This window comes from Candidatus Krumholzibacteriia bacterium (assembly GCA_030748535.1).
Lineage (GTDB): Bacteria > Krumholzibacteriota > Krumholzibacteriia > JACNKJ01 > JACNKJ01 > JASMLU01.
In genome coordinates, this window is sequence record JASMLU010000001.1 from 729,890 (window position 1) to 785,805 (window position 55,916).

At 57.9% G+C, this 55,916-nt stretch carries 59 protein-coding genes and 2 pseudogenes (2 of these 61 running past the window's edge); 10 read left to right on the top strand and 51 right to left on the bottom strand.

Translation table 11 applies throughout. The features are described 5' to 3' along the window. The 11 genes in view from QGH30_03405 to QGH30_03455 are tightly spaced (at most 36 nt apart) and all read right to left on the bottom strand, a layout consistent with a single transcriptional unit that may run on beyond the window. On the bottom strand, window positions 1-673 hold the start of the coding sequence (locus QGH30_03405) for an NADH-quinone oxidoreductase subunit N (GenBank protein ID MDP7021381.1). It extends 761 nt beyond the left edge of the window; only the first 673 of its 1,434 coding nucleotides appear in the window; it begins with the start codon at window positions 671-673; its stop codon lies beyond the left edge, outside the window. Between the two features lie 10 nt (window positions 674-683). After that, a complete protein-coding gene (locus tag QGH30_03410; GenBank protein MDP7021382.1) occupies window positions 684-2,189 on the bottom strand; it encodes an NADH-quinone oxidoreductase subunit M in 1,506 nt (501 codons plus the stop codon). Window positions 2,190-2,225: 36 nt separating this feature from the next. After that, on the bottom strand, window positions 2,226-4,406 hold the full coding sequence (nuoL, locus tag QGH30_03415; GenBank protein ID MDP7021383.1) for an NADH-quinone oxidoreductase subunit L: 2,181 nt from the start codon (window positions 4,404-4,406) through the stop codon (window positions 2,226-2,228). A gap of 12 nt (window positions 4,407-4,418) precedes the next feature. Next, a complete protein-coding gene (nuoK, locus tag QGH30_03420; GenBank protein ID MDP7021384.1) occupies window positions 4,419-4,724 on the bottom strand; it encodes an NADH-quinone oxidoreductase subunit NuoK in 306 nt (101 codons plus the stop codon). After that, window positions 4,721-5,245: an NADH-quinone oxidoreductase subunit J gene (locus QGH30_03425; GenBank protein MDP7021385.1), complete on the bottom strand. Its 525-nt coding sequence runs from the start codon at window positions 5,243-5,245 to the stop codon at window positions 4,721-4,723. The genes nuoK and QGH30_03425 overlap by 4 nt, the downstream gene beginning before the upstream one ends. Then, window positions 5,242-5,736, bottom strand: coding sequence for an NADH-quinone oxidoreductase subunit I (locus QGH30_03430; GenBank protein MDP7021386.1), 495 nt, complete (start codon window positions 5,734-5,736; stop codon window positions 5,242-5,244). The genes QGH30_03425 and QGH30_03430 overlap by 4 nt, the downstream gene beginning before the upstream one ends. Before the next feature lies 1 nt (window position 5,737). Further along, on the bottom strand, window positions 5,738-6,832 hold the full coding sequence (gene nuoH, locus QGH30_03435) for an NADH-quinone oxidoreductase subunit NuoH (GenBank protein ID MDP7021387.1): 1,095 nt from the start codon (window positions 6,830-6,832) through the stop codon (window positions 5,738-5,740). Between the two features lie 8 nt (window positions 6,833-6,840). Then, window positions 6,841-7,962: an NADH-quinone oxidoreductase subunit D gene (locus QGH30_03440; protein ID MDP7021388.1), complete on the bottom strand. Its 1,122-nt coding sequence runs from the start codon at window positions 7,960-7,962 to the stop codon at window positions 6,841-6,843. Next, complete coding sequence (locus QGH30_03445; GenBank protein MDP7021389.1) at window positions 7,950-8,447, bottom strand: NADH-quinone oxidoreductase subunit C; 498 nt, start codon at window positions 8,445-8,447, stop codon at window positions 7,950-7,952. Before QGH30_03445 ends, QGH30_03440 begins: the two co-directional genes overlap by 13 nt. Then, the gene (locus QGH30_03450) at window positions 8,431-8,949 is read right to left on the bottom strand and encodes an NADH-quinone oxidoreductase subunit B family protein (protein ID MDP7021390.1); all 519 of its coding nucleotides are present in this window, start codon (window positions 8,947-8,949) and stop codon (window positions 8,431-8,433) included. The genes QGH30_03445 and QGH30_03450 overlap by 17 nt, the downstream gene beginning before the upstream one ends. Before the next feature lie 15 nt (window positions 8,950-8,964). After that, the gene (locus QGH30_03455) at window positions 8,965-9,396 is read right to left on the bottom strand and encodes an NADH-quinone oxidoreductase subunit A (GenBank protein ID MDP7021391.1); all 432 of its coding nucleotides are present in this window, start codon (window positions 9,394-9,396) and stop codon (window positions 8,965-8,967) included. A gap of 195 nt (window positions 9,397-9,591) precedes the next feature. Here QGH30_03455 and QGH30_03460 point away from each other — a divergent pair, with 195 nt between their 5' ends. Then, on the top strand, window positions 9,592-10,221 hold the full coding sequence (locus tag QGH30_03460; protein MDP7021392.1) for an alpha/beta hydrolase: 630 nt from the start codon (window positions 9,592-9,594) through the stop codon (window positions 10,219-10,221). A 31-nt stretch (window positions 10,222-10,252) separates the two neighbouring features. Here QGH30_03460 and QGH30_03465 read toward each other — a convergent pair whose 3' ends face one another. After that, entirely contained in the window at window positions 10,253-11,032 is a 780-nt protein-coding gene (locus QGH30_03465) for a formylglycine-generating enzyme family protein (GenBank protein ID MDP7021393.1), read from the bottom strand. 581 nt (window positions 11,033-11,613) lie between these two features. On the opposite strand from QGH30_03465, the gene QGH30_03470 reads away from it, so the two are divergent. Further along, the gene (locus QGH30_03470; GenBank protein MDP7021394.1) at window positions 11,614-13,401 is read left to right on the top strand and encodes a hypothetical protein; all 1,788 of its coding nucleotides are present in this window, start codon (window positions 11,614-11,616) and stop codon (window positions 13,399-13,401) included. A gap of 83 nt (window positions 13,402-13,484) precedes the next feature. Here the strand turns inward: QGH30_03470 and QGH30_03475 are convergent, their stop codons facing one another. The 12 genes and pseudogenes from QGH30_03475 to QGH30_03530 form a co-directional block, all read right to left on the bottom strand. After that, window positions 13,485-14,519, bottom strand: a complete 1,035-nt coding sequence (locus QGH30_03475; protein ID MDP7021395.1) for a hypothetical protein — start codon at window positions 14,517-14,519, stop codon at window positions 13,485-13,487. Further along, entirely contained in the window at window positions 14,516-14,785 is a 270-nt protein-coding gene (locus QGH30_03480; protein ID MDP7021396.1) for a EutN/CcmL family microcompartment protein, read from the bottom strand. Before QGH30_03480 ends, QGH30_03475 begins: the two co-directional genes overlap by 4 nt. After that, complete coding sequence (locus tag QGH30_03485) at window positions 14,782-15,063, bottom strand: EutN/CcmL family microcompartment protein (protein ID MDP7021397.1); 282 nt, start codon at window positions 15,061-15,063, stop codon at window positions 14,782-14,784. The genes QGH30_03480 and QGH30_03485 overlap by 4 nt, the downstream gene beginning before the upstream one ends. Further along, on the bottom strand, window positions 15,050-15,652 hold the full coding sequence (locus QGH30_03490) for a BMC domain-containing protein (protein MDP7021398.1): 603 nt from the start codon (window positions 15,650-15,652) through the stop codon (window positions 15,050-15,052). Before QGH30_03490 ends, QGH30_03485 begins: the two co-directional genes overlap by 14 nt. Beyond that, entirely contained in the window at window positions 15,652-17,094 is a 1,443-nt protein-coding gene (locus QGH30_03495; GenBank protein ID MDP7021399.1) for an aldehyde dehydrogenase EutE, read from the bottom strand. Before QGH30_03495 ends, QGH30_03490 begins: the two co-directional genes overlap by 1 nt. 9 nt (window positions 17,095-17,103) lie before the next feature. Continuing rightward, window positions 17,104-17,403 (bottom strand): EutN/CcmL family microcompartment protein, encoded by a 300-nt coding sequence (locus QGH30_03500; GenBank protein ID MDP7021400.1) that lies wholly within the window; start codon window positions 17,401-17,403, stop codon window positions 17,104-17,106. 1 nt (window position 17,404) lies between these two features. Beyond that, window positions 17,405-17,701 (bottom strand): BMC domain-containing protein, encoded by a 297-nt coding sequence (locus QGH30_03505; GenBank protein MDP7021401.1) that lies wholly within the window; start codon window positions 17,699-17,701, stop codon window positions 17,405-17,407. A 22-nt stretch (window positions 17,702-17,723) separates the two neighbouring features. After that, window positions 17,724-18,353, bottom strand: a complete 630-nt coding sequence (locus QGH30_03510) for a hypothetical protein (protein MDP7021402.1) — start codon at window positions 18,351-18,353, stop codon at window positions 17,724-17,726. Then, the gene (deoC, locus tag QGH30_03515) at window positions 18,346-19,041 is read right to left on the bottom strand and encodes a deoxyribose-phosphate aldolase (GenBank protein ID MDP7021403.1); all 696 of its coding nucleotides are present in this window, start codon (window positions 19,039-19,041) and stop codon (window positions 18,346-18,348) included. The genes QGH30_03510 and deoC overlap by 8 nt, the downstream gene beginning before the upstream one ends. Window positions 19,042-19,305: 264 nt before the next feature. Then, a pseudogene (gene rpiB / locus QGH30_03520) lies at window positions 19,306-19,719 on the bottom strand (ribose 5-phosphate isomerase B). Between the two features lie 8 nt (window positions 19,720-19,727). Beyond that, window positions 19,728-20,069, bottom strand: coding sequence for a transcriptional regulator (locus tag QGH30_03525; protein ID MDP7021404.1), 342 nt, complete (start codon window positions 20,067-20,069; stop codon window positions 19,728-19,730). Window positions 20,070-20,189: 120 nt separating this feature from the next. Next, window positions 20,190-21,380: a DEAD/DEAH box helicase gene (locus tag QGH30_03530; GenBank protein ID MDP7021405.1), complete on the bottom strand. Its 1,191-nt coding sequence runs from the start codon at window positions 21,378-21,380 to the stop codon at window positions 20,190-20,192. Between the two features lie 201 nt (window positions 21,381-21,581). Between QGH30_03530 and rfaD the strand changes: the two genes are divergently transcribed. Beyond that, window positions 21,582-22,547, top strand: coding sequence for an ADP-glyceromanno-heptose 6-epimerase (gene rfaD, locus QGH30_03535; GenBank protein ID MDP7021406.1), 966 nt, complete (start codon window positions 21,582-21,584; stop codon window positions 22,545-22,547). Here the strand turns inward: rfaD and fbaA are convergent. From fbaA to QGH30_03565, 6 genes and pseudogenes are all read right to left on the bottom strand, one after another. Continuing rightward, on the bottom strand, window positions 22,544-23,575 hold the full coding sequence (fbaA, locus tag QGH30_03540) for a class II fructose-bisphosphate aldolase (protein MDP7021407.1): 1,032 nt from the start codon (window positions 23,573-23,575) through the stop codon (window positions 22,544-22,546). The two genes, rfaD and fbaA, sit on opposite strands and share 4 nt — an antisense overlap. Window positions 23,576-23,622: 47 nt before the next feature. After that, window positions 23,623-24,651: pseudogene (locus tag QGH30_03545) on the bottom strand (alcohol dehydrogenase catalytic domain-containing protein). A gap of 90 nt (window positions 24,652-24,741) precedes the next feature. Continuing rightward, the gene (locus QGH30_03550; protein ID MDP7021408.1) at window positions 24,742-25,308 is read right to left on the bottom strand and encodes a hypothetical protein; all 567 of its coding nucleotides are present in this window, start codon (window positions 25,306-25,308) and stop codon (window positions 24,742-24,744) included. Window positions 25,309-25,560: 252 nt separating this feature from the next. Continuing rightward, complete coding sequence (locus tag QGH30_03555; GenBank protein ID MDP7021409.1) at window positions 25,561-28,242, bottom strand: M1 family aminopeptidase; 2,682 nt, start codon at window positions 28,240-28,242, stop codon at window positions 25,561-25,563. A 74-nt stretch (window positions 28,243-28,316) separates the two neighbouring features. Then, window positions 28,317-29,531 (bottom strand): DUF5723 family protein, encoded by a 1,215-nt coding sequence (locus QGH30_03560; GenBank protein MDP7021410.1) that lies wholly within the window; start codon window positions 29,529-29,531, stop codon window positions 28,317-28,319. After that, entirely contained in the window at window positions 29,528-31,558 is a 2,031-nt protein-coding gene (locus QGH30_03565; GenBank protein ID MDP7021411.1) for a hypothetical protein, read from the bottom strand. Before QGH30_03565 ends, QGH30_03560 begins: the two co-directional genes overlap by 4 nt. Before the next feature lie 273 nt (window positions 31,559-31,831). Here QGH30_03565 and QGH30_03570 point away from each other — a divergent pair, with 273 nt between their 5' ends. Then, window positions 31,832-32,749 (top strand): hypothetical protein, encoded by a 918-nt coding sequence (locus QGH30_03570; protein MDP7021412.1) that lies wholly within the window; start codon window positions 31,832-31,834, stop codon window positions 32,747-32,749. On the opposite strand, the gene QGH30_03575 is transcribed toward QGH30_03570, so the two are convergent. The 15 genes from QGH30_03575 to QGH30_03645 all read right to left on the bottom strand — a co-directional run bounded on the left by QGH30_03575 (window position 32,746) and on the right by QGH30_03645 (window position 46,490). After that, complete coding sequence (locus tag QGH30_03575) at window positions 32,746-33,504, bottom strand: A24 family peptidase (GenBank protein ID MDP7021413.1); 759 nt, start codon at window positions 33,502-33,504, stop codon at window positions 32,746-32,748. The genes QGH30_03570 and QGH30_03575 overlap by 4 nt on opposite strands. Before the next feature lie 17 nt (window positions 33,505-33,521). Beyond that, the gene (locus QGH30_03580) at window positions 33,522-34,217 is read right to left on the bottom strand and encodes a hypothetical protein (protein ID MDP7021414.1); all 696 of its coding nucleotides are present in this window, start codon (window positions 34,215-34,217) and stop codon (window positions 33,522-33,524) included. Between the two features lie 10 nt (window positions 34,218-34,227). Continuing rightward, a complete protein-coding gene (locus QGH30_03585) occupies window positions 34,228-35,295 on the bottom strand; it encodes a PilT/PilU family type 4a pilus ATPase (GenBank protein ID MDP7021415.1) in 1,068 nt (355 codons plus the stop codon). Continuing rightward, window positions 35,292-36,587 (bottom strand): secretin N-terminal domain-containing protein, encoded by a 1,296-nt coding sequence (locus tag QGH30_03590; protein MDP7021416.1) that lies wholly within the window; start codon window positions 36,585-36,587, stop codon window positions 35,292-35,294. Before QGH30_03590 ends, QGH30_03585 begins: the two co-directional genes overlap by 4 nt. 10 nt (window positions 36,588-36,597) lie before the next feature. Then, a complete protein-coding gene (locus QGH30_03595; protein ID MDP7021417.1) occupies window positions 36,598-37,083 on the bottom strand; it encodes a hypothetical protein in 486 nt (161 codons plus the stop codon). Window position 37,084: 1 nt separating this feature from the next. Beyond that, on the bottom strand, window positions 37,085-37,609 hold the full coding sequence (locus tag QGH30_03600) for a hypothetical protein (protein MDP7021418.1): 525 nt from the start codon (window positions 37,607-37,609) through the stop codon (window positions 37,085-37,087). Next, window positions 37,609-38,157 carry a hypothetical protein gene (locus QGH30_03605; GenBank protein MDP7021419.1) on the bottom strand — a complete coding sequence of 183 codons (549 nt, stop codon included), beginning with the start codon at window positions 38,155-38,157 and terminating at the stop codon, window positions 37,609-37,611. The genes QGH30_03600 and QGH30_03605 overlap by 1 nt, the downstream gene beginning before the upstream one ends. After that, window positions 38,150-39,043 (bottom strand): pilus assembly protein PilM, encoded by an 894-nt coding sequence (gene pilM / locus QGH30_03610; protein ID MDP7021420.1) that lies wholly within the window; start codon window positions 39,041-39,043, stop codon window positions 38,150-38,152. The genes QGH30_03605 and pilM overlap by 8 nt, the downstream gene beginning before the upstream one ends. 8 nt (window positions 39,044-39,051) lie before the next feature. Then, window positions 39,052-40,362, bottom strand: a complete 1,311-nt coding sequence (locus tag QGH30_03615; protein ID MDP7021421.1) for a pilus assembly PilX N-terminal domain-containing protein — start codon at window positions 40,360-40,362, stop codon at window positions 39,052-39,054. Between the two features lie 10 nt (window positions 40,363-40,372). Further along, window positions 40,373-40,840, bottom strand: a complete 468-nt coding sequence (locus QGH30_03620; protein ID MDP7021422.1) for a hypothetical protein — start codon at window positions 40,838-40,840, stop codon at window positions 40,373-40,375. Then, complete coding sequence (locus QGH30_03625; GenBank protein MDP7021423.1) at window positions 40,837-41,265, bottom strand: prepilin-type N-terminal cleavage/methylation domain-containing protein; 429 nt, start codon at window positions 41,263-41,265, stop codon at window positions 40,837-40,839. The genes QGH30_03620 and QGH30_03625 overlap by 4 nt, the downstream gene beginning before the upstream one ends. Before the next feature lie 55 nt (window positions 41,266-41,320). Next, complete coding sequence (locus QGH30_03630) at window positions 41,321-41,755, bottom strand: prepilin-type N-terminal cleavage/methylation domain-containing protein (GenBank protein ID MDP7021424.1); 435 nt, start codon at window positions 41,753-41,755, stop codon at window positions 41,321-41,323. 300 nt (window positions 41,756-42,055) lie between these two features. Beyond that, window positions 42,056-43,297 carry a type II secretion system F family protein gene (locus QGH30_03635; GenBank protein ID MDP7021425.1) on the bottom strand — a complete coding sequence of 414 codons (1,242 nt, stop codon included), beginning with the start codon at window positions 43,295-43,297 and terminating at the stop codon, window positions 42,056-42,058. A 2-nt stretch (window positions 43,298-43,299) separates the two neighbouring features. Beyond that, window positions 43,300-45,027 (bottom strand): GspE/PulE family protein, encoded by a 1,728-nt coding sequence (locus tag QGH30_03640; GenBank protein MDP7021426.1) that lies wholly within the window; start codon window positions 45,025-45,027, stop codon window positions 43,300-43,302. Window positions 45,028-45,179: 152 nt separating this feature from the next. Next, window positions 45,180-46,490, bottom strand: coding sequence for an inositol-3-phosphate synthase (locus QGH30_03645; GenBank protein ID MDP7021427.1), 1,311 nt, complete (start codon window positions 46,488-46,490; stop codon window positions 45,180-45,182). A gap of 93 nt (window positions 46,491-46,583) precedes the next feature. Between QGH30_03645 and QGH30_03650 the strand changes: the two genes are divergently transcribed. The 4 genes from QGH30_03650 to QGH30_03665 all read left to right on the top strand — a co-directional run bounded on the left by QGH30_03650 (window position 46,584) and on the right by QGH30_03665 (window position 49,143). Continuing rightward, window positions 46,584-47,462 (top strand): LysR family transcriptional regulator, encoded by an 879-nt coding sequence (locus QGH30_03650; GenBank protein MDP7021428.1) that lies wholly within the window; start codon window positions 46,584-46,586, stop codon window positions 47,460-47,462. Next, window positions 47,459-48,058: an acyltransferase gene (locus QGH30_03655; GenBank protein MDP7021429.1), complete on the top strand. Its 600-nt coding sequence runs from the start codon at window positions 47,459-47,461 to the stop codon at window positions 48,056-48,058. Before QGH30_03650 ends, QGH30_03655 begins: the two co-directional genes overlap by 4 nt. Before the next feature lie 89 nt (window positions 48,059-48,147). Continuing rightward, a complete protein-coding gene (locus QGH30_03660) occupies window positions 48,148-48,447 on the top strand; it encodes a metalloregulator ArsR/SmtB family transcription factor (protein MDP7021430.1) in 300 nt (99 codons plus the stop codon). Window positions 48,448-48,609: 162 nt separating this feature from the next. Continuing rightward, the gene (locus QGH30_03665) at window positions 48,610-49,143 is read left to right on the top strand and encodes a TlpA disulfide reductase family protein (GenBank protein MDP7021431.1); all 534 of its coding nucleotides are present in this window, start codon (window positions 48,610-48,612) and stop codon (window positions 49,141-49,143) included. A gap of 44 nt (window positions 49,144-49,187) precedes the next feature. On the opposite strand, the gene QGH30_03670 is transcribed toward QGH30_03665, so the two are convergent. The 6 genes from QGH30_03670 to QGH30_03695 form a co-directional block, all read right to left on the bottom strand. Further along, window positions 49,188-49,562: a hypothetical protein gene (locus QGH30_03670; protein MDP7021432.1), complete on the bottom strand. Its 375-nt coding sequence runs from the start codon at window positions 49,560-49,562 to the stop codon at window positions 49,188-49,190. 8 nt (window positions 49,563-49,570) lie between these two features. Continuing rightward, window positions 49,571-51,202, bottom strand: coding sequence for an NAD-binding protein (locus QGH30_03675; protein ID MDP7021433.1), 1,632 nt, complete (start codon window positions 51,200-51,202; stop codon window positions 49,571-49,573). Window positions 51,203-51,284: 82 nt separating this feature from the next. Then, complete coding sequence (locus QGH30_03680; GenBank protein ID MDP7021434.1) at window positions 51,285-52,685, bottom strand: NAD(P)(+) transhydrogenase (Re/Si-specific) subunit beta; 1,401 nt, start codon at window positions 52,683-52,685, stop codon at window positions 51,285-51,287. Between the two features lie 15 nt (window positions 52,686-52,700). Then, on the bottom strand, window positions 52,701-52,988 hold the full coding sequence (locus QGH30_03685; GenBank protein MDP7021435.1) for an NAD(P) transhydrogenase subunit alpha: 288 nt from the start codon (window positions 52,986-52,988) through the stop codon (window positions 52,701-52,703). Beyond that, window positions 52,988-54,166: a Re/Si-specific NAD(P)(+) transhydrogenase subunit alpha gene (locus QGH30_03690; protein MDP7021436.1), complete on the bottom strand. Its 1,179-nt coding sequence runs from the start codon at window positions 54,164-54,166 to the stop codon at window positions 52,988-52,990. The genes QGH30_03685 and QGH30_03690 overlap by 1 nt, the downstream gene beginning before the upstream one ends. A gap of 146 nt (window positions 54,167-54,312) precedes the next feature. Continuing rightward, a complete protein-coding gene (locus QGH30_03695) occupies window positions 54,313-54,750 on the bottom strand; it encodes a CBS domain-containing protein (protein MDP7021437.1) in 438 nt (145 codons plus the stop codon). Between the two features lie 139 nt (window positions 54,751-54,889). On the opposite strand from QGH30_03695, the gene nadA reads away from it, so the two are divergent. Together nadA and QGH30_03705 are read left to right on the top strand one after the other, a co-directional pair. Next, window positions 54,890-55,837 (top strand): quinolinate synthase NadA, encoded by a 948-nt coding sequence (nadA, locus tag QGH30_03700; protein ID MDP7021438.1) that lies wholly within the window; start codon window positions 54,890-54,892, stop codon window positions 55,835-55,837. A gap of 31 nt (window positions 55,838-55,868) precedes the next feature. Next, window positions 55,869-55,916, top strand: partial view of a hypothetical protein gene (locus tag QGH30_03705; protein MDP7021439.1) — the beginning only. Its footprint extends 183 nt past the window's final position; only the first 48 of its 231 coding nucleotides appear in the window; the start codon lies at window positions 55,869-55,871; its stop codon lies off the right edge, out of view.

Genomic DNA, 55,916 nt, shown 5'->3' on the forward strand with positions numbered 1-55,916 from the left:
ACCACATGTGGAAGGGAACCGCGGCGATCTTGAACCCAAGGCCCGCAAGGATAAGTACCATCGCAAAGAAGAGAGGCAAGGGGTTCGCTCCCCCACCCGCAAGGGCATGTCCGATGGCGGCGAAATCCAGACTCCCGGTCAGTCCGTAGAGAATTGATAATCCGAAGAGCATCACCCCGGAGGCCACTCCCCCGAAGATGACATACTTCAGCCCCGCCTCATGGCTGCGGCGATTCCCCTTCAGGCTTGCAGCCAGAGCGTAGGAAAGGATGGAGACCATTTCCATGGCAAGATAGGCCATCAGGAGATTCGTGGCCGAGGCCATGAGCATCATGCCCAGAACCACAGATAGCAGAAGTCCGCGGAACTCCGGGCGAGCGACTGCTGCAAGTTCCCGGCTCTTTGCGGCCAAGATGAAGGTCAGCAAGGCCACCAGAAGAAAGAAGAGGCGAAAGATCCCCGTCATTCCGTCCAGAGCCAACATTCCCTTGAAGAGATAGGTCGCTTCCGAAGAAAGCCCCGTAAAGGCGGAGTAGAGGGCCAAAGCCAGGAAGGGAATCCAGAGCCAGGTCAGACGGCGCACCATGCTCCCGACAAAAGCGGCAAGAATGGAGGCCGTGAGCCAAAGCTCGGGACCGAAATGGCGAAGACTGCTCAGGTTTTCCAGTGCCAAGGCATCCTCCCTAGAATCCGGCGATTGCTGTCGCAGGGGTCACATGAGTCACCAGGAAGTTCAGCGTGTCCTGGATCAGGTCCAGAAGCGGCATGGGCCAGACGCCCAGCACAATCACGATCACTGCCAGGGGAACCAGAGTCACCCATTCGCGAACATTCATATCCGTCAGAGTTTCATACTTCGTGTTCAGTTCACCCAGGAAGACCCGCTGGAAAGTCCAGAGCAGGTAGGCCGCTCCGAGCACCACACCCGAAACACTGATCGCGGTGTAGATGGGGAAGGTCTTGAATCCTCCCATGAAGCAGAGAATCTCTCCGATAAAGCCGCTCAGTCCCGGAAGCCCCAGGCTGGCAAAGAAGGCCAGGGCCGTGAAGCCGGTAAAGGCCGGAACCCGGTTGGCCAGCCCGCCGAAGCCCTCGATTTCACGATGGTGGGCACGGTCATAGACCACGCCAACCAGAAGGAAGAGCATCGAGGTAATCGTGCCGTGGTTGAACATCTGCAGGACGGCTCCGTTGATTCCCTGCGGAGTAAGCGAAGCCATACCCAGCATCACAAAGCCCATGTGGCTGATGGAAGAGTAGGCGACCAGCTTCTTCAGGTCCTTCTGCGCCATGGCACAGAGCGCACCATAGATGATGTTGATCGTTCCGATGAGTGCGAGGAACCAGGCGAACTTGTAGGTCGCCTCCGGCAACATCGTGAAGTTGATTCTGAGAAGACCGTAGGTTCCCATCTTCAGCAGAACACCGGCAAGGATCACGGAAATGGCCGTCGGCGCTTCCACATGCGCGTCGGGAAGCCAGGTGTGGAAGGGGAAGGCCGGAACCTTGATCGCAAATCCGATGTAGAGCGCGAACCAGAGCAGGGTCTGGACTCCGATGGCCAGCCCCTTACTCGCTTGCATGATTTCTACCATGTTGAAGGTCTTGCCCGCCTGGTAGTAGAGGAAGAGCATGGCCAGCAACATGAAGACGCTCCCAAAGAGCGTGTAGAGGAAGAACTTGATCGCCGCATAAATCTTCCTCGGTCCGCCCCAGATGCCAATGAGGAAGTACATCGGCAGAAGCATCACTTCCCAGAAGACATAGAAGAGGAAGAAGTCCAGGGAGCAAAAGACCCCGAGCATGCCCGTTTCCAGCAAAAGGAAAAGCGCGAAGTAAGCTTTGAGCTGTTTCTGGATGCCAAAGCTCGCAACCACCGCAACGGCCCCCACGAGAGTGGTCAGCAGAACCATGGAAATGCTGATTCCGTCGACTCCCATGAAGTAGCTGATGTTGAAGCTCTTGATCCAGAGATAGGGTCCCTCGGTAAACTGGAACTGCTCCAGATGTTTCCCGTCAAAGACCCGATCAAAACGCTGGAAGAGTTTCACCGCCCACCAGAGTGGAAGCAGGGTGGCCGCAGTGGCGACTCCCTTGATCCAGCGATCCTTCCCTGAGGGAATCAGCAGGAGAACTGCCGCACCGATCAGGGGGAAGAAAGTGATCCAGCTGAGTACGTGTCCTGGCATTATCTCGCATACCTCCCGGGGACGAGCCCCTCTTCACTACCTCGGAAAACCAACGATCAGGCCGAGAACTGCAAGGATCACGACCCCCGTAGCCACGGCGTAGACATAAGACTGGATGCGCCCGGTCTGCAGTTTTCTCAAATGACTGCCTGCCCAGCGCGCAGTGGAGGCCGTTCCATTGACCATGCCATCCACAAAGGTGTTATCAAACCATCCGCTGAAAATCGCCGTCCAGCGCGTCACATGCGCCGCACCGTTGACGATCCCGTCAATGACCAGGAGATCGAAGCGGGCCAGTCGGTACATCAGCCGGAAGAGGTTTTTCACGATGGCCGCATCGTAGATCTCGTCGATGAAGTACTTGCCCAGAAGAAGCTGGTAGAGCTTCGAGTATTTCTCCGCCCATTTGCCAGGCAGGTCCGGACGCTTCGTATAAATCCAGAGAGCCGCTCCCCCGCTCAGTGCCGCGAGCAGAACGGAAATTGCCATCAGCACATATTCCATCGGATCGACCGCATGGTGTTCGCCGTGAGATTCCTCACTGTGTTCCTCGTGGCCGTAAGATTCTTCATGCACTTCGGCGGGAGACTCATCCTCTTCATGGCGATGCAGCTGCACATGTTCGGTTTCAGAAGCCAGCGCAGGAGGTGTCAGGGAAGGCGCCTGCCAGCTTGCATGAGGGCTGCTCATCACGGGCTCGAGCCACTGCTGGAACTGGTTCGAGCCGCCAAGCGCATGGGGCACGCCCCAGAAACCTGCGATTGCGGCGAGGAAGGCGAGAACCACCAAAGGACCCACCACCACAGCGGGCTGTTCCTTGAGGTGTTCGCGAGTGTGCTCGTCCGCACGGTTTTCCCCGAAGAAGGTCAGGGCCACAAGACGGAACATGTAGAAGGCAGTCATCAGTGCGCCCAGCATTCCAAGGAACCAGAGAAAGTGGTGGCCGCTTTCCCAGGTCTTCCAGAGGATTTCATCCTTGCTGAAGAAACCGGAGAATGGAGGAATGCCCGCAATGGCAATCGTCGAGACCAGGAAGGTGCCATAGGTCCAGGGCATCTTCTTTGCCAGTCCACCCATCTTGCGAATGTCCTGCTCATGGTGCATGGCGAGAATCACGCTTCCCGAACCGAGAAAGAGACAGGCCTTGAAGAAGGCATGGGTCACCAGATGGAAAATCCCCGCGCTGTAGGCGGCCACTCCCATGGCCAGCATCATGTAGCCGAGTTGGCTGACAGTGGAGTAGGCGAGCACCTTCTTGATGTCGTTTTGAACCAGTCCGATGCTTGCGCTGAAGACTGCGGTCAGGGCGCCCACCGTCGCCACCGTCGCAAGGGCGATGGGAGCAAGGGAGTAAAGTCCGTTCAGGCGTCCAATCATGTAAACGCCTGCCGTTACCATCGTGGCTGCGTGAATCAGGGCACTCACCGGAGTCGGACCGGCCATGGCATCGGGCAACCAGACAAAGAGCGGAATCTGCGCACTCTTTCCTGTTGCACCGATGAAGAAGAAGATGCCGATGGCATCCAGCAGGGGAAGACCGAGAACCCGGTCACCCGCCAGAGAGCTTGCATAGAGATTGATGTCACTGAAGCGAAGGCTCGCATGACCTGCGCGATGCAGTCCCCAGAAGAGCAACATCAAGCCGATGACAAAGGCAAAGTCACCGATCCGGTTCACAATGAAGGCCTTGTTGCCGGCCGTCGTATTGGGAAGGTGCTTGAACCAGAATCCGATGAGCAGATAACTACAGAGTCCCACTCCTTCCCAACCGACGAACATCAGAAGCATGTTGTCTGCGAGAACCAGCAGAAGCATGGAGAAGCTGAAAAGATTCAGGTAGGAAAAGAAGCGTCCGTAGCCCGGGTCCCCTTTCATATAGCCGATCGAATAGACATGAATCAGGGTTCCGACACCGGTAACAACCAGCAGCATCACGGCACTGAGATGGTCGACCGTCAGGGCCACCGAGAGATCCAGAGTGGGAAGGGTGCCGCTGCCCACACGGATCCAGGTCCAGAGTTCCTGGGTGAGAGAGTCTTCGGAACCAGGCATTCGCAGAAGTCGAAAGGCCGTCAGCGAAAGCAGAAAGCTCCCGAAAACAGCTCCTACGCCCACCAGGTGGGAAAGGGTGTTCGACACCTTCTTCCCGAGGAAGATGTTGAAGACGAATCCCAGAAGAGGCAGGAATATGATCCAGCCGATCCAGCTATGTTCCATGCAGGCTCTCCCCTATCTCTGCAGGCTATCCATCTCGTCGGCGCCGATGCTCCGGAGATTCTGGTAAATTGCCAAGACAATGGCCATGGCAACAGCGGCTTCCGCAGCCGCAATCACGATGACGAATATCGAGAACATGCCGCCTTCGATTCCCCCGTCCGTAAAACGGTTGAAGGCGGCGAAGTTCAGTGCGGCGGAATTCAGGATCAGTTCCACTCCCATGAGAATCGCGATCGCATTGCGACGGCTCATCACGGTATAGATTCCCAGGGCGAAAAGCCCGGCAGAAACGACGAGAAAGTGAGTCAGTCCAATCATGAGGCTTCCTCCTCGTCCCGGATTTCCCGTCTTGCGATCATCACGGCTCCAATCAGCGCGGCCAGCAGAAGCACGGACGCGATTTCAAAAGGCAGGAGATACTTGCCGAGAAGCTCATAACCCAGAAGGGCCGAGATGCCTTCCCCTGGCGCGAGAACCTGCGGAGCGCGCAAGTTCCAGTCCGAATTAAAGATGAGGAAAAGAACCAGTGCCAGAACGCCGGTGGCCGCCAAAGCCGAAGCCGGGCGATTCATCACCGGGCTGCTCTTTTCCGGCTCCTCGATCCCGCGGGTCAGCATGACGGCAAAAAGGATGAGCACCGTAATGCCGCCGGCATAGACCAGAACCTGCATGGCCGCCAGATAGTCCATGGAAAGTTGAATGTAGAGACCGGCCACTCCGAGAAAGGCGAAGATCAGGGCAAAACCGGAATGAACGATATTGCGGCTCGTGGCCACTACCCATGCCGAGAGCAGGGTGATGAGCGCGAGGATATAAAAGACCAGAGTGAAGACACTCATGATTCCTCTCCCTTCGACTCTTCTGCCACAGGCTTGGGCTTTTTCGGATTCTTGTACACGGGGAGCGGCTCGTCGATGAAGCGTCGGTACAGGTCTCCCAGGTTGTGCCTGGCACCTTCGAACTGCGGGGTGAAGTGAATCGACCCCGTCGGGCAGGGTTCCACACAGAGACCGCAGTACATGCACCTGCCCAGATCAATATCGTAGCGGGTCAGGAAACGCTCCTTTGTTTCCTCGTTCTTCTCCAGTTCGATGTAAATGACATCAATCGGACAGGCCCGGGCACAGAGTTGACATCCCGTGCAGATCTCGACCTCATTGACGAGAAAGCCGCGGTAACGCTCGGGAAGACTGGCTTCCACATCCACCTCGGGATAGAGAACCGTCGTGGGCTTCACCGTCCAGAGGTGTCGGGTCGTGACCTTTAGTCCTTCAACTGTGGTCGAGACGGAATCCCTGATGTTGGAAAAGTAGCGAGCAAGCGCTGACATCTCAGGCACCTCCGAACAGGCCGACGATCAGGTCATAGATTCCTTTTCCACGAAAAAGAACCAGCCAGATCGCAGTCATCACGAGATTGAAGAAGGCAATGGGCACCAGGTACTTCCAGCAGATCGCCATCAACTGATCCACTCGAACTCTCGGAAGGGTCCAGCGCAACTGAAGGATCAGGAGTACCAGGGCAAAGCTCTTGAACAGAAAGACAAGGGTGCCGAAAGCAGCGCCGGCAAAGCTGGAGGGATCCACCGGCACGCCGGGGAAGTTCCATCCTCCGAGAAAGAGTGCCGTCGTGATTCCGGCAACAATCCAGACCGTGGCAAACTCAGCGACAAAGAACATCCCGAAACGAATCCCCGAGTATTCCGTGTTGTATCCGCTGACCAGTTCGCTTTCGGCCTCGGGGATGTCGAAGGGAATACGGTTGTTCTCTGCAAGGGCACTCAGAAAGAAAACAAAGAAGCTCATGAAGCTGAAAGGATTGTGGAACAGGTACCAGCGAAAGATCCCGAGGCCCCCGGCCTGGCTCCTCACGATTTCCGAGACACTGAGGCTGCCCGCCAGAAGCACGATGGTGAGAAGGCTCAATCCCGTAGGGATTTCGTAGCTCACGACCTGTGCCGCGCTTCGAATTCCTCCGAGCAGGCTCCACTTGTTGTTGCTCGCCCAGCCACTCATCAGGATGCCAACCACGACCAGTGTGGTGACGGCGGCCAGGTAGACCACCCCGATGTTCAGGTCACTGACGACAAGTCGCTGCCCGAAAGGGATGACGGCGAGAGTCAGGAAGGTTCCCGTAGCAACCAGATAGGGCGCCATTCGGAAGAGCGGGCGGTCGGCAGCACCGGGAATGGTGTCCTCTTTCAGGATGAGCTTCACTCCATCGGCCACAAACTGAAGAATGCCCTGCGGCCCCACCCGGTTCGGCCCGAAACGATTCTGGATCTTGCCGGCAACGCGCCTCTCTGCATAGGTCAGCAGCCCCGCCACGGGTGCCGCAAAACAGAGAATCAGCACAAGGGCAAAGAGCAGCATGAAGAGAAACTGCAGAAAGACCGGTTGTCCTGCGATCAAGGTACTGAGATCCACTTTCCCCCCTAGCGATCGATCTCGGGTGCGACGACATCAAGGCTCGCGATGATGGCGACCAGGTCGGCGATCATCACACCCTTTGCCAGTTTCTCAATGATACTCATGGCGGAAAAACTCCCCGTCCGGATTTTCACCCTCTTGGGGATCTTGCCGCCATCGGAGATCAGGTAGTAGCCCATCTCTCCTCGAGCGCTTTCGGTTCGCGCATAGATTTCGCCTGCGGGAAGCTTGAGTACCTTCTTCTGAATCCAGTACTCTTCGCCGGAAGCGGGCAGTCGATCGACAGCCTGTCGAATAAGGCGGACACTCTGGCGCATCTCCAGAATGCGGACCCAATAGCGATCCCAGCAGTCGCCCAGCGTTCCCATGAGACCCTCGCCCACAGGCACTTCAAAATCCATCTCCGGGTAAAGACCGTAGGGATCATCCTTGCGAGTATCCCAGCAAATGCCGCTCCCCCGAAGGTTCGGGCCGACCAGCCCGAAGGCTTTTGCATCTTCGGGAGTTACTACAGCAACATTGGCAAGTCGCTCGCGGAAGATCTTGTTGAAGCTCAGAAGGCGATCAAACTCGTCGAGAGCCGGCTCGAAGTTATCGAGGAATGCGAGAAGCTTGTCCGTCCAGCCCTTCGGAGCATCAAAGGCGACCCCCCCGATGCGGATGTAGTTGTGGGTCAGCCGGGCGCCACAGAGTTCTTCAATGAGATCATTCGTGATTTCCCGCTCCCGCAGACCGTGCAGGAAGGGAGTTACGGCACCGACATCCATGCCATTGGTTCCCACGGCCACCAGGTGACTGCCGATTCTGACCAGCTCTGCACTGATGATGCGAAGCAGTTCGCCACGCTCGGGAACTTCCAGTTCGCCCAGTCTTTCTACCGCCACGGCCCAGCCCAGATTCGAATTGATCGAAGCCACATAGTCCACCCGGTCGGTGAAGGGCATGAACTGGTAATACTCCAGACTCTCTGCGATCTTCTCGATGCTCCGGTGCAGGTAGCCCACATCGGGAACACAACGATGGATCACCTCTCCGTCTGTCTGAAGGACGAAGCGGATCACCCCGTGCGTGCTGGGATGCTGTGGCCCCATGTTCAGGGTCATCAGGTCGGTCGTCACTTCTGCCATGACAGCCACTCCCTTTCCCTCTGGGTCGGGATGCCTTTGTAGGATTCCTTTTCCTCAAAATCCTTGCGAAGGGGATGCCCCTCCCAGTCCTCCGGAAGCATGATGCGTCGCAGATCCGGATGGCCCTCGAAGCGAATTCCAAACAGGTCCCATACCTCGCGCTCCAGCCATTCGGCGCCGGGCCAGACTTCCACCAGACTGTCGATCACCGGCTCCTCCCGCGGAAGGTCGCAGTGAAGAACCAGGATTCCCGCAAGCTTGTAGGAATAGAGATGGCAGGTGGCCCGAAGCTTCTCCTCTTCAGGCCAGTCGCTGGCGGTCTGACTGACAAGGGTCTCGAAACGAAGATTCTCGTCGTCACGAAGGAAGCGGGCGATTTCCAGGAACTTCTCCTTCGGCAAAAGGAGGGTCGGCTGGATTGCCTCAAGGACCTGGAAGCCATCATCGCCAAAGCTGTCTTTCAGGCGATCAAACACGATTTGCATGGGCCTCCTTCTTCACGAGGTAAGGCTCGGACTTGATGATCTTCTGCAACTGGACAATGCCATCGTAGAGTGCCTCCGGGCGCGGCGGACAGCCGGGGATGTAGACATCGACCGGCAGAATGGCATCCACTCCCTTGACCACGGAGTAGCCCGTATTGAAGAGCCCGCCGCAGTTTGCGCAACTGCCCATGGAGATCACATAGCGTGGCTCTGCCATCTGCTCATATAAAAGAACCAGGCGCTCAGCCATTTTGTAAGTCAGGGTGCCGGCGACGATCAGAAGATCGCTCTGCCGGGGTGTGGCCCTGAATACGGAGCCCATGCGATCCATGTCCGTGCGCGGCCCGCCGGCCTGCATCATCTCGATGCCGCAGCAGGCAAGGGCGCTCAGCAGATACCAGACCGAATTACCTCGTGCCAGGTTCATGACCTTGTCCACGGAAGTAAAGATCGCCGCATCGGGCAAAGTGTCGACCAGGGTGGGGATTTCTCTCTCGGTCATGAATCAGCTCCTGGATTATTCTTCCGGTTTTGAACGCAGGAAAATCGTTTCATCCCGAGCGAGCTGGAGATCTTTCACCCAGTCCAGATCGCCCTTCCGCCATATGTAGATGAGTCCGAGGAAAAGGATGAAGACGAAGACGAGAATCTCCGCCAGTGCGAACCATCCCTGCCCCCAGGAGATGTAGCTCTTCAGCACCCGGGCCACAGGAAACATGAAAGCGACTTCCACATCAAAGATGAGAAAGGCGATGGCGATCAGGTAGAAGCGGTGGTTGAACTGGAGCCAGGACTGCCCTACCGGAGGCTCGCCACACTCATAGGTTTGGAGTTTTGCCGCGCTCTTGCCGCGGGCCGGTGCCAGCACCTTCGACAGAATCAAAATGCCGAACACGAACAGGAAGGAAAAGAGAATGAAGACCAAAACGCTGGCATACTGCGTGAGCATCGCCCTCTCCCGTGTTTCTGTCGGAATTGAGGAAGAGTTCCTCCAAACATTCAGGACAGGCTAGTCAAGGATGGGTGACTGTGCAAGTCTTTTCACAAGGCTTGGGGTAAGGAGCGTTTTCCCGGAAAGCGCTTTCCGGAGAGGCACTTGACGGGCCGGGAAAAGTCGACTTCTTGTCTGGTATCAGGGAGCAAAATGGGCGAAAAACATCTCTTTCTCGATGGTGAAGCAGGGCGTCTGGAGACCTACTGGAGCGGTGAAGAGTCAGCTTCTGCGGCCGCCCTGGTCCTCCACCCTCATCCCCTTTACGGGGGCTCACTTCACAACAAGGTAGTGGTGGCCTGTCGCAATGCACTGCGATCCCATGGTCTGGCTACGCTTCGCCTGAACTTTCGGGGCGTGGGGCTCAGCGAAGGAGAGTACGCAGACGGGATCGGGGAAAGCAGGGATGTGGCTCTGGCTCTCGATTATCTGGGAGAAAAGTGCCCCGATCTCCCGCTCATCCTGGCCGGCTTCAGTTTCGGAGCCTGGCTGGCCCTGAAGATCGGAGTGGAAGATGAGCGCGTCCGGGGAATACTCTCTCTGGGCACTCCTGTCGGCTGGGGCCCCACCGACTATCTTCAGGATTGCAGGAAACCGCGCCTCTTCGTCCACGGAGACCGGGATGAATTCTGCGACCCGGAACTTCTTCGGGAGGAGTATGCAAAGCTCCCTGAGCCCAAGGAGCTGCACTGGATCGGGGATGCCGACCACTTTTTCTCCGGCAAGGAAGAGAAACTGGAGGCACGATTATTCGAAAGTCTGGGATTCCTGCTGAAGGGCTAGTTGCCCAGCTCAAGCCACTTCTGCATAGAGGCTACTGCAAGGACCTCACATAACGGACACCGGCCACAGAACGATCTGGCCTGTACCTTGAGCGGTTCGCTGAACGGCAAAAGAGAGGGGTAAAGCTAAAGCTCCCCCCCCTTTTCACATAGAACCAACCCGATTCAGGTCCCACAGGATCGGTAACAGCACTGTCTGGATACTCGGCATAGATGTCATTGCACCATTCCCAGAGTAGCCCATGCATATCATACAAGCCCCAGGCATTGGGAATCAGCTTTGCCACCTCAACACTGTCATCATAGGTGCAAGGCCCCCATCCGATTTCATCAAAAACGAGGTTCCCACAGTGGATTTGGTAGTCGCCATTGCCATTGGCGAAGTACGTATCTGTTCCTGCTCGACAGGCATACTCCCATTCCGCCTCCGTAGGCAGTCGAAATCCTTCGGCATTGTAAGGGTCATTGCCGTTACATAGCCAGGTGTTGTGGTCGTAGGCTGCGGGTATACCCTGCTTCAGGCTCATCCAGTTACAGATCGAAGCGGCACCGTACCAGGTAACTCCGCGAAGGGGACGGTTGGCGTAGACAGTGCTAAACACACCATCGCTGAATTCAAAGTCATTGCTGAATAGATATAAAAGAACTTCGTTTTCAGTCCCAAGATTGTCGATTATCTTACGTTCGTAAGGATTCTCATCATCCCAATTGACATCCACATACCCCTGCTCATAGGCCCACTGAAGTAATTCGAGACCTTCCCCACGCGTCATTTCCGTAATTGACATCTCAAAAGGAGTTGTCAGTGTCACCAAATTCGTGATAAAAGAGGGTGCGCATTTCCGCTGCCGAGGGCAAGGAAATGATAAGAATGAAAATCAGAATGGAAAAAACCGCGCATTTCCCTTGCTTACCCCTCCTCATCGAATCAGGACTATCTTGAGGGACAGGGGAAATCTCTCTCCCCCCTCGAAACTTGCAAAGTAGACCCCGGAAGGCAGGGGGCTTCCTGTCCCCGAAATGCCATTCCACTATTAGGTAGCCATCAGTTGCTGGCACGAAAAACCCGGAAGGACTAACGAAATTATTGCAGAATTCAGACAGACTTGCCAAGTCCTGTATTGAACTCATAAATGTGAAACCCACGATCTCGGTTCACAGATAGACATCTTGCCCGTGACGATCATGGCCTTGCGAATCGCTCTGAAGATCTGCGAAAGGCGGGGCATCGGATTGGAATCCTGATCGATTGGACTTCCGACGCCGGGTTTTCATTGAGATCAAGATATGAAGGCTGGCTCTTTGAATGCTCCTGTCATAGATTGTGGATGTCACTCCACCCCTCTGCTAGGCGCTCCGCACCGACCAGAGCACTCCCGAGACCGGAGTAAGTATGGATCACGTATCGCAGGCCCCCGTGCACAGTTTTCACATCCCCGTCATGGGCACCGGGTTCACTATCGACACGCCCTTGAAGGTGGCCCGCTTCGGCATCGCCTCAGTGGTGTCGCTGGTGGACGACGTCCTCATCGAGCAGATGCGCCTGAAAATCTGCATGGAGCACGGCGAGCCCTACGATCCCATCGAGGACCACGATGACGACGCCCGCGCCCGCCGCATCACCGCTTACCTCGACCTGCTCTATACCATCGTGCATCGCCAAATCGAACGAGTGCGCGGTGCCGTCTTCGAGGCCGGCAGCGAAATTGTCCGTTACTTCGAACTCCTGCCGCCCTCGCCCCTTCGCGAGCTCTATGAGCGCATGCAGGCCACCGCCGACCCCACGCTTCGCAGGCAGCTCCAGGATAGCTTGCGCAAGTTCGTCAAGCCGGGCCCCATCGACATCAACATCATGACCAAGCTCGACCGCGACCAAGACAGCAGCGGTCAGAAATTTCCCGAGCGATGCTCCGACGCCCTGAGCGCCCTGCGCGGATTCATGAACAGCCGCGTCGATGCCTCGGTGGTGCTGTCGGCGGGCATGAACCGCCGACTCTTCTCCTACATGGCCGAGTTCGCCGACATGTTCCCCGACAAACATGGGGATCTGCGAAAGCGTATCGTGCTGAAAGTGAGCGACTACCGTTCGGCCGCACTACAGGGCAAGCTGCTGGCCAAGCTGGGCCTGCATGTTTCGGAGTTTCGCGTGGAGTCGGGACTCAACTGCGGCGGCCATGCCTTCGGCGGCAAGGGCCAGCTCATGGCGCTCATCCTCGATGATTTCAAGCGGGAGAAGGACAATCTGGTCCAGAACCTGCGCAAGATTCGTCGGCAGGCGCTGGACGCAATGGGACGCAGCGAGCCGTCGGGTGAGCCCGCTCCTGTTCGCGTCACCGCGCAGGGCGGCATCGGCAGTGCCCAGGAGGACGCACTTCTGCGCGATCATTACAATGTGGATGGTACGGGCTGGGGCAGCGCCTTTCTCTTCGTGCCCGAAGTCGTCAACATCGATAGCGAGAGCCTTGCTCAGCTCCCGGCCGCCGGCGAAGACGATATCGAACTCAGCGCCGCCTCGCCTCTGGGCGTTCCGTTCTGGTCGCTGCGAAGTTCGGCCAGCGAAGAGAACCGCCGCAAGCGTATCGCCGACGGCAAGCCGGGCAGCCGGTGTCCCAAAGGCTACTTGATGTCCAACTCCGAGTTCACCACCACGCCCGCCTGCACCGCCAGCCGCGCATTTCAGCGACGCAAGCTGGAGGAGATCGCCGCCTCGACACTAGGGCCCGCTGAAAAGCGGCAGGCCCAAAATTCCGTATTAGCCAAGGCCTGCATCTGCCACGATCTGGCCGGCGGCGCCACGGGTCCCACGGACATCGATCCCGCCGCGACCACGGCCGTCTGCTGCGGTCCCAATACCGCCTACTTCAATGAGGTGACTTCGCTCGACGGAATGGTCGATCACATCTACGGACGCGCGAACTTGCCGCTCAGTAACAAGCGACCGCACATGTTGCTCAAAGAACTGTCCCTGCATCTGGAATCGCTGCGCAAGGATATCGCCCGGCAGGGCGAGGATCCGTCCGATCGCCTGGCCAAAACCATCGCGGAGTGCCGCGACAATCTGCAGCGAGGCGTGCAGCACTACCGCGCGCTTGCCGACAAGATCGTGGCGTCGCAGCGCGAGTCCTTCGCAACGCGGTTGGAGACCCTGAAGCAAGAGCTGACCGATCTATTCTCAGCGTGAAGAAGACGAGTCGCTGAGAGTATCGCCTTCGCCCGTCACCCGGAAGAGCCGTTTCGTTTATTGTCAGTCGCACTACTGAAGAGTTAGTTGCCGACAAAGGCTGCATCTACGGCAAAGCGGCTCTGCTCTGAGTCGGGGAGTTTCTGGCGAGCGACCACTTTTTCAAGGGCAAGGTCCAATACCAGCACTTCCGAACCGCCGGCTACGGTCAGCGCCATCCACCGTCCATCGGGACTGATCTGACCCAACTGGGGATTCCTTCCGATCGACAGTGTTCGTGCTGCTTCCTCCGACCCGCGCGGGTAGAAGCTCAGGAGATCGTCTGCACTGTCAGGGCCTCCCATTTCCCCCAGCCAAAAGCCGCTAGCATCGGGAAGATAGTGCACGCGGCTCGGGTGCCGACCCGCAGGAAAACGCCGCAGGATGGAAAGATCCTCCAGGCGATGAAAGACCAGTTCGCCCTGCCTTCGGGCCCTTTCCCCGGGAAGCCCCAGACAGGCCACTGCGAGTTCGCCTCCGAGGGGATCAAGACTGAGGTCATGGGGTGCGGGACCCGTGGGGTGCACCTCGACCACGGCCCGGCCCGGGACATCAATCACCGAAATCGTGTTCTCTCCCAGGTTTGCTACAAAGAGGCGAAGTCCATCGGGCGAGAATACAAGACTGCGGGGATCTTCGCCCACCTCCAGCGTGACCAGACGCTGCCGGTCTTCCACTCGATAGAGACTGACCTTGGCTTCCTTCAGTTGAAAGGCCACCACCGCGCTGTGGCTCACTGCGAACAGCTTGCCATCGGGGGAGAAGGCACCGCCCTGAACCGTGCGTCCCGCAGGGATGCGAGACAGTGCAGAATCGCTCCTGCAATCAATGAGCAACAGATCCCGACTTCCCTCACAACTGACCCAGGCTTCCTTGCCATCGGGACTGACGGCCAGTCGAGCGCAGACATTGCCAGCGGGAATGTTCTTCAGGGGACGAAGATCGGGGACCGAATAGACCCAGACCCTGCCGAGACCATCAGGCAGTCGGAACTGGGGAACATAGAGTCTGTAAGGAGAGGGCGGCTCCTTGGCACAGGAAAGGAGAAGGAAGATAAGGAGAAGGAAGACTCGCTTCATCCGGCATCCAACTCGTCAACGATCCCCACCACCAGGGAACGCACCGGTGCCGTGGAGTCGCCCAGTATCTGCCGGGAGCCATTGCCTTCATCGAGTACGAGTACTTGCTCTCCCGCGCCTGCGCCCACAGAATCGAGAGCAATGAGATACTTGCCCGTAGCCTCGCCCCTGGCATCAAGGTGGTCAATGATCAGAAGCCGATGCTTCTCCATGGCCGGGTGATGAATGGTCGAATAGATGCGCCCTGCAACGCGGCCGAGAATCATGCTTCCTCTCCATCCACCTGCCGACCATCAACAATCCCGACAATAGCATGATCCACAGGCACAAAGCTGGGATCCAGGGTAAGGGCCGCCTCCCGGCTGGCCTCCCAGTAGACGGTTTCTCCGTGTCCTGCCATTCGAGTGCCGTCGGCACAAAGAAAGGCCGTGCCCTCTTCCCTTCCGTGTTTGTCCAGAGGCTGCACCCAGAGGAGGGGAACACCTTCGAGTCCTTCGTATACCACTGCGGGCACAAGGCTGCCAATCACCCTACCCAGAAACATTTTCCGCACCTCCGGGTTCATGCAGGGGACATCCCGCGAAGCTCGTTCCCTTGTCAAGCATCCGGCGAAGGTCTTCATCGAGTCGGGGGAGGAGCTGTTTCATGAGAAGCTTCTCTCCCAGCCGGGCTTCGGCCAGTTCCAGTGCTGACGCCACTTCCGGCAGGCTGGCGTCGAGAAGAGCAAAGGCCTTTCCCCCGAGGTCATCGGAAAGCCGGATTTCGGCAATGTCCACCCGGCAACCCTTGCGGGCGGCTTCTGTGGCCTCCAGCAGAGAAGGGGCAGACGAGGTTTCCAGGATGCCGAGAGCTTCAGACTCCAGGGAACGCCGCTCGCCCAGGGCGGCATCGTGAACCTGTTCGTCCACATCGGGCAGAAAAACAGCGTCGAGCAGTCCCTGCACAAGTTGCCCCTCCCGAAAGGACTCCTCCACGCTGGCCACCGAGCCGCCGAGCATAATCAGGTATCGGCCAGGATGAACCGTTCCGCATTTGAGAAGCGAAATCGGGGCACGCTTGACCATGCGATCGCCGGCGGCAATGCCATCGGCGATGCTTTCGTATTCCAATAGTGCCAGTGCCGGATAGCGCATCACACAATCCTGAAGTGGTCAACCATCACGCAACGGCGCAGGCGACTGAAACTGATCGGGCCAGTCAGGCCCTCACCCGTCGGGCTGGCGATCGTGAAACTGCTGTAGCCCTCGCCACCCTGGCCGAGACCGGCATAGAGCGGAGCGTTTTTCACAAAGATGCTCGCATTGATGACGCGAGCCATGCGACTAAGTGCGTCAATGTCCCGCGAGTGCATGGAGGCAGAGTGGCCAAAACCGTGTTCAGCCTCACAGGCCAGGTCGATCGCACGATCCACGCTCTCTGTGCGGACGAGCGGAAGCACCGGCATCATTTGCTCCGTCCAGACCAGAGGATGATCGAGCGGCACATCGGCCACGGCCAGACGAATGTCGGAACCGGCCCGGATGCCGATCTCGGAGAGAATCCCGCCTGCGTTCTGGCCGATCCATTCCTTTTTCACAACCGCAGGCTTCCCGGGGCCCCGGCTCTTTTCGAAGATCACTCTCTCGAGCCTTCGAAGTTCTGCGGAGTCGAGAAGATAGGCTCCCTGTGCTTTCATGGAAGCAAGAAGCTCCTCGGCAGCCTCGCGAACCACGAAGACTTCCTTTTCGTCCACGCAGATGATGTTGTTGTCAAAAGAGGCCCCGAGCACGATATCGCGTCCAGCCTGCTCAAGATCCGCGCTTGCATCCACCACGACCGGCGGATTTCCGGGCCCCGCACAGATGGCCCGCTTGCCGCTTTGCATGGCTTCTTTCACCACGCCGGCACCACCGGTGACCACCAGAAGCCGCACCCCGGCATGACGCATCAACTCCTGGGCACTCTCGATCGTAGGCGCCGAAACCGTCGTGACCAGGCTCTCCGGCCCCCCCGCAGAACGAATCGCCCGATTGATCCGGCGAACCGTTTCCATCGAGCAGTTCTTCGCACCGGGATGCACATTGAAGACCACGCTGTTGCCTGCGGCCAGCATCCCGATGCTGTTGCAGATGATCGTGCTCGTGGGATTGGTGGTCGGCGTAATTGAGCCAATCACTCCATAGGGAGCATACTCGAAAAGAGTCAGCCCCCGGTCGCCGGTCTTCGCTCCCGCAACAAGCACTTCCGTGCCGGGAGTCTTGCGGGTGACCAGGAGGTTCTTTTGAACCTTGTCCTCCAGGCGACCGAGTCCCGTCTCTTCATGGGCCAGGCGAGCCAGATCCTCGGAGGAAGACTCCATGGCCGCGCGAATGGCCACGATCATCTTCTCGCGCAAACCCAGACTGGCATCTGCAAGGTGGCGATAGGCTGTCGTGGCCGCAGCTACTGCGGAGTCCACATCCGGGAAGATACCTTCGCCAAACTGCGGCGCGATGTCCCCGCCTGTCTCCGCAACATTGCCGGAGACTTCCCCGCGAAGACGCGCAGCCAGCCTCCCGGCAATGGCATCCACCTGCCGGTCGCTCAGTCCTTCCATGCGAGCCTCCTAGCCCTCTGCGCCCTTCTTGTAGACATCCTCGCCGCCGATTTCCCAGCTGTCGACGATGGCCATGATGACCGCATCACAGGGACGATTCTCGGTCATTCGGGTCTGCCTCGCGGAGGAACCGGTGGCATAGAGAACTTTTTCTCCCTGACCGGCTCCCACAGCATCGGCTGCAACCACCGTGGCTCCCGTCTCCTTGCCGTCCGGACCCAATGCGCCCAGAAGAAGGAACTTCAGTCCTTCCAGGCTGGACTCTTTCTGCGTGGTGACCACCGTGCCGAGTACTTTTGCCAGATTCATACTACTTCTTGGCAGGCTCGGCCTGGCGTCCCAGAGGGATTACCAGATCCACATTGGTGTGCGGACGCGGGATGATATGAACGGCGACAATCTCGCCCACGCGAGCAGCAGCGGTCTGACCCGCATCGCAGGCAGCCTTGACGGCGGCCACATCGCCCCTGATAACGGCCGTCGTGTAGCCGCCACCGGTCTTCTCATAGCTGACCAGTTCCACTCTGGCCGCCTTCACCATGGCATCGGCCGCTTCCACCATCGCAGGGAAGCTCCGACATTCCAACATACCCAGTGCTTCAGCCATTCTCTTTCCTCCTTGATAGAAACTACTTGCTCTTCTTCCTGACGCGGCCCTCCAGGGCCTCAATTGCCGCCAATGCGGCCGGAGCCGCAACAGCGATATCCTTCTCTTCTCCCCCGAGATAGAGCCTCCCGAAACTGCCGAAGGTTCTCACTTCGAGGACATTGATCTCGGCGGCCTTTTCCGCTTCGTTGGCCGCCAGCGCTGCATAGGCCGCCGGCTCACACTCCAGAATGAACAGGGTCTGCCCGGCGAGGATCATGTTGCCGTGGCGCATGCGATTGATCAGCATGGTCTGGTGGTCGTCGATGTTGCGGACGACCTGATTGGAAAGCACCTTCGGCTTCATGCGGTCGTTTTCATCCAGCCCCAGTCCTTCCAGAATCGCCGATCCTGCCTGACGAACATCGGCCTGGCTGTCTGAATGAATCTCCAGCATTCCGTAGAGCCTTTCGACAATCTGCATGCCCGGAGTGACCCGGGTGCTCTTGAGCGCGAGATCCGTCACCCGGTTGATTTCGATTCCCGGTGAGATTTCCACGAAGAGACTGGCCTGTCCCGTGCGCGGCAGAAAGCCCTGAGCCACCGTGGCCAGAAAGCTGGCAAACTGGGGCTGGAGGCTGTCGAGAAAACAATAGGCTCTCAGATCAGGCATGCGATCTCCTCATCTCTGTAAGGGAATCCATCGCTTCTTCCACGATGGCCACCGATGCGCTTGCGCCGATGCGGCTTGCGCCCGCCTCGACCATCCGTTTCGCATCGGAGTAGGAGCGGATGCCCCCGGAGGCCTTGACCTCCATGCCGGCCCCGCTCACCAGGCTGCTCATCAGGGCAACATCCTCACTCGTCGCCCCTCCGGGACCGAAGCCCGTGCTGGTCTTTACGAAGTGCGCCCGGGCCTTGCGCGAGAGCAGGCAGGCCGTCCGAATTTCATCCTTGGATAATAGTGCGGTCTCAAGGATCACCTTGCAGACGGCACTTCCATCGCGACAGGCCTCGACCACGGCGCGGATGTCCCGAAGCACGAGAGCTTCGTCGCCGCTTTTCAATGCCCCGATATTGAGGACCATGTCGATTTCCTTTGCCCCGTCCCGAATTGCGCGCCGCGCCTCCAGGGCCTTGATCTCTGGTGTGGAAGCTCCCAGGGGGAACCCGACCACGGAACAGGGAATTACCGTGCTTCTCTCCAACTGCGAGCGAACCAGGGAAATCCAGGCGGGATTTACGCAGACGGAACGAAACTTGTGCTCCAGGGCTTCCTCGCAGAGCGCCCGGATTTCCTCTTCCCTTGCATCCGAACGAAGCAGGGTGTGGTCGATCATGTTCGCGAGATCTTCCGGGATCCTGCCGGTCTTCTCCAGCCCAGCGCTCAGACTTCCCACGCCCATCTCCCGAAAGGCGCGAGCCCCCTCCGGATTGGAGGCCACACAGGGGGGAGAATCACAGACGGAAAGTCCGGGGGCAAGAAGCTGCTGCAGGCGATCCACGATGCGCTCCAGATCCGACTCCGAGAGAGAATCGCTGCCGGCCAACACCGGGGAATCGCTATCCCCGGCGCGGCCGGTGGGTGCACTTGCCGCACACCATCTCTCACCCTCAATCATGGAGACGCGCCTTTGATGACGCTCCTCCTTGCAATCCGTTGCCAGCCAGAGATCCAGAATCTGCCGCGCCAGACTTTCCCCGATCAGCCCGGCTCCAAGGCAGAGGCAATTCGCATCATTGTGTTCTCGGGAGTTGCGTGCGCTCGAAAGGTCATAGACCGTCGCCGCCCGCACACCGACTGTCTTGTTGGCCACCATGGCAGAACCGATTCCGGCTCCGTCGACCACCACTCCCCGCTCCACTTCGCCGGAGGCCAGACTTTCGGCAACGGCCCGGGCAAAAACGGGATAGTCCACCGCTTCCGAAGAAGAAGTCGTGCCGTGATCCGTGACTTCGTGACCCGCTTCCCGAAGGTGGGCCTTCAGGGCCTCCTTCAGGGCGAATCCTCCGTGATCTGCCGCAATCGCTATCTTCATGGCTCTCCTCAGGACCAGACCTGGGAATCATCCTTGCGTGCTCCGCCCAGAACCGGCAGGGTCACGCCTTCTCCCATCGCCAGCAGGGACTGTAACTTTCGAACATGAAGCTTCAGGGTCTCTCCCCCACGCTCGGTCAGGGAAAAACGGGTATGACTTCTTCGCCCCCGCATCTCCTTGCGAATCTCCAGATAGCCGGCCTTCTCCAGCTTCCGGGTCTGCACATGCAGGTTCCCGTCGGCAAGGCCCGTCTCCCTCTTGAGGGAGGTAAAGCTCCGGGGTTCCCCGCGGATCAGGGCCGATAGAATGGCCAGCCGTGCGGGCGAGGTAATGATTTCGTCGAATTCCATGACATTCATATCCGAAGCAGACCGTCCCTTTTACTTCACTTTCGGAAGTCTTCAGGAGGTATCGGAAGATGTCAAGGATTACTTGAGGGTTTTTCTTTGGTTACTTCACAATGTGAAGCCCTAGAGCCGCCGACGCCCGGGTCGACGGGGACGCCGGGGAGCGGGAATGCTTCTTGTGAAGGGGTTGGGCCCCGTGTAGGGGAAGTCCTCGAAACGGCGAACCTCGATCTCTTCGCCCAGCACTTCCTCGATGGCCCGGACCTTTCCGGCATCCTGATGGGTCACCAGGGTAAAGGCATCGCCGGTACTCGCCGCCCGGCCGGTTCTCCCGATCCGGTGCGTGTAGTCATCGACCGTCGGCGGGAAATCGAAGTTGATCACATGGGAAACCCGGCTGATGTCCAGTCCACGGGCGGCAATATCCGTGGCCACGAGAATCTGGAATTCCCCCTCCCGGAATCCGTCGAGAACCCGTTGCCGCTTCTTCTGGGGCAGGTCTCCCTGCAAACTCTTCACGGAAAAATCGGCTCTCTGCAGCTCTTTCCCCAAAAACTCACAGCCGGAACGGGTTTTTGCAAAGATCAGCACGGACTCGGCATCGGTCTGGCGAAGGAGCTTCATCAGAAGTTCGCTCTTCTGATGTTCCCCCACGGGATAGAGCGCATGGGACACGGTGTTCGTGGGTCGGGAATGAGCAATTTCCACCGAAACGGGGTCATTGAGGATTTCCTCGGCCAGGCCCCGGATCCCCGGAGGCATGGTCGCTGAGAAGAGGAGATTCTGCCTTTCCCGGGGCAGTTTCGAGAGAATCTTGCGAATATCGGGCAAAAAGCCCATGTCGAACATCTGGTCGGCTTCGTCGAGGACCAATACTTCAAGACTTGAAGTATCCAGATTCCTTTTCTGAATGTGATCAAGAAGGCGGCCCGGCGTGGCCACGATGATCTCCACGCCCTCCTTCAGCCCCTTCAACTGCGGAGGATAGGGCACTCCCCCGTATATCGTCATGCTCCGGGTCTTCAGACCCGTGCTGAACTCCTGTGCCGCCCGGTGAATCTGCTCACAAAGTTCTCGCGTGGGAGCAACAATCAGGGCCCGGGCAGTACCGCCCCCCCGTTTTTCCAGATTGTGCAGGATGGGAAGCAGAAAAGCCGCTGTCTTGCCGGTACCCGTCTGGGCAAGGCCCAGAAGATCCCGACCCTCAAGGATCGCGGGAATGCCATCGGCCTGGATGGGCGTTGCTTCGACAAATCCAATGTCATTGATGGTGGCCTCTAGGGTCGGGTGAAACCCGAAGGTCTGGAAATTCAAATCGGTTCTTCCTTGCTGCGAAATCCGCATTGAGCCTGTTATTTCAAGCATTTCCTGATTTCCTTCTAAAATGGGGGAAAACTGCAGAATAGCAAGGGCATTCTGAAGGTTGTGCCTCTGAGAATGTATCTGGCCTTCTTCCTGCCCCCTCATTGACTCCCGCCCTCCGGCCCGATAGACTGCGCCCCGAAAAGGGGTGCTATGGGTAGAATCTATGTCACGGGAGCCGCCGGCTTTATCGGCACGAACCTCATGCGGGAGTTGGACAAAAGGGGCGCGGGGCCCCTGATCGCCGTCGACCAGTCCGAGCCCGGGGACAAGGCCGTCAATCTGTCTGTCCAGAACTACGAGCAGTATCTGGATCTCGACAGCTTCCGTGATCTGCTCCGACAGGGAGAACTGGCCGAAGACACCGAGGCCATCCTGCACATGGGAGCCTGCAGTTCCACGACCGAGACCGATCGGGACTACCTCCGGGACAACAACTTTCTCTATACGAAAGAACTCGCCGACGCTTGTCTGGAGAAGAACATCCGCTTCATCTACGCCTCCAGTGCCGCGACCTATGGCGACGGCTCTCTTGGCTTCTCCGATGATCTGGACCTGGTTCCGAGGCTCGAACCCCTGAACCCCTACGGCCGAAGCAAACAGGACTTCGACCTGCACGCGCTGCGGGAAGGACTCTTCGACCGCATCGTGGGTCTCAAGTACTTCAATGTCTACGGTCCCCGGGAGGATCACAAGGGCGAGATGCGCTCCGTGGTGCACAAGGCCCACGGACAGATTCTCGAGAAGGGCCGTCTCGGGCTATTCCGCTCCTACCGGCCCGAATACGGCGACGGGGAACAGAAACGGGACTTCATCTATGTGAAAGACGCGGTCGACATGACGCTCTTCTTTCTGGATCACCCGGAAATCGGGGGGCTTTTCAACTGCGGAAGCGGGAAATCAAGAAGCTGGCTGGACCTGGCTCATGCCGTCTTTGCCGCCATGGGACGCGATCCGCTGATCGACTTCATCGAGATGCCCGAGGAAATCCGCGAGCGATACCAGTACTTCACCGAGGCGGACATGGGCAAGCTCCACAGGGCCGGCTACGAGAATACCCTCTTCAGCCTGGAAGAAGGCATTCTCGATTATGTCCGGGGCTATCTCGCAAGAGACTAGGTGAAGAGCGTCGTACCGCCCGACTTCAGGTCATCCACAGCCTCCATCACGCGCAGGGCCATCGCATCCTCCGCCTTCTTCAGGTAGCTGCGCGGGTCATAGAACTTCTTATTGCCCACTTCGCCTTCAATTTTCAAAACCGCATCGTAGTTGCTGAGCATATGGTCGGCAATGGGGCGGGTGAAGGCATACTGCGTGTCGGTGTCCACATTCATCTTCACGACGCCATAGTCGATGGTCTCGTGAATCTCCTCCTGGCTCGAGCCGGAACCCCCGTGGAAAACCAGCCAGAAGCGGGCACTCTCGCCGAACTTTTCGCGCAGGGCCTCCTGGCCTTCGCGCAGAATGGAGGGACGAAGTTGCACATTGCCGGGCTTGTAGACTCCATGCACATTGCCGAAGGTGGCGGCAAAGAGAAGTTTGCCATCAGACTTTTCACCGAGACGACGCCAGACCTCCAGCATGTCCCCGGTGGTCGTGTAGAGCTTTTCGCTGGGAACATCCTCATTGCTCACGCCATCTTCTTCCCCGCCGACAACGCCGGCCTCGACCTCCAGCAGGATGTCGCTGGCAGAGCAACGATCGAGAAGTTTTTCCGAAAGATCGAGATTATCGTCCAGAGGCAGGGCCGAGCCGTCAAACATGTGGCTGCTGAAGAGATTGGGTAAACCCGCAGCTCTGCGACGCTCGGTTTCCTCGATCAGGGGATGCAGGTAGCTTTCAATCTTGTCGGCCTGACAATGGTCCGTGTGCAGGGCTACATAAATGTCGTAGTGCTCGGCCGCACGATGCACATACTCGGCCAGGGCAATCGAACCTTCTGCCTCGCTCGCAATGCCCAGGCCGGAGGCAAACTTCCCGCCACCCGTGGACACCTGGATGATGCCATCGCTTTTTTTCTCGGCAAAACCGCGCAAGACGGCGTTGGCCGTGATCATCGAGGAGATATTGATCGCCGGATAGGCAAAGCCCTTCCCGGTCGCGTTATCGAGCATTCGGCAGTAAGTCGCATAGTCAGCTACTGGCATGGTCCCTCCCGGTTACCATTCCAGAATGCCTGCCACCCTTCTGCCTGTCAAGCTCCCACGCGGAGGACCTTGGCGCCCCGCCCCTTGCCGGACTTGAGATCCCGAAGCGCCCGATTTGCATCCTCGAGCGGATACTCCGTCAACTCGGGACGGATGGTCGGGTTCTGGGCAGCAATCTCCAGAAACTCCTCCACATCGACTCGACAAACATTGGCCGCGCTCTGGATCTCCTTCTCGCGCCAGAGGTGAAGCGAGTAGTCGAGGCCAAGAAGCTCCTCCCGATCCTCCTCCTCCTTGCGAATCGCATTGATGACCAGGCGGCCGGCCGGGGAGAGGTTTTCCAGAGCTTCGCGAACCGGCTTCCAGGCCGAGGTCGTGTCGATGACCGCATCCAGAAGACGGGGAGGCGTCTCGTGATGTCACCGGTCCAGTGAGCGCCGAGTTCCAGGGCGAAGTCCCGCTGCTTCTCACTGCGAGCAAAGACATAGACTTCGGTCTCCGGGTAGAGATGTCGGATGAGCATCAGAACCATGTGAGCGGAAGAGCCGAAGCCGGATAGTCCGAGGCTCTGCCCGTTCTTCAGGCCACAGAGTTGCAGGGAGCGATAGCCGATGGCTCCCGCACAGAGCATCGGAGCCGCCTCGGCATCCGGAATCTCTTCGGGAATGGGAAAGGCATAGTCCTCATGGATCACCATGGACTCGCTGTAGCCCCCGTTGGCATCGCGGCCCGTCGCAAGAAAGCGGTCACAGAGGTTTTCATTTCCGCAAAGTCAGGCCTCGCACTCTCCGCAGGAGGAGAAGATCCAGGCAGCGCCCACCCGGTCCCCCCGGAGAAAAGCGATCCGCCTGGGCTCCGCAGACTTCCACTCTGCCCACGACCTGATGCCCGGGCACCATGGGGAGCGTCGAGGGCGGGCAACGCCCCTCGATTTCGTCGAGTTCCGTGTGGAAGACCCCGCAGACGGAGACCCGGATCCGGATCTGCCCCTCTTTGGGTTCCGGACAGGGAATGTCCGTCTCTTCCAATGCTTCCAGGGAAAGGGGCGCCGTGGCCCGAAGAATCATCGCCTTCATCCCGCCTCCTTTTGAATCAAGATAGCAGGATGGCAAAAAAAGAAAACCCCCGTCCGAAGACGGGGGTTTCCAGAATCGATCTAGCAGGTTCTAGTAGAGGCTCTTCACGAGACCCCAGTCCGTGGACTGGGCAGCCGTGGTGCACTCGGGACCGGTCATGTCGATGGTGTAAGCACCCATGTCGCCGCCGTAACCGTCGACAACAACGAAGTAGGAGTTTCCGGAGGAAACCGGAACGGGCTCACCAGAAGCAACGCTGAGCTCGGAAATCCAGCCCGGGCACAGGTCGTCGTTACAGGCGACGAGCGTGCTCGCATCGTTCTCGTAGACATAGATCTTCGTGTCATAGGCAGAGCCGACACACATGGTAATTTCAATCTCGCCATCAGCGCAGGCATCCCAAACGTAGACGACATCGGGAGAAGTGGAGCCACCGTAGGGGCAAACTTCATCGTAGTCATCCAGCGCGTTGGAAGTGTCACCCGTGTTGCTGTAGGGGAATCCGGGGATAGCCGTCGCATCAGCGAGGGTGTCTCCGCCCTGGCGATCACCAGCAGTCGGGGTTCCGGGAACGTAGCTTTCCGGCCATTTCGCATCGGCAATCGCCATGGAAGCGACGAAGAGCAGTCCGGCAAGAATCAGAATAGCATTTTTCATAGTAAATCTCCTCGAAGAGTTGCTGAGTCTTGTTGCAAATCAAAAGGGGTTAACCCATATGCTCTGAAGTTGTCCCCGAAAACGCGTGGGGAAACGGAGACAAAGCTCCAGAACTCCCGAGCTCTGCAACTGTAACACAGAGCTGCCGTGAAAGTAAAGGAGGCGTGGAAAGAAAAACAGGTTCTATCGTCTGAATATTGGGCGGGCCGCCACAAGCCCCTGAAATGACGGAGCTTGTGGCATCTCCAAAAGCTAGCGCAGGAGGAGCATACTCCGGCTCTGCCTGCCCGATTCCGATTTCAGGCGCGCCTGATAGAGCCCCGAAGACAGGCCTGTGCCGGACTCATCGCGACCATCCCAGTCGAAGTCATGGGAACCGGCGGCCAGAAGACCGGCGGCCAGAGTCCGCAATTTTCGGCCCTGAATGTCGAAAATCGAGAGTTCCACGGGTCCGGGCTCCGAAAGGGTAAAGGAAATCCGGGTCTTCGGATTGAAGGGATTTGGCCAGTTTCTGTGCAATACCGCAGAGGACGAGGGCAGGGAGGGAGAGGAGGTCGCCGACCAGGGTTCCAGGAAGAAGTGCTCGAGAATGAACTCAACATTGCTTCGCAAGGCATCATGGTTCATCCGGTAGGGACGGCCTGCGATATGAACGAAGTTTCCTCCCTCGGGACGCTCCAGGCCACCGCCAGGAGGCTGGGCATGGACACCGCTTCCCCGGTCACCACTGAAGCCCGCAGTATCACGAAAGAGAAGCGTGCTGTTCGGGCCCACCGTCGTATCATAGACATCGTTCCAGCTCTGGTTGCCCGTAAAGGGAATGTCCACGAGGCCCGGATAGTCGGCCACGCAGTTGCCAAGAGTGCTCTGCGTGTTCCGCCAGGTGATGCCCAGATAGTCCGAAAGCTCTCCCTCCAGGAAGGACTGGCTTCTGCGGGTCATCAGCAGGACATTCCCTCCCACTTCCAGATAGGAGGCGATGGGTGTTTCCATCCAGGCGGACAGATCCCCGTTGTAGTTGTTCCCCACCCAGATGACCGTCGAGTACTTGCCGATCTCGTCACCGGAAACGGCTCCGTGACCGAGAGGCTCCGGCAGGTTTGTCGGGTAGCCGGAAGAAGGTTCGTTGAAGCAGTCCCAGAAACTGATCTCATGGTCGCCCCAGAAGATGCTGTCCTCATAGGCGCTGTAGATTTGTGAGGAATAGGTATCCCAGTGCACACCATTGACGAGCAGAATCCCTTCGGCGAAGCTTGGATTGGAAACCGAGGTCTGTACCTGTCGAAGGATCCAGCGATCCGGATCCAGTTCCACGGACTCCACAGTTCCCGAGACCGCCAGCGAATAGTTCTCATTGGCCTGGCTGTTCTGAATCACATGCTCAAACACGCCTTCGCTGCTGGTAATCCTCACATCGATGGGCATGGTAAAGAGACCCGTGTTCGTCTGGATCTGCTCGACCAGGAGCTCCACATTGCCTCCGGTATCCAACCAGTTCACCCGATAGACCGGGAAGTACTCGCCGTAGATCCATTGATCAAAGAAAGCATCGAGATCCAGACCACTCACGGATTCCATGACATCGCGCAGGTCTTCCGTTGTCGCGCTGTCGAAGCCGTATTGGGACCGGTACTCGGCGAGACCTGCGAAAAAGTCCGTGTCGCCCAGCACATTCCTCAGCATGTGAACCACCCAGGAGCCCTTGTTGTAGCTGAGATTGGAGTTGAAGATATCCCAGACATTACTCGGATCCTCGACGAAGATCGTGCCGTCGCCGTAGTAGGCCGCATAGTTCATATAGTCCTGATAAACCGGGAAGCCTTCGCTGACTTCCTTCCAGTAGGCTTCGCACCAGGTGGCAAAGCCCTCGTTCAGCCAGATGTGTCCGAAGTCTGCGCAGGTGATCATGTCGCCCCACCACATGTGACCCAACTCGTGGCTGATCACATCTTCCCACCAGCCGCCGAGACTGGTCATGGTCTGATGCTCCATGCCGCCACCCCAGTTGAACTCTGCGTGTCCATACTTCTCTTCAATAAATGGATACTCGCCGAAGCCCTGAGCGAAGACATCCATCATGTCGGGAACCTTCGCATAGTTGGTCTGCACATCGCTGTAATGATCGGGGAAGACGAAGTGCTGGATTTCCATGGGGTCGCCGCCGGCCTGCGGCGTGTACCAGTCGGAGAACTGCGTGTAGGGATGGATGGCCAGAGAAACCAAGTAGGTGACGATGGCATAGTCGGAGTGCCAGTGGAAGGTGCGAGTGCTTCCATTGTCCACATCCGAAATCAGGAGCCCGTTGGAGGCGACGATCAGGTCATTGGGCACGGTGACGATGATGTCGATGCTGTCGGCCTTGTCCGTATTGATGTCCTTGCAGGGCCACCACTCCCTTGCCCCGTAGGGTTCGCTGAGCGTCCAGATCATGTCATTGCCCGCATGGGAATCCCAGCCAAAGGCATCGCCTGCCGGGTTGCCCGAATAGTCCACCGTCACTTCCACCGTTTCGCCATTCATGTAGACCCGGTCGAGATCCACCGTGAGAACATCTCCTGCGTGAGTCCAGCTACTCGCAACACCTCCGCTCGTGACAGCAGAAACCGTCAGGCCCGCCAGGTTCAGGTCCATCTCGCTGATGGAGGAGCCGATGACTGTCGCGCGAACGGTTCCCTGTCCCGTCAGGATGCGGGTCGTGGGATTCAGGTCGAGATTCAGTCCGTAGTAAATCGCATCATAGAGATCCTGGTTCGGCGTGCGTTCGTTCACGGCACGAGACAGACCCTCATAGAGCCGGGCCTTCATTTCGGCTTCCCCGGCACGATGGGAGAGAATCTCGTCTTTCGGGGAAAGGGCTTCCCCGAAGACGGAAACACTGAGGAGAAAAAGGGTCGCAAGAAACAGGACGGACCTGCGCAGAAAGATCGACAGCATGGGAGCACTCCGTGGCTATGGGGAAATTGAGGGTGCGATTATAGCACCCTGAAGAACTTCCCTCAATGCCGGAGCTAGAGATTCAGCAGGAAACGTGCGCCCAGCTTGAGTCCACGCGTCTGCGAAGGACTCCAGGCGCCCTGGATTCCCGCGAAAGTGTCAAGCGTCAGGGCACCGAGTCGCAAACCCAGCCCCGCACTGATACCTTCGCCCCCTTTGCCGAAACCCAGTCCGATTCGGGGGCGAAGTCCCCGGATTCGCTGCCACTCGACACCCATCATGCCAACAGGACCCCGGGAATCCCCCAAACGGTCTTCGGTCTCCAGAACCAGCAGGAGGCTCTTTCCCTGCCAGGCAAGACCGGCGCGAATGTCGCGGGGAAGTTCGCTCGTATAGGCCTCGCCCGCAAAGATGCTGTCCGAAGCGGCGAACTCCAGATCATCACCCAGACGCCACCGTTCCATTTCGATTTCCCAGAAGCCCTCCTCGACTTCCTGATCCCAATGGATGGATGCGATCGCATTTTCCAGGGTCGCTCCAATGCTCCACTGGCTCTTCCACTGAATGGCCAGGGAAAGATCCAGTGCCTGGCCACTTCCTCCGCGGGCACTTCGGTAACTCGCCTCGGCACTTCCCTCAAGACCTTCCTCTCCGCTCAGGAGGGCACCTTCGGTATCCAGAATCTGAAGATGATAGAAGCCCTGCAGATAGCGGGCGCGAACGCCCAGTGCCGCCTGTAGTCGGCGGCCGCGGTAGACCGGAAGACCGAGTGCCAGATCCGCCGATGCATAGAGCGATGCTTCGCCACCGCTGTCTCCGAAATCAAAGGGCTCTTCCACATCATTGCCCATCAGAACCAGGTCGAAAAAGTCCCGGTCCAGATTCCCTCGCACATCCGCTTCCGCAGAAAGACCCAGAGCGAGGAAGCCCCGGCGGATCCCCAGAACACCGGCAGAGAGATCGGCACCGAGTGCCCAGCCTTCTTCGGGGATTTCCTGAAGGATTTCTCGCTTTTGCTCTTCATTGAGGTCGGCACCGCTACTGGCATTGTAACGGGCAAGGGAGAGGGCGTTGTTTCCGAGATCCGCAGAGACCGATGCCAGGGAAATCTGCCATCCCAGATCCAGGGCAAGGCTGGCTGCATTTCGACCGGCGGCATCAAACCCCCGGACATGAGCCGTAGAGGATGCGGAAAGACCCCATTCACTCAGCATGCTAGCGGCAGAAGCCGATGTGGCGAGGAGAAAGAGGATAAAGACCATGGCGATGCGAAAAACCCGACGGATCATTGGATACCCTCCATGATGGAAACTTCTGCTGAGAGCAGACCACGAATCTCCAGATAGTCATCGGCGCGGAAGGCCACCGATTCTCCACCGCTTCCGGGAAGTTCCAGTCGCAGTGCGATAAAGCGTCCTTCCCCGACGAGATCGAGAATGTCATCCTGCGCGAGGATCAACTCCTCCTGGCTTTGCAGAGCCTCGCTGACAAAGCCGCTCTCGGGATCCCGGGGAGCAGCAGTGATGGAAAAGGGACCGATCACGCTTTCGGGACTCTCATAGACACTGCTGGAATCGGAACTCGTAAGAAAGTAGAGATCCAGATCCAGAGGAAGGTGGTTCTCTACTTCCGCAAGCAGGGACACGGACTCCATGGATTCCTCGATGAGCCTTCGCGTGTCCTCTTCCAGATCCAGAGTCATGGGATCCAGTTCGATCTCGCCCGCTTCCACCCGTGCAAGAAGAGGAGCCTCCAGACTCCAGAAGATGCTGGCTCCCTGTCCCGGTGCGGCGGTTCCAATCTCATCGTCGCCCCCCACACGAACCCGCCCCGAAAGCTCAATGCTATCGGGAGTGCCATTGAGAACTTCGATGATGTTGCTGTTGTTTTCGTCAAGCGTGATGACCGTCTTCTCCGCTTCACTGCCCCGGGATGCGAGGATGGGAGCGAAGTGTTCAAGATGACTGCTGGAACCATCTGCACGAGTGGACTCGATCCTCAGTTCCAGTTCTCCATGGATGCCCAACTCATTCCAGACCTCAATCACGAGACTCATTTCCCGAAGCTGGAAGCTTTCCAGTTCGGAGGGAATCGAAAGCTCTTCCTCGACAGGATCAATGTCGAAGCTCTCCTCCGGGAAAGTGCCGGTGACGCTGGCCAGATCCAGACTGGAAGCGGCGATGACAGCCTCCGCCGAGTCGCTGGCTGCCAAATAGACCACTTCGCCACCACTTCCGGGACTGCTCATCTCGATGTGATAGGTCAGGGAATCAAGGAGTTCTGCACCCGGAGCCAGAATGCTCGTGCCGGCAAGATCCAGCACTTCGACGGTCTCGTCGCCGGCTTCCAGCGGAATCACCCGGCGAAGCGGAAGCCCTCCGGCGTCATAGAGTTCCTCAAAGAGAAGCGTCGCCGTGCAGGGGATGGACAGCCCGTTCCTGACTTCGATTTCCAGTTCGCCCTGCTCGATTTCTGCTTCAAGAACGCGAAGCGAATCTCCAAGAGTTATCCCGCGGGTTTCGCTAAAGTCCTGCGGCTCCACTTCGGCGAGAGCTTCATCGACGATGAGATCCGCCAGTTCCACTTCCAGGTCGATAGAGCTGGAGACATCCACATCCTGAACAGCGCTTGCCCCCGGACTTCCCCCCAGGATGCGAAGGTCCAGAGAGTCGGGCAGTGTCAGGCCCGCAAGATCGACACTGCTCGACGCGCTTGCGCCGGCTGCAATCTCCGACTCGAAGTATATTGTGGTCAGAAGAAGCCCGCTCTGCGGGTCCCGCAGTTCACAGCGAAGTAGTTCTGGTTCCGAAGCACCGGAGATCGGAACCTGAAGGCCATTGATGATCAGGGCGCGTAGTTCTCCCCCGATCAGATGGGCGCTTTCCACGCCGGCAACATCCTTGCGATCCGGTGTCAGCTCGAACTCAAAGGCCGGAACCTCCACTTCCCCCGGAGGCAGCGCTTCAGACTCCGGATAGAGTTCCAGCAATGTGTAGTCGTAGGCAAGCGCCTCCCCGGCGCTCACGTCAAAGGTCCCCAGTTCCAGCCCGGCCCGGGTTTCCGGGAGATCCACGGACAGGTTCTGCTCCAGTTCCACGCGAAGGCTCTCCCCTTCAAAGGAAATCCAGAGCCCGGAGTTCTCATCGGCCTCGATCAGTCCCTCTTCGTCAAGAAGGTCTTCGAGAAGAACTTCCTGGGAAGCGAAGGGAATGGTGATCGGAGTTGTGAAATGGGGAAGCGCGGGTTCTGCTATCTCGCAGGCCCCCAGAAACACGGTGAGAAGAAGCAGGGAGAAATAGAGGCGGCGTACATTCATGGTCACTCTCGCGGCGATGGGTTCTCCTGTAAAATGCAAGGCATATGCCCTCCCCCGGCGTGGAAACGCAGGAAGCACGAGGGCGCGAAGGGGAACGACGGGACGCCGAAGGATTGGGGAGAGGGAAGCGAATCGCCGGCGGGTGGAAAGAAAGGTACCAGACTCTCCGCCATGCGGGATCGGTGTTTCCCATGCTTCCCTCTTTTTGAATCATGGGATTGGGATTGATGAGGAACTGTGCGATACTATCAGAAAGCTACAAAGGAAAACGCCGTGCGCTTTCGACCCTTCCTCTGGATTCTCTGCTTGGCCCTCCCGGCTCTCGCGATCGAGGAGACGATGGTCTTCTCCAGTCCCGAAGCCGATGGGGCCCCCTGTTGGAACGCCAGTGGCGACAGTATTGCCTTCTCCTCCCTGCAAAGCGGTAACTGGGAGATCTACCGCATTGCCTCCGGGGGCGGTGAGGCCGAAAACCTCAGCCAGCACGAGGACACGGACATCTATGTTCACTGGAGTCCGGCAGGATCGAGCCTTGTCTTCACCTCCAGCAGAGACGGCGGCGACATGGATCTCTGGATCATGGACAGCCCGGGCGCAGAAGCCAGGATCCTGACCCTCTGGGAAGGCTACGACAACTTCGCCGCCTTCGATCCCATGGGCACTCGCATCGCCTTTAGCAGTGACCGCGACGGCGACATCGAGATCTGGCTTCTTGAAACGGAGGAGCCGGATGCTGCCGTGAAACTCAGCGACGGGCTCGTCGACTGTCTGCATCCTTCCTGGAGTTCCGACGGGCAGTGGATTGCCTTTGATGCGCAGGACCCCGACAACCCGGACCAACGCCGTCTCTATCGCATGCCACTTTCCGGAGGACCGGCAGAGGCCATCGAACATGGGTTGGACTTCGGCATCGATCCCTCCTTCTCCCCGGACGGGCAGTACCTGGTCTTCTGCGGGGGAAACGATCTTCTCGAGTGGGATCTCTGGGCCTGGGATTTTGAAGAGGAGAGCCTGGTCCAACTCACCGACAACCGCTTCTCCGACCAGTCACCCGTTTGGAGTGCCGAGGGAGAAAGCATCGTCTTTGCAAGAGTGAGCCACGGGAACAAGGATGTCTGGACGATCAGCGACCTGCCAATCCAGACTCCGGTTCGCAGGACGAACTGGGGGAGCTTCAAGGCCGCTTTCTAGAGACTGCTTCCCAAGAGAAGGAGAATCGCTGCCACGGGGCCGAGGAAGACTCCGTAGGGCAGGGTGTCGCGGGCCGAGACCCCTTTCCGAAGGATCAGACCGATTCCCCAGAGTACTCCCAGGAAAGAAGCAAGAAGCAGGGCCAGGAAGACTCCCTTCCAGCCCAGCCAGGCGCCCAGCATGGCGGCGAGCTTCACATCGCCTCCTCCCATGCCGACAACGCGGCGAATGAGCCAGTAGATACCGATAACCAGCAGCAACCATCCGGCTCCAAGAAGGATTCCCAGAGCGGAATGCCCCCAGCTCACTCCCAGAATCGGGGCACAGGCAAATCCAAGAAGCGTCCCCGGCAAGGTGATGCGATCCGGGATGATGCCATGCTCCCGGTCGATGAAGACTACCGCCACCATCGCCAGAAGAAAGACGCCACGAAGAAGTGTGGAAGCCAGCCCGTCGGAATACTGGGCGGCCACGAGGAGGCAAACGCCCCCGATCAGTTCACCCAGGGGATAACGCACGGGAATCTCCTCGCCGCAATGACGACAGCGTCCCCGCAGCAGGAGATAGCCGAGGAGAGGAAGTTTCTCCCAGGCACGGATGGGAACTTCGCAGTTCGGGCAATGGGAGCCGGGACGGAAGAGGGAAAGTCCGCGGGGAAGTCTCCAGGTCACGACATTCAGAAAGCTGCCCAAAGAAAGTCCGAGGAGGAAGAGAAAGAAGAGAGGAAGTGGGTCGTTGTGGCTCAGGGGAATCATACTCTCTCCTCATTTTTCTAGCGTCGAAATCGAATCAGGAAGGCAAGAAGCGCTCCCAAAGGCAGGGTCAGGGCCAGCAGGCCGGCCACTCCATAGCCTTCGAGCAGGGGACGGAAAAACCCGAAAACAAGGTCCCGGAGAAACGGAAGAAGGGAGGAAAGGTTCCCCAGTACTTCTTTCGCGTTTCCCGGTCGCTCGAGCGCCCACTGCCCGGCTTCCCGATGGAAACCGAGTGCCTTTCCGAGAATCAGCACCATTCCCAGGAAGGCCAGAAGCCTTGCCGGGGAGAGAAGCCCGAAATGCCGCTGTCCCTTTTCCACCGTGAACCAGGGGAGAGAGGCTTTGCCGCTCGTACCCTGACTGCTTCCTGTACTGTCAAATGCAGGTTCCGTGCCTCTGAGGCGATTGAGAAAGAGATAGTGGGCCAACCACTTGCCCTCGAAGTCATCCGGGGACTCCTTCCTGCCGACATCGTCCTCTTCCAGCATTCCAAGGATTTCCTCGATCCTGATTTCTCCGCTCTCCTGCAGGCTTTCGGGAAGATGTTCGCCCAGCCACTGCAGCAGGGAGGCCATCTGGCCTTTCAGTTCGAGGATCTCATTATTCGGCTCCTCCCCTTTCCTCTCTTTCTGAAAGAGACTCCGGTACTCAAGCCAGCAGGAGATCAGGCGACTCATTTTCCGCCGGAAGCGGAAGCGATTGCAGCTTTTCATGGTCCTCCTTTCAGACCTTCAAGAGGCTCTCGACCCGTCGGGGGTTTTGAAGTCTCGGCAGAACAGACTCGGCCGCCACCACTCCGGAAGAGAGCAAGTGCATCAGGGAATCATCGAGCAGACACATGCCCTCGGCAGAAGAGGAGGCGATGACATTGTCGATCTGCTGGACCTTGTTCTCGCGAATCAGGTTCTCGATGCTCTTGTTCACAAAGAGAATCTCGCGAGCGGCCACCCGGCCTTCCCCATCGCTGCGAGGCAAAAGAACCTGAGAAAGGACGCAGCGCAGAGTCATGGCCAGCCGGGTTCGGATCTCCGCCTGATCTTCAGGCGGGAAGACATCGATGATCCGGTTGACGGTCTTTGCTGCAGACTGCGTGGCCAGAGTGCTGATGACCAGGTTTCCGGTTTCAGCGGCCGTCAGCGAAATCTCGATGGTCTTGCGGTCACGCATCTCCCCCACGAAGATCACATGCGGCATCTGGCGAAGGGCGCTTTTCAGTCCCGAGGGATAGTCGAAGGTATCGCTCCCCACTTCCCGCTGATCGATCACGCAATTATGGGGACGCATTCGATACTCGATGGGATCCTCAAGAGTGATGATGTGCTTTGCCGAAGGGTGCTCGCTGTTGAGATAGTTCAGGAAGGAAGCCACCGTGGAGGACTTCCCCGCACCGGTTCCTCCGGTAACCAGAAGAAGCCCATTGGGAATTCTGGCAAGCCCTTCGATAAAGTCCCGCGACAATCCCAGATCCGAGTAATGCGGTTCCCGAAGGGGAACTACCCGCAGAACACAGCCCACCGTCCCCTTCTGCATCATCATGCTCACGCGAAAGTTCGCCACGCCTTCCAGCTCATAGGAAGAATCCAGTTCGTGATTTCGCTCGAAGTCCCGAATACCCTCCTCCTTGAGCAATGCATAGCTCAGCTCGCGACTCTCCTCTGCACTCAGACGCTCGTCCCGCCAGGGAACAAGGCTTCCATTGATGTGAAAACTCACGGGCGAGCCGGCCGAGATGAGAATGTCACTCGCCCCCCGCTCTGCCCCGTCTCGTAGCATTTCCTGCAGGAGAGTCATGATCCTCCTCCCCCGCTTTGCTGACTTTTTCGCGGGGCTTGGGGAAGCCGGGAGCCTTCGTCACCCACGATGCGCGGGGTGATCTCGATCAGAAGATCGAGGTTCACATTCTCAACCTTCGTGTATTGAAAGAGACGGCCGAGAATCGGAATGCTTCCGAGAAGAGGCAGCTTCTTGACCGTCCTCCTCTCCTCTTCCGAAAGAAGGCCGCCAAGATAGATCTTCTCTCCGTCTCGGACTCGCACGCGGGTCTGGGCTCGTCGGGTGGAAGTTTGCGGGAGGTCTTCGTCGGTTCCGACAAAGCGGAGAATGCGAGAAACTTCCGGGACCACCAGGGTCGTGATGAAACCGTCTTCATCCACCCGGGGCGTAATGTTCAGGCGCACGCCGACATCAATCTTCTCCAGTTGAACCGTCTGGAAGGCACCGGCGGCCGCAGAGGACTGAAGGGAACTGATCATCACGGGAACCGTCTCGCCCGCGAAGATTTCGGCGGCCTCCCCATCGAGAGTCACCACCTTTACATCCGAGAGCAACATGGCGTAGCCCTCGCTGATCAAGGCATCCACGGCCAGCTCGAAACTCTCAAGTTGGCGAAAGAAGGACTGCCCGCCCTCAGCGGGGGTATAGGCCATTTCCCCGGGAAGCGCGCCGGGTGCAGAAACCCCGGGATCACCTTCGCTGAAGATCCCTTTCCAGTGGGCCAGCTTTTCCCAGTCCACGCCCAGTTCCATCAGATCGGACAGGTTCACTTCAATCAGACGAGCCTCGATAAAAACCTGATCCGGCTTGCGGTCGAGTTCCTCCAGAATCCTCTCCGCCTCCTCCAACTGCGACTGCGTCCCCCGAATGAGGATCCGGTTTTCCCGCTCGTTCGCAGTGACACTTCCTCCCAGTAGCCCCAGCATGTCGCTTACTTCATCCGCCCTCGCATAGTTCAGATCGTAGACGCGGGAGATTTTTCCCGTGGGCAACTGGAAGCGTTCATGGGGAGCCACCAGAATGGAACTACCCACTCTTTCGAAGCCCAGACCCGCGGCGCGGACTACCAGATGAAAGGCCTCGTCGAAGGAGCTGTCCTCCAGATGAATGCTGATCGAGCGCGACTGCACTTCAGGACTCGTAATGATGTTCAGACCACTTCGCTGGGCGAGGATCTCCAGAATCTCGTTTACCGAGGTATTCTCTGCGCTCAGGGTGACAAGGCCTGCTTCGGGAGCCAGTTCTGCCTGCAGCGGCAGGACGAAAAGGAAGAGAAGCGGCAGGATGCTATGGACAAGGTGGCGTTTCATCGGCTCTCCTTCACTGGGTCAGTTCAATACTCTTCGAACCGCGACTCACGCGGACGCTCTCTCGGTGGATTTTCACGACACTCCATCCGGCAAATCGATCTCCCTCGCTCAGCCAAGCCGAGTCCTTTCCATCGAGACGGAGAATGGCTCGGGGCGCAGTCTGCTCGTAGAGGATTGCCTTGAGTCGGGGTTGAGAAACTTGTTTTGTCTTTTTGGGCAGAGCGGCAGTGGCCTTCTTTCGCTTCTGCCTGATCTCATGGAAGGGATCCCTGCCCCCGCCCCGAGCATCCCGGATCCATTGCAGTCTTTCGCTCACGATGTCCGTGTAGAGGATTTCGTCCTGATCCTGCGCGACTGGCGACTGACCGGCGTTCCCCCGGATACTGGCAACAGCAGTAAGAGCGGTCTGTCCACGAAAGCCGAAAATCAGAACGGCGAAGAGAAGCAGACCGCAGCCAAGCCAGAATCCCTGAAGGCCCTGAAAACCACGGAACATGTCAATTCCTCCAGGCCGGATCGTAGAGGGAAAGCTCAAGACGGGTTTCCAGAGAGCGGGAAGAAGACTGCGCCTCCACACGGATGGCTTCGATACTCACAAGCCTTGCTCCTGACTCGAGAGTCCGAAGGAAATCAAGCGTGGAGGAGTAAGTGCCAAGGACGCGAAGAAAGAAACGGGTGCGCTTCATATGTTCTCCGGCGCTGATTTCCGTGCTTCGCATCTCCAGTCTTTCCAGCCCCGCAGCCTCCAGCCTTTCTCCGAGAAACTCGGCAGGGCCGGAGTCGCTCGAGTCTGAGAGACACTCCTCCAGGCCCTGGGATTCCAGAAAGCGAATCAGCCCCCGCTCCTCTCTTTGCAGGCCCTGCATCCGGCTCTCTTCCTCGCGGAGTTGGTCCAGCTGTCGGATCATTCGATCGAGTTCACCGATTCTCGGCTGCGTGAATCCGAAGTCTAGGGAGAAGCCCATCAGGAGCAGGAGAGCGGAGACGGCAAGAATACGGGAGAAGCCACTGGAAAGAGACATCATGACCTGCTCTTTCCGCCGACAATCTGAAAGCGGCTGTTGGCCCCATCCTGAACACTCTCCAGACGAAGTTCCGGGAAGTCCCCTCGGAAGCGATCATCTGCGCCCAGAGTTTCCACAAAACGGGTGAAGACCGAAATCTGCGCATCCCGCCCGCTGCTTTCTCCCCAGATTTCCAGTTCTCCCTCTCCGTCTTCGCTCATTTTGCCTTCAAGGCGAACAAGAACCAGACCTTCTTCTGTCTTCTCAGACAGGGCGGACAGAAGTGGAGACCAGTCCTTGCGGGCCGCACGGATCTCCAGCATTCGACGCGCCGCAAGCAGGGCTCTCTGCTGCTGGGACTGGGACTGGATACGCCGACTCGCGGCCTCTGCGCGCTCATGAACATCACCCAGACGCTCATGGAGCAGGGATGCACTCAGGCCGATGGAGGCAATGGCCAGAAGGACAGCACCCGTAAGCAGGGTCTGCAAGGCCAGACGCAGGCTGCGATGAAGCAAGTCTCTGCGGCGAGCCCGGTACTCCGGATAGAGGTTGATCCTATACACCGTCGCCCCCCCATCGAAAGAGGCCGCTGGCCAGGACAAACCGGGGGCCCATGTTCGAAGAAGCCGAAGGTTCAAGAACCCGAACCTTCAGGTTCAGTGCCTCTTCCAATAATGTGGGAAGGTTCTCCTCCAGAGCGCCCCCGCCTGCAAGAAAGAGTGCCTCTACATCATTTTCAAAGCGGTCGCGGTAGAAGAGGATGCTCTCCCGAATATGACGCGCCAAAGAGGAGTAATCCGACTTGTCCTGAAACTCCATTCTGCGACTGAAGAGCCCGCCCAGGGCACAGGCCAGATGGAGGAAGCACTTCTCCTCACCGAGATCAAGAACCGCAAAGGCCCGGTCATCGGGGAAGCTGTCGGGAAGAAGACGGCGGCATTCATTCAGACTCGCCAGGGCCTCCAGATCGAGAACTCTCGGCTCCAGTCCGAGAGAGGACAGAACGGAAAGGGCAAACAGCCGGGATTCAGCGGGAATGGCTGCCATGAGGACCCGGATCCTTTCCCCACTCTCATGGCCAAGATTCTGGGCAGAGAGAATCGGTTCCTCCATTCCTTCCAGATCCAGATGCACACGGGCTTCATAGGGAAGGGCCCTTTGCAGATCCCTGTCACCAAGGCGGGGAAGAAGAACTTCCCGCAGGCTTGCGCCCTCTCCGGAAATGGAAACGCGGATGTCTCCGAGATCGCGACGAGACAGCTTCAGGCGCTCGAGTAGCCTGCGAAGCGCATCCGCAGTGTCCTGGACAGGGTCTTCCCCCGCCCTTTTCACCTTCTCCATTCCAAAGGCAGTGATCTCCAGGTTTCCATTGCGAGTCAGCCCGTGCACCAACTTGACGCTACTTCCTCCGAGATCAATTCCCGTCTGCCTGCTGACGCTTCGAATCACGATCCTCCTCAGAGTTCTTTCCATTGCAGAACTTCAATGCTGCCGGAATAGGCCACGATGCCGTCGTCCCTGAAATAGGCGGGAAGAAAGTCCAGGAAACCCGCGTCGTAGGTAATGTCGGGGCCACCGATGCTGTACCAGTCGCCGAGGCAGAGGATCTCTCCCACGCAATGAAAATTCGCGCCCACACGCTCCACATCCCCGGTCACATAGCCGAGCGCGGGCCAGCTTTCGCTCCCCACATTGCCAAGGGCTCCATTGCCCGCACGCTTCTGAAAATCCCGCGCGATGAAGGCCAGCCCGTTGTAGGGTTCCATGTCCACCTGCTTCATCGTGATCACACCGCCGGTCCAGTAGAAGGAATCCATGCGCTGGCTGTCATTGCTTCCCGTGAAACGGGAGTTGATGATGGTGGCATGAAGAGTCGTGCCGGGGTCTCCATCGAACTCCAGATCAGCGATCCCGAGTACACCGGGGGGATCCAGAAGGGGAGCGGATCCGAAGTTGACCACAACGGACTGGTCGCCCGGCTCGCGCCGAAAGATGCCCGTATCCTCGTTGAAGTAGAAGTCAATCTCTGCACTGTTACGGAACTCGAACTCGAAGAGCCCGTTCTTGGACTTGAAGTCGGTGACCGAAGTCAGACTGTCGCCGAGGCTCGTAGTGATGTCCTGCCCGTAGCGGTCGAAGATTCTCGCCTGCGGAAGCCCACCGATCTCGGTTCCCCGAACTTCGTAATAGGTGTCCTGCGGATAATACGAACCCTCGGTGAAGACAGGAGGCGGAGTAATCGCAACTCCCTCCACCACCTCGCCGCCACAAGTCAGGTGCACATTGTTCGGTCCGAAATCGGCGCTGCCTCCAGCGAAACTCAAACCATCGAGACAGAGATTTCCATTGGCTGTCAAATCCCCAGCGGCATAAATCCCGAATCGGAAGGCGGCCGGGATGATCTGAGCCATTATTTCCACCTCAGCGCTGGCGCTTTCCACCAGTCCTGAACCCAGAAGTCGCAGGATCCCCGACTGCCCCTGGAAGGTCGTGTCTTCGATGGCCAGTGAGTAAAGCCCCCGACCCGCACTTTCCGAGTCCCATCCGGCTCGCCAGGAACCGTTTTCCAGAAACCTTGCTCTCGCCCTCTCCACTGCGCCTTCTGCCAGATAGAAGGATTCGAGCTTGTCCTGCCGGTGCAAAGCCATGCGCGTCTCATGAGAAGAAACCTGATAATAGGAAGTCGCCGAAAGGCCGATGACCATGAGAAAGAGAGTGACCGTTGGCAGGGCAAAACCCTCCTGGGATTGAATCCATGTTTTCCTCATGATCCTCCTTTCAGGGGCGAAGCGAGACCATGGTCATGGAAGAGACCCGGTTTCCCGCTTCATCCAGCAGTTCGAGACTGAGGGTCAGAAGACTGCTGTCGCTATTGGCTGAAACTGAAAAAACCGTGCAGTCGCTGTCCTGCATGTCAGTACCGTTCTCCTGGAGCCGATACTGACTCCCGGAAGCCACGCGTCGGTAGTGATGCAGTACCGTTTCCCCCGGATCGAGGGTCTTGAACTCACTGCTGTTCAGAAGAGAGATCCCGTCGGCGGCGCGCAGCGAGTGGCTCATTCGATCCAGCACTCTTGAGGCCTCCTGCTGCAGTTCCAGCTTCGACATTCCCCAGTTCCAGGCGGCCTGGTTGCCAAGCATGAGATGTCCGAGTCCCATCATCACCAGAATCGCCAGGGAACAGGCCACCATGAGTTCCATAACGCTGAAGCCCTTCTCGTTTCCTCTTCCCGGAAGCCATCTCATTCGATCTTCCTTCCAATGATGCTCGTGCAGTTCAGCGTTCTTGCAACTTGATTGCCGTGGACGAGCGCGTCCCATTGAACCGTCAGCGTCAGGGTCGTGGCCGAGGTCTCCAGATCCCCCGCCAGCACGCTGTGAGAGACCTGATACTCCTTGCCGTCCACGGTGAAACTCTCGATGCTTCCTTCCAGATCTTCGAGGTTTTCGTAGACGACCCCATTTCGAATCGTCTCCAGTCGAGCCTGAAGAACGGCGCTCGCGTTTCTTCTCTCTTCTTCCAGATCGAGTTGACCGCGTCCGAGCGTGTAGACCTGGCTCAGTCCCGCGAAAGCGACCAGAAGAAGGAAAGCGGCTATCATCACTTCGATGAGAGTAAAGCCGCTTTCTCCTGCAAAGAGGGAAGGGCGCCTTGCTTTCGATCGTTTCACGCTCGCCCCCTATTCAGAAAGGGCCGGAAGCCTCTCGACTCCCGACCCCAAATCCCTAGAGTCCTGAAACCACAGGAGCGACGCCGCTGGAGTAAATGTCTGCGACACTCACAACAACGGAAACTCCCACCATCTTGCTGCCTGCAGTCCCGGTTCCCGTGATCTCAAGAGCCGTTGAAAGAGCATTGCCCCCGGCTCCTGCACTGAAAGCATAGGAGAAGTTGTCCGAGTTTCCGAGATCGACAATGCCGCCTGCTCCAGCAGGCCAGGTCGGATTGCCACTCCCGTCCTGGTTTTCCATTGCCCAGGCCTTTGAAGCAGTGATGATCTCGCCAATCCTGCCGGTGCACTCGGTGACTCTCGCGTTCTTGACATACTTGCCATAGAGCGGAATTGAGATCGCTGCGAGAACGCCGACGATGACGACAACGACCATCAACTCGATCATGGTGAAACCCTTCTCATTGGGCTTGCGACGGATAATCTTCATAATTCCTCCAGCAGATCTGTGTTAGTGCTTGGGGCTATCCAGCGGGTTTCTTCCCGCCTTGGGCTGGCTTGCTACAAGAAGCATGCCCTTGGGTCTTTTCTGTGAAGAGCCTGGAGAAGTTGAATTATCATGGGTTTGCGGATTTTGGCCTGGATCGGAATCTCGAAGTACAACCGGGGCTTCCAACAGACGATGCTTGCCTTCACTGCACAAGCAGATGCAAAAAGGAAGGATGAGGAAGGCTGGAGAAGACTGATTGCTGACCAGCGAGGAACAGGAAACAGCCAGTCCCCATGCGGCCTAGAGCGCGTGCCCGCCACGCATGACGGCTTCGCCGAGAGTAAAGATCGGCAGGAACATGCCTAGCACCATGACTCCGAGCATCAGTCCGACAATGACGATCATCAGGGGTTCAATCAGTGTGGAGATCCCGTGAACCGAGGCTTCGACCTCCCGGTCATAGAAGTCGGAGGTCTTTCTCAACATGGTGTCGAGTCCCCCGGACTCTTCTCCCGTGGACATGAGCTGAAGGACCATCTCCGGAAACTTGCCGGTGCTTCGAAACGAGGGAGTCAGGGCCTGCCCTGCTTCCACCTGTGCCCGCACCTGCATTACCGCCCTATGAATCACGGCATTGCCCGAGGCAGCCCCTACCAGTTCCAGGGCTTCGAGAACCGGAAGGCCGCTTTCCAGCAGGATTCCAAGAGTTCGAGTGAAACGACTCATCACGGATTTCTTCAGGATGACACCAAACAGGGGCATGGAGAGAAGGAAGCTGTGCCAGAGATATTTGCCCCGCTCCGTCCGAAGAGAGAAGAAAAGCCCAATGAGTGTCAGAGCGCTCAGCAGAAACCCGGAGAGAAAATGGCCCTGCACAAAGGCAGAACTCTCGATCATGATTCGGGTCAGAGTGGGAAGGTCCGCTCCCAGATCAGTGTAGAGTTTTGCGAAGGTCGGGACGATTTTTACCAGCATGAGAAGAATCGCCAAGGCTGCGAAGACCATAATGAAGACCGGGTAGGACAGGGCGCTTTTTACCTTCGTTCGTATCGCATCGCTCTTTTCGAGATACACCGCGAGATGTTCCACGACACTATCCAGCGTGCCTGCGCGCTCGCCCGCGCGAACCATGCTCTGGTACATGCTGTTGAAAACTGCGGGATGCGCTTCCAGTGCCTTTGAAAGGCTCTCTCCCCGCTCAATCCGGTCGCAGACATCGAGGATAGTCTTCCCCATGCCCCGGCCTCCCTTGTCGCTGGCCAGACCGCGAAGCCCCCGGGAAAGGGGGATGCCCGATTCCAGAACCGTGGCCAGTTGCCGGCTGAAGAGAGCCAACTCTCTCTTGCTTGCTTTCGGGGGAGACAGCTCGCGGAGCCAGTTGAGAAAACCAGCCAGCAGCGGTCCCCGGCTTTCATGGATGTGAAGAACGGCCAGGCCCATGGTATGAAGCTCTGCGATGACCTCGTCGAGATTCTCTCCGGCAAGGTGCCCGCTGAGTTCTTCTCCGTGGCGGCTCTTTGCAATGTAGGAAAACACGGACATTCTTATTCCTCACTCAGGCAGACCCGCAACACTTCTTCGGGAGTGGTCTCGCCACGCAGGGCCTTCTCCATGCCGTTCTGTTTGAGCGTTTTCATTCCCTGGGAAATGGCAAGAGACCGGATCTCAGACGCGGGGCGGTTCTCTGCAATCATCTGCCGAATCTCCGGCGTGATGGCGAGTTTCTCCACGATGGCCACCCTGCCCGCAAATCTCCGCTCCTTGCAGTGCGGGCATCCTTTTCCCCGCTGGAAACCTTGCTTTCCTTTCGGCGCTCCGGCCGCCGAGAGGATTTCCCCCGAGGGTGTGTAATCTTCCAGACAATGAGGACAGTTTCGGCGCAGTAGCCTTTGTGCGATCACGAGCGAGAGGGCGCTGGCGGTCATGAAGGAATCCGAGCCCATGGAGGCAAGTCGGAGAGCCGTACTCGGTGCATCGTTTGCGTGAATCGTGCTGAAGACCATGTGTCCGGTCAAGGCTGCCCGGACGGCGATTTCCGCGGTCTCCCGGTCCCGGATCTCCCCGACCATCACGACATCGGGATCCTGTCGGAGAAAGGCGCGGAGAGCGTTTGCAAAACCGAGATCCTTCTTCTTGTTCACCTGCACCTGGTTGATGCGGTTCATCTGGTACTCTACTGGATCCTCAATGGTGCTGATGTTCAGGGATTCGCAGTCCAGTTCGGAGAGACCCGCATAGAGAGTCGTCGTTTTGCCCGAGCCCGTGGGACCCGAAAGCAGGATCATGCCATAGGGCTGCCGGATGGCCTTGAGGAAGTCCCGATAGTCCTCTTCTCCCAAGCCCAGTTCTCGCAGGGAGTAGCTGGCCCTTCCCTTGTCAAGCAGTCGAAGAACCGCTTTCTCGCCATGCACGGTCGGAATCACCGATGCCCGGATGTCCACAGACCGGTCTCCCTTGCGATAGGAGAACCTGCCGTCCTGCGGCGTCCTGCGTTCTGCAATGTCCATCTCGGAGAGAATCTTGATCCTGCTGCTTGCTCCCATGGTTACACTGGCGGGAAGTCGATGGGCATCATAGAGGATGCCGTCCACTCGAAAGCGCACCAGAAGACCCTTCTCGCCCGGCTCCACATGGATGTCCGTCGCTCCCTCATCAATAGCCTGCTCAATGACCTGGCTGACCAGGCGAACGATACTCGCTTCTTCCGCGCTTCTTTGCGCTTCCTCCTCCTCTGCCGCTTCCGCACTTGCGAAGACTCCCTTGCTTTCACAGGCGACACGATCGATCAGCCGACTGAGATTCCTCGTCTGTTCAATCTGCCGGTAGCTGCTCTCCAGATGTTCCTCGATGATCTCTGCTCTTGCCAGGTGGATGCGCACTACGCGCCCGCTTGAACGGATCATTCGGCGAAGGTGTTCGAGGGCCTCCCGGTCAACCGGATAGCGCATGGCCACATGAAGCGTCTCGGAATCTGCTGAAAGGGGAAGTAGTTGATGTCGCCGGGAAAACTCCACCGGAACCAGTTCCAGAGCAGCATTCTCCACGGGGTGTTTCAGGGGATCAAAACGCCCATAGTCGAAGTGACAGGCCAGGGCATCAAGCAATTCCTCGGGACCGAGAACACCCTTGCGCAGGAGCAGTTCCTCAAGGTGTTCGGGAACTTCCTTCTCCTCCACAAGAAGTTCCAGCAGGCGAGAAGGACTGATCAGTCCCTCTCGTACCAGAATCTCTCCCAGTTCGGGAGGGCTGATCGATTTGGAATCCTGTTGCAAGGAAACCCCCAGGTTTTCTCCGGGGCTTGCAAGTCAAAGACCCTCCCCTCCTGAGAGACCATGGGGAAGGAAGTGAAACTCCTGGAAAGCCGCCGGGGGGCGACATCGGCCAGATTCCTTGCAGCTGGCAGATTCCATCGCGCCTGAAATCCCTAGTCGTAGTACTCCGTTCCCAGGTGAGTGATGAGATCTTCCCCCTGCAGATGCCGAAGGTTGTTCTTCAGCTTCATGAGCTGGATGAAGAGATCATGTTCGGGATAGAGTTCTTCGGCAGCCTGGGGGCTTTTGAAGTAGAAACTCAGCCATTCCTGAATACCGCTCATCTCCGCACGGGACGCCATGTCGAGAAAGAGAGCAAGGTCGAGAACGATGGGTGCGGCAAGAATGGAATCCCGGCAGAGGAAGTCCACCTTGATCTGCATGGCCTGCCCCATCCATCCGAAGATGTCGATGTTGTCCCAGCCCTCCTTGTTGTCCCCTCTTGGCGGATAGTAGTTGATGCGAACCTTGTGATAGAGGTCGCGATAGAGTTCGGGATACAGTTCCGGCTGGAGAATCGAGTCGAGAACCGAGAGCTTGCTTTCTTCCTTGGTCTTGAAGCTTTCAGGATCATCGAGAACTTCCCCGTCCCGGTTTCCCAGGATATTGGTCGAGAACCAGCCGGAAAGGCCCAGCATCCGCGCCTTGAATCCGGGCGCCAGGATGGTCTTCATCAGGGTCTGCCCCGTTTTGAAGTCCTTGCCGCAAATGGGAACACCATTCTGTTTCGCAAGATCCACCAAGGCGGGAAAGTCAGCACTCAGGTTGGGCGCACCGTTGGCATAGGGGGCACCTTCCTTCAGGGCTGCCCAGGCATAGACCATGCTGGGAGAGATCTCCTCGCTGAACTCGACCATTCCTTTCTCGAAAGCCTCGATGCTCTGATGGACCTCCGTCTGTTCGAGGAAGATCTCCGTACTCCCGCACCAGACCATGACCAGGCGCTCACAGCCATTCTTCTCCTTGAAATTCCGGATGTCCTCGCGAAGCTGCTCTCCGAGTTCCATCCAGTTCGCACCCTCCTTGACATGAGTGCCGCTGAGCTTCTTCACATAGCGCTGGTCGAAGACCGCCGGCATGGGATGAATCCCTTCAAGAAATTCGCGGATGGACTCCAGTTTTTCGCCTGGCAGGACGCCGGCGTGAATGGCCGCGTCGTAGGCGGAATCCTCGAAAAGATCCCAGGCTCCGAAGACCAGATCCTCCATGTTCGCAAGAGGCACGAAGTCGCGAATGAGAGGTGAACGATCTTCCGTGCGTTTTCCAAGACGGATGTGGCCCATCTGCGTGAGACTCCCGATGGGATGACCCAGACCTCTGCGCGCCAGTTCAACGCCCGCAATGAAGGTCGTGGAAACGGCACCCAGGCCAGGAGTCAAGACGCCCAAGCGTCCCTCTGAAGGCTGTATCCCTGAATTCGACATAGCACTCTCCTTTTCCTGCAGAATTGCAGGATTCGCTTGATAATTACAGCTCATTTCTCTAATAGTCTTCATAAGTGACACTAATGGAGGATCATGGAACTGCACCAACTCAAGGCCTTTCTTGCTCTTGCCGAGGAGGGCAGCTTCACCCTGGCCGCTGAGAAGCTCTATCTCAGCCAGTCCGCGGTCAGCCAGTCCATCGCCCGACTGGAGGAGTCCCTGGGGGAAGGCCTGCTGCAGCGCAGGCGCGGAAAGCTCCGGCTGAGCGAAGCGGGGGAATTGTTCCTGCCCCGGGCCCGTCAGGGGCTGGAGGCTTTGCAAAAGGGAGCGGAACTTGTCGAGAGCCTGAGCGGGCTTCAGAGGGGAAAGCTCTCCATCGGGGCCGTGGATGTCGCCGCTCTTGATCTTCTCCCCCGGCTATTCCAGCGCTTCAGAACCCTCTATCCCGGAATCGAGATCTCCGTGCAGGTGGGGGGAAGCCGACGGCTCCGGGAAGAACTGGAGAGCGGCAAACTGGATCTTGCCATTCTCTTCTCAAGGGAAGAGCCCGAGGCAATGAACTCCTTTTCCCTGGGCCATGATGAAATGTGCATCATTGCGCCCGCCGGCAAGAAAGACCCGGAAGGCTACATCAGCTACCCCCGGAACTCCGTGACCCGGGAAATCCTGGAGGAGTCCTTTGCCAGACAGGGAATCCCCTTCCCGGTCCTGATGGAAATCGACCGACCGGAAGTAATCCTGCAACTGGTCCGCAGCGGACTGGGGCGTGCGGTTCTCCCCCGCAGACTCCTGCAGCGTTGGTCCGGGGAAAGGGGCTTCCGACGCCTTCGCCCCCGGAGCCTGAAACTGCAGAGGCCCCTTTACCTGCTTCACCCTGATCCGGAATCCCTTTCTCCCGCCTGCCGCACCTTTCTGGAGGAAAGCGAGAAAACCTTGAAGAAAGGGCTGGGATTTGCAAAGGTGCGCGCATGAAGATCATGCACTTCCTTCGTTCTGTCTTTCGGGTCTCCCGCAACCTGTTGCTCAAGTTGCGTCTGTCCCGCTACGACATGGATTCCATCGCCCCATACTTTCGCGAGTGCGGAGTCGAGATTGGCGAGGGAACCCGCATTGTCAGCAAGGATGTCCACTTCACCTTCGGCTCCGAGCCTTATCTGATCAGAATCGGCAAACGATGCTCCATGGCCGCAGGCGTCCGCTTCATTACCCACGACGGCGGAGTCTGGACAATCCGCAAGGACATTCCCGAAATCGATGTCTTCGCCCCCATCGAGATCAAGGACAACTCGATCATCGGGATGAACACCATTATCCTGCCAGGCGTGACCATTGGTCCCAACAGCGTGGTCGGCGCAGGAAGCGTTGTGAGCAAGGACATCCCTCCCAATACCGTGGCCGCGGGAGTCCCCTGCAGGCCCCTGATGAGCCTCGAGGATTATCGGGAGAAGAAGGTCGCCCAGATGATGTCTGTGCGCCATCTCGCAGAAAAAGAGCGCCGGGAAGCCCTCATGAAGCTCTGGGACGACTGGGACAAGGAACCTGTAAACAACGACCCCACAAGCTCTTAGCAGAAACTTCCCGCCCCTCTTGACAGAAGGGGCTGTTTTATGTATCATTGTATTCGAATATGCGAATGAACTGATCTTCAGGAGTGGCCATGGACATTGAAGGAACCAGTGAGAAGCTTCGGGCTCTGGCCCACCCTACCCGGCTTCGCATCCTCTGCCTTCTCAGGGAGGAAGGGCGTTGCGTCCAGGATCTCGAGGAAAAGCTTCAACTCCGTCAATCCAATGTCAGCCAGCACCTTCGAATATTGAAGGACAAGGGTCTGGTTCGAGTCAGCCGATCGGGACAGAAGCTCTGCTACTCCCTGGATCGAAACCTCGTGGGCCCCATTCTGGACACTCTTGAAAACGACCCCCAATGCGGCAAGAGCCGCGAAGGAGAACAGGAATGAACCGCATCATTGATGAAAAGTCCGCCGAACAGATCCGCCAGCGATTCAGTCAGACCATGCATGATTCTGTGGATCTGCTGGCGAGACTTGAAAGCATCCGGCAGGAGAACTAATATGCAGGATCGTGTTTACCCGAACCCCCATCGTATTAAAGGAGTTACCATGAAGAGAATCCCCGGAGTCCTCTCCCTCACCCTGCTCCTGGGTAGCCTCTGGTTTGCGCCAGCCCTTGCCCAGCTTCCAGAAGTCGGCAAACCTGCCCCTGATTTCACCCTGATGGATCTGGACGGAGAGTTGCAATACACGCTTTCTGCCCTGCAGGACAGCAGCGTGGTCTATCTCGATTTCTGGGCCAGCTGGTGCGGACCCTGCCGCCGCGCTTTTCCCGAAGTGATGAAACTCTACGAGGAATATTCTGAACAGGGGCTGGAAGTTCTGGCGATCAGCCTTGACCGAAGCGAGGGGCCTGCCAAGCAGTTCATCAAGAAGCAGGGGAGCGAATTCCCGGCTCTCATCGATGTGGGTGCGAAAGTGGCCCGGATCTACGGTGCCAGTAGTATTCCCACCACGGTGATCGTGGCTCCCGATGGAACCGTGGCCTACGCGGCCGTGGGCTTTGATCCCCGGAAGATGACAGAGATCCGCAATGTCATCGAAGGTCTTCTTGCGGAGATTCCCTCCGACGAAACAGAGTAAGAGAGTCGAAGATTGCAGTCGGGGGCGGCCTTGTGCCGCCCCTTTTAATTTGCCAAGGCCCCTTCCTCAATCCAGGCACGGATACTTCCGATCTCGGAACTGCTCAGGAGAGCCCCGTTCGGCGGCATTTGATTTCCGTATCCGGCCGCCCCGCTTACTTTGAGATACAAAACGGAATAATCCGGCTCATAGGCCATGACCCGAAGCCCCATCCAGTTGGCACTCTGCACCCCCACAAGTTCTGAATAGCTCTCTGAAAACTCGAGGTTCAGTCCCCCGGAACTGCCATGGCATCGCGTGCAGTTCATGTCGAATAGTGGCTGGATGTTCGCCTGGAAAGAGGAACCCTCCTGCCATTCGTTTTCAGGGGCGGAACAGGACAAGACCAAGACAAGCGAGAACAGAAGAAGCCATTTCATCAAATTCCTTATCCTTCCAGATAGAGTTGCCGGTACTTCGAAAGTGCCTCGGAGCTTCCGCAAACAAAAATCGCGTCCCCCTCTTCGAAACGGAATCCCTTTCCGAAGCGGCTTAGCACTTCATCGCCTCTTTCCACAGCAACGACAGAACATCCCGTTTTGCTTCGAAGATCCAGCTCTCCGAGTTCCTGCCCAGCCAAACCCCCGGCCTTCACCTGCAAAACGCGAAGCTGGGGATCCACTTCAATGGCTTCCTCCCCCAGAAGACGGCTGGCCAGCATCCGGCCTGCAACCTGACTGAGAGAAAGGGCAAAGTCCGCACCGGCACGGTGAATGCGCTCGACATTCCTCACCTCATTGACTCTTGCGATCAGGGGAAGCCTGCGACTCATGTCCCGGATCATCACCGTGGCAAAGAGCGTGCTGCTGTCCTCATCGAGCACCATTACCATGCCCTGCGCATTTTCCAGATCCAGCGCTTCCTGGGTTTCGGGCTCCAGAAGATCTCCCACAAGATCCACTCCCTCACTCTGCCTGCGGTCGATTACCCGGACGGACTCTCCCGCCTCCCGAAGAGAATCCACCACACTTCTTCCCACCTCTCCATATCCAGCCACGATAAAGTGCCCCTTGCGCTTCAGGGGACGCGCCATTCCCGCTCTGGACTCCAGCTTCTGGATGCTCTCCCTGTTCCCGGCCACCACCAGAACCCCGAAAGCCTCAATCTCCGTGTCTGCCCTTGCGGGAGTCTGCAGGCGACCTCCCCGCCATTGCCCGATCACATGAACGCCGCTTTCTGCCCCGAGACCGCTTTCTTCGAGGGTCTTGCCTGCGATCTCACTGTCGGGGCGCACCCGGATCTCGCAGATTTCCACATGGCGTCCAATCTGCTGCACCCCTTCCAGAGTGGGCTTTACCTTTTCGCTTGCCCGAGTGGCAAGCGCCTGGGCCAGCAATTCACCGGGAGTAAACACATCCGTACAGCCGGACAGAATCAGGGCTCTGCGGTGACTCGCTTTTTCAGCCAGAGAGAGAACATCTCCCTGAAAACCCTGCTGTCGTGCCATCAGCGCAATGGCCGCATTCTGGTCGTCGCGCCCTGCGGCAATCAGGGCACGCGCCCGGGAAAGACCGGCTGCCTCCAGTACTCCCTCTTCAAGACGCCCGTAAAGAACGCGATGACCTTCCTCCTGAAGCCTGCGAGCTTCCCGGGGATCACTTTCCAGAATCAGGGAAGGCACTCCACTCTGCTCGAGATTTCTGAGAAGCACGGAAATCGCAGGTCGAAAGGGAAAGAGAATGACATGTTCGCTAAGATCTTCCGCATCGACGGGCAGTCGACTCTGGAAACGCTCTTCCAGTGCGGGAATCAGGTAGAGGGGAAAGAAAAGGAAGACCAGAAGAAGTCCCAGGATCTGCATGCCGATGACATAGAGGTTCATCAGTGGATGAGACCACTGGTTGTCCGACCCGAAGCCCGTGGTGGTCAGGGACTCGACCACCGTCATGAGGCTTCGCCAGAAACTTCGCGGATCCCCTTCGAGAAAACGCATCCCCAGCATGTAGAACAGGGAAGCCAGAAGGGCACTGCCGAAGAGGAGCGCCAGAAAAAGCAGCAGTCGGCGGGTCGATCGTTTCATGCAGGGATCCTAGCCTGCGGGCAGACAAAGTCCATGCAAAAAAAAGCCGGGTCCCGAAGGACCCGGCAAGTAGGAAAGAGAACTACATGTTCTCCTTGATGGCCGCCGAGATCTCCTCGAAGGCCTTCTTTCCGTCATTGAAGAACATGAGCGTATTGTCCATGGCAAAGAGCGGATTCGGGATTCCCGCAAACCCGGGACTCAAACTACGCTTGATCACGACAACCGTGCGAGCCAGATCCACATTGATGATCGGCATCCCCGCAATCGGGCTGTCAGGATTGGTGCGAGCATCGGGGTTCACCACGTCATTTGCTCCCACAACAAAGATGAGATCCACCTGCTCGAGGCTGGGGTTGATCTCGTCCATTTCCTTGAGCTGTTCATAAGGCACATCGGCCTCTGCCAGCAGAACATTCATGTGCCCGGGCATGCGACCCGCAACGGGGTGAACTGCGTACTCGACCTGAATGTCCATGCCTTCCAGCAGATTCGCCATGTCGCGCACTGCGTGCTGAGCCTGTGCGACGGCCATCCCGTAACCGGGAACGATGACCACGCGCTGCACACCATCAAGAAGCATGGCGATTTCATCTGCGCTGGTCGCCTTGATCTTGCCCGCATAAACCTCATCCGCATCTGCGATTTCGCCCTCGGCCATCACGCCGAAAAGGACATTCGCCAGGGAGCGGTTCATGGCCTTGCACATGATCGCCGTCAGAATCAGTCCGGAGGCTCCGACCAGCGACCCGGCAATGATCAAGACACTGTTGCTCAAAACGAAACCCGTGGCCGCACCGGCCAGCCCGGAGTAGCTGTTGAGCAGGGCGATCACGACGGGCATGTCCGCACCGCCGATGGGAATCGTCAGCGTCACGCCCAGCACGGAGGCAAGAGCCACGAGAGCCCAGTAGTACAGAACCTGACTCGGATCCATGGCATAAAGAACCGCAAAGACGATTGCGGCGACAAAGACCAGAGCATTAAAAATCTTCAGCCCGGGAAAGGACATATTCCCGCCGAGAGCTCTCTCGGAGAGCTTGATCCAGGCAATGATGCTTCCGAAGAAGGTCACTCCGCCGATGATGCCAGCCACGCCCGTGGCGACATTGGCCTGCATCAGTTGGGAAAAAGTCGCTCCCTCAGGAATCGCAATGGCCGGATAGTACACGGCAGCACCCGCAACGAGTATGGAGGCAAGACCCCCAGAGCCGTTGAAAAGAGCGACGAGTTCCGGCATGCCCGTCATCTGGACACGCTTGGCGAGCAGGGCACCGATGCCCCCACCAATGACCAGGCCGACCAGAATCCACTGGTAGTCCAGACCGCGAGTCAAGAGAACAGCCACGATGGCCAGTAGCATTCCGAATGCGCCAGTCTGATTACCCCGCACCGCTGTGCGAGGATGGGTCAGTCCCTTCAGCCCCAGAATAAAGAGGATGGAGGCGACCAGATAAGCCAGGTTAATCATATTGTTCAACATTGTGGTCTCTCCTTCCTATTTCTTCTGGAACATTGCCAGCATGCGATGGGTGACCATAAATCCACCGACCACGTTGATGCTTGCAAAGATGACAGCGGCCAGACCCAGCCAGGTGACGAGTTGAGAGTCCTCAGGACTGACGACCGCACCTGCTGCCAGGATGGCACCGACGACCGTAATCCCGCTGATCGCATTAGAACCGCTCATCAGCGGCGTATGCAGGGTCGGCGGAACTTTGGTGATGATTTCGAAACCGACGAAAATCGCCAGCACGAAAAGGGTGAGAATGGAAATCAGGTCCATCAGGCATCACTCCCTTCCTGGGCGGCCTTGGAAAGGCCCATCATTTCGCGAAGACGGGGGTTTACGACATCGCCGTCGCGCGTCAAGAGCGTGTCGGCAATGATCTCGTCTTCCATGTTCAGGTCCAGTGCGCCTTCCTTCACCATGTTCTGGAGGAAGGTGACCAGGTTTTTCGCGAACATCTGGCTCGCGTGATAAGGCACCGTCGCCGGAAGGTTCCCGGGACCGAGGATCGTGACATTGTTGTCGACCACGGTCTCATCGAGCTTCGTCAGTTCGCAGTTGCCCCCCCGCTCTGCAGCGAGGTCCACGATGACACTGCCGGGACGCATCGAACGGGCGACTTCCGCCGGGATCAGCATGGGAGACTTCTTGCCGGGAATCGCAGCGGTGGTAATCACAACATCGCTGTCGGCAATGGCCTGGGCCATCATCTCCTGCTGCTTCTGGCGTGTTTCCTCCGTCTGTTCCTTGGCATAGCCACCAGAGTCCTCGGAGTCGGAAGTTTCGAGTTCGAGTTCCAGGAACTTGGCTCCCAGACTCTCGACCTGTTCCTTCACCGCAGGGCGGACATCGTAGCCCGTCACCTTCGCGCCGTTCTTCTTCGCGCTGGCGATGGCCTGCAGTCCGGCAACTCCCGCACCAATGACAAAGACGCGAGCAGGGGCAATCGTGCCCGCAGCGGTCATCATCATCGGGAACATCCGGGGCAGGTGGTCAGCGGCCATGAGGACGGCCTTGTAACCGGCGACCGTGGCCATGGACGATAGAATGTCCATGCTCTGGGCGCGGGTGATTCTCGGGACGAGTTCCAGTGCAAAGGCAGTAACACCCGTCTTTGCAATTTCGCTCACTGCGTCCAGTTCCCCGAGAGGATCGGCCGTTCCAATCACAAGCTGTCCCTTGCGAAGGTCTGCAAGATCCGTCTTCCCGGCCTCCTGGTTTGCTCCATAGGAACGCACCTGAAGGATGATTTCGCTTTTCTCGAAAACCTCATTGCGGGCGACCAGTTTTGCGCCCTTGTCCGAATACTCGGTGTCCGTAAAGCCCGCTGCGAGGCCCGCACCCTGCTCGATCAGAACTTCCATGCCGGCCTTCGCCAGAACTGGAATCGATGCGGGAATCAGCGCAACCCGGTTCTCTCCAGGATATGTTTCCCTGGGAACTCCTAAGATCATACGCTCCCTCCAAGGATTTGGCGGACGCAAGCTGCATCCGTTTCTAAGTGATGAACGGATGCAATCAAGATCAAAGGGGCTGAAAACACAAGAGGGAAAAGGCCCGGAACCGGATTCGGTTCCGGGGCCGCAAGTGATTGCTTTCTCTAGGGTTGCTTGCCGTAGAGATAGTCGTAGAGGTAGTCGATGGTCTCCTGTTTGGCCACGGCCTCCCAGGCCATGATATCTCCACTGGCGATGATCCCTTCCAGCTTGCCTTCTTCAACCACGGGAAGATGGCGAATCCTCTTCTCGGTCATCACCGCACGGCATTCCTCGAGTTCCGTGTCCAGTCCGCAAGCGGCCACCGGGGAGGTCATCACGTCCTTCACCTTCGTCGTCTCCGGATCCCGTCCCGGTGCCACCACCTGGGTAAGGATATCCCGTTCCGTGAAAATCCCGATCACGGACTCTTCTGCAAGAACAAGCAGACAGCCAATTCGATAACGGTTCATCAGGAACGCAGCGTCACTCACGGAATCCGTCTCGCGAATGGAGTGAACCTCGCGCCCCTTCTTGGACAGCACATCTTTTACCTTTGCCATGATTCACCTCCAGAATCTTGATGAAAGCCTGTGCCCGTTTCCATTCAAAAGCAAGCAAGAAGGGCGTTTACTTTTTCACAAGGAGCAGGAGGTCTTGTAATCCGAATCACCTTCGCTACATTATTCACAGGAGGATGCCATGAACCCCGAGACCCTGATTGATCCGACACTCCATCTGGAGGAAGAGATCCAGCGCCTGAAGCGGGAACGCAATGCCGTTCTTCTGGCTCACTACTATCAGGAATCAGAGATTCAGGATCTGGCCGATGAACTGGGTGACAGCCTGGCCCTTGCTCAAGCAGCAAAGAAGGCGAAGGCAGAAGTGATCGTTTTCGCCGGCGTACACTTCATGGCCGAGACGGCCAAAATCCTGAACCCCGAAAGCACGGTTCTCGTCCCGGACATGGAGGCCGGTTGTTCTCTTGCCGACTCCTGCCCTGCAGAAGATCTGGCCGCCTGGAAGGCGGAACATCCGGATCACGCCGTGATCGCCTACATCAACTGCACGGCCGAGACCAAGGCCCAGGCCGACCTCATCTGCACTTCCTCCAATGCGGAAAAAGTGGTCCGCTCCATTCCTGAAGACCAGCCGATCCTCTTCGTGCCCGACAAGAATCTGGGTGCCTGGCTGATCAAGCAGACGGGTCGCGACATGGAACTCTGGCCGGGAACCTGTATCGTTCACGAGACCTTCAGCGAAAGAAAGATCCTCGAGGAAAAAGCCCGGCGACCGGGGGCCCTGTTTATCGCCCACCCCGAATGCGAGGAAGCCGTTCTTCGCCATGCTGATTTCGTGGGTTCCACCAAGAAGCTTCTTGATATTGTGCAGTCGAATGAAGCAGAGGAATTCATCGTGGGCACGGAGACCGGCATCCTTCACCAGATGCAGAAGCTTGCGCCGGGAAAAACTCTCGTCCCGGCCCCTTATGAGGAAGGCGGTTGCGCCTGCAATGAGTGTCCCTACATGAAGCTCAACACGATGGAGAAGCTCTACCGCTGTCTTCGCGACATGGAGCCTCGCATCGAGATGAAGGAATCACTCCGGGAAAAAGCCCTTCTACCGCTGGAGCGCATGCTGGCTCTCTAGCCTGAAATCCGAAATCATGCTATAATCGTCCATGTTTAAGGCCTTGTTACTTGCATCTCTCTTGCCGGCCCTGGTTCTG

Bases quoted from the DNA above. Each gene is read 5' to 3' on its own strand.
- QGH30_03445 (MDP7021389.1), bottom strand. From the start codon at position 8,447: ATGCAAATCGTGTTTGATCGCCTGAAAGACAGCTTTGGCGATGATGGC.
- QGH30_03550 (MDP7021408.1), bottom strand. From the start codon at position 25,308: ATGAAAAATGCTATTCTGATTCTTGCCGGACTGCTCTTCGTCGCTTCC.
- QGH30_03655 (MDP7021429.1), top strand. From the start codon at position 47,459: ATGAAGATCATGCACTTCCTTCGTTCTGTCTTTCGGGTCTCCCGCAAC.
- QGH30_03495 (MDP7021399.1), bottom strand. From the start codon at position 17,094: ATGGAAGGACTGAGCGACCGGCAGGTGGATGCCATTGCCGGGAGGCTG.
- QGH30_03665 (MDP7021431.1), top strand. From the start codon at position 48,610: ATGAAGAGAATCCCCGGAGTCCTCTCCCTCACCCTGCTCCTGGGTAGC.
- QGH30_03600 (MDP7021418.1), bottom strand. From the start codon at position 37,609: ATGTCTCTTTCCAGTGGCTTCTCCCGTATTCTTGCCGTCTCCGCTCTC.
- QGH30_03690 (MDP7021436.1), bottom strand. From the start codon at position 54,166: ATGATCTTAGGAGTTCCCAGGGAAACATATCCTGGAGAGAACCGGGTT.
- QGH30_03460 (MDP7021392.1), top strand. From the start codon at position 9,592: ATGGGCGAAAAACATCTCTTTCTCGATGGTGAAGCAGGGCGTCTGGAG.
- QGH30_03580 (MDP7021414.1), bottom strand. From the start codon at position 34,217: ATGAAAAGCTGCAATCGCTTCCGCTTCCGGCGGAAAATGAGTCGCCTG.
- nadA (MDP7021438.1), top strand. From the start codon at position 54,890: ATGAACCCCGAGACCCTGATTGATCCGACACTCCATCTGGAGGAAGAG.
- QGH30_03425 (MDP7021385.1), bottom strand. From the start codon at position 5,245: ATGAGTGTCTTCACTCTGGTCTTTTATATCCTCGCGCTCATCACCCTG.
- QGH30_03410 (MDP7021382.1), bottom strand. From the start codon at position 2,189: ATGCCAGGACACGTACTCAGCTGGATCACTTTCTTCCCCCTGATCGGT.
- fbaA (MDP7021407.1), bottom strand. From the start codon at position 23,575: ATGCCAGTAGCTGACTATGCGACTTACTGCCGAATGCTCGATAACGCG.
- QGH30_03630 (MDP7021424.1), bottom strand. From the start codon at position 41,755: ATGAAGATTATCCGTCGCAAGCCCAATGAGAAGGGTTTCACCATGATC.
- QGH30_03480 (MDP7021396.1), bottom strand. From the start codon at position 14,785: ATGATTCTCGGCCGCGTTGCAGGGCGCATCTATTCGACCATTCATCAC.
- QGH30_03615 (MDP7021421.1), bottom strand. From the start codon at position 40,362: ATGAGGAAAACATGGATTCAATCCCAGGAGGGTTTTGCCCTGCCAACG.
- QGH30_03475 (MDP7021395.1), bottom strand. From the start codon at position 14,519: ATGAAGCGAGTCTTCCTTCTCCTTATCTTCCTTCTCCTTTCCTGTGCC.
- nuoK (MDP7021384.1), bottom strand. From the start codon at position 4,724: ATGATTGGACTGACTCACTTTCTCGTCGTTTCTGCCGGGCTTTTCGCC.
- QGH30_03585 (MDP7021415.1), bottom strand. From the start codon at position 35,295: ATGACTCTCCTGCAGGAAATGCTACGAGACGGGGCAGAGCGGGGGGCG.
- QGH30_03525 (MDP7021404.1), bottom strand. From the start codon at position 20,069: ATGGAATTCGACGAAATCATTACCTCGCCCGCACGGCTGGCCATTCTA.
- QGH30_03565 (MDP7021411.1), bottom strand. From the start codon at position 31,558: ATGAATGTACGCCGCCTCTATTTCTCCCTGCTTCTTCTCACCGTGTTT.
- QGH30_03670 (MDP7021432.1), bottom strand. From the start codon at position 49,562: ATGAAATGGCTTCTTCTGTTCTCGCTTGTCTTGGTCTTGTCCTGTTCC.
- rfaD (MDP7021406.1), top strand. From the start codon at position 21,582: ATGGGTAGAATCTATGTCACGGGAGCCGCCGGCTTTATCGGCACGAAC.
- QGH30_03575 (MDP7021413.1), bottom strand. From the start codon at position 33,504: ATGATTCCCCTGAGCCACAACGACCCACTTCCTCTCTTCTTTCTCTTC.
- QGH30_03455 (MDP7021391.1), bottom strand. From the start codon at position 9,396: ATGCTCACGCAGTATGCCAGCGTTTTGGTCTTCATTCTCTTTTCCTTC.
- QGH30_03490 (MDP7021398.1), bottom strand. From the start codon at position 15,652: ATGCGCTATCCGGCACTGGCACTATTGGAATACGAAAGCATCGCCGAT.
- nuoL (MDP7021383.1), bottom strand. From the start codon at position 4,406: ATGGAACATAGCTGGATCGGCTGGATCATATTCCTGCCTCTTCTGGGA.
- QGH30_03505 (MDP7021401.1), bottom strand. From the start codon at position 17,701: ATGGCTGAAGCACTGGGTATGTTGGAATGTCGGAGCTTCCCTGCGATG.
- QGH30_03560 (MDP7021410.1), bottom strand. From the start codon at position 29,531: ATGATCCGTCGGGTTTTTCGCATCGCCATGGTCTTTATCCTCTTTCTC.
- QGH30_03595 (MDP7021417.1), bottom strand. From the start codon at position 37,083: ATGTTCCGTGGTTTTCAGGGCCTTCAGGGATTCTGGCTTGGCTGCGGT.
- QGH30_03675 (MDP7021433.1), bottom strand. From the start codon at position 51,202: ATGAAACGATCGACCCGCCGACTGCTGCTTTTTCTGGCGCTCCTCTTC.
- QGH30_03620 (MDP7021422.1), bottom strand. From the start codon at position 40,840: ATGAGATGGCTTCCGGGAAGAGGAAACGAGAAGGGCTTCAGCGTTATG.
- QGH30_03650 (MDP7021428.1), top strand. From the start codon at position 46,584: ATGGAACTGCACCAACTCAAGGCCTTTCTTGCTCTTGCCGAGGAGGGC.
- QGH30_03470 (MDP7021394.1), top strand. From the start codon at position 11,614: ATGGATCACGTATCGCAGGCCCCCGTGCACAGTTTTCACATCCCCGTC.
- QGH30_03645 (MDP7021427.1), bottom strand. From the start codon at position 46,490: ATGTCGAATTCAGGGATACAGCCTTCAGAGGGACGCTTGGGCGTCTTG.
- QGH30_03660 (MDP7021430.1), top strand. From the start codon at position 48,148: ATGGACATTGAAGGAACCAGTGAGAAGCTTCGGGCTCTGGCCCACCCT.
- QGH30_03500 (MDP7021400.1), bottom strand. From the start codon at position 17,403: ATGAATCTGGCAAAAGTACTCGGCACGGTGGTCACCACGCAGAAAGAG.
- QGH30_03590 (MDP7021416.1), bottom strand. From the start codon at position 36,587: ATGAAACGCCACCTTGTCCATAGCATCCTGCCGCTTCTCTTCCTTTTC.
- QGH30_03695 (MDP7021437.1), bottom strand. From the start codon at position 54,750: ATGGCAAAGGTAAAAGATGTGCTGTCCAAGAAGGGGCGCGAGGTTCAC.
- QGH30_03635 (MDP7021425.1), bottom strand. From the start codon at position 43,297: ATGTCCGTGTTTTCCTACATTGCAAAGAGCCGCCACGGAGAAGAACTC.
- QGH30_03440 (MDP7021388.1), bottom strand. From the start codon at position 7,962: ATGGCAGAAGTGACGACCGACCTGATGACCCTGAACATGGGGCCACAG.
- QGH30_03555 (MDP7021409.1), bottom strand. From the start codon at position 28,242: ATGCTGTCGATCTTTCTGCGCAGGTCCGTCCTGTTTCTTGCGACCCTT.
- QGH30_03450 (MDP7021390.1), bottom strand. From the start codon at position 8,949: ATGACCGAGAGAGAAATCCCCACCCTGGTCGACACTTTGCCCGATGCG.
- QGH30_03685 (MDP7021435.1), bottom strand. From the start codon at position 52,988: ATGGACCTGATTTCCATTCTCACCCTTTTCGTGCTGGCGATTTTCGTC.
- QGH30_03510 (MDP7021402.1), bottom strand. From the start codon at position 18,353: ATGCCTGATCTGAGAGCCTATTGTTTTCTCGACAGCCTCCAGCCCCAG.
- QGH30_03485 (MDP7021397.1), bottom strand. From the start codon at position 15,063: ATGTTTCTGGGTAGGGTGATTGGCAGCCTTGTGCCCGCAGTGGTATAC.
- QGH30_03430 (MDP7021386.1), bottom strand. From the start codon at position 5,736: ATGTCAGCGCTTGCTCGCTACTTTTCCAACATCAGGGATTCCGTCTCG.
- QGH30_03680 (MDP7021434.1), bottom strand. From the start codon at position 52,685: ATGTTGAACAATATGATTAACCTGGCTTATCTGGTCGCCTCCATCCTC.